At 50.6% G+C, this 40,734-nt stretch carries 42 protein-coding genes; 23 read left to right on the forward strand and 19 right to left on the reverse strand.

Translation table 11 applies throughout. From position 1 onward, the window contains the following. Positions 1 to 467 precede the first annotated feature (467 nt). From ABIK47_01335 to ABIK47_01360, 6 genes are all read left to right on the forward strand, one after another. A complete protein-coding gene (locus ABIK47_01335; GenBank protein MEO0019270.1) occupies positions 468 to 1,730 on the forward strand; it encodes a 3-isopropylmalate dehydratase large subunit in 1,263 nt (420 codons plus the stop codon). Position 1,731: 1 nt separating this feature from the next. After that, on the forward strand, positions 1,732 to 2,226 hold the full coding sequence (locus ABIK47_01340) for a 3-isopropylmalate dehydratase (protein MEO0019271.1): 495 nt from the start codon (positions 1,732 to 1,734) through the stop codon (positions 2,224 to 2,226). Then, the gene (locus ABIK47_01345; GenBank protein MEO0019272.1) at positions 2,223 to 3,440 is read left to right on the forward strand and encodes an aldolase/citrate lyase family protein; all 1,218 of its coding nucleotides are present in this window, start codon (positions 2,223 to 2,225) and stop codon (positions 3,438 to 3,440) included. Before ABIK47_01340 ends, ABIK47_01345 begins: the two co-directional genes overlap by 4 nt. Then, positions 3,437 to 4,993 (forward strand): citrate lyase subunit alpha, encoded by a 1,557-nt coding sequence (gene citF / locus ABIK47_01350; GenBank protein ID MEO0019273.1) that lies wholly within the window; start codon positions 3,437 to 3,439, stop codon positions 4,991 to 4,993. The genes ABIK47_01345 and citF overlap by 4 nt, the downstream gene beginning before the upstream one ends. Positions 4,994 to 5,086: 93 nt before the next feature. Next, complete coding sequence (locus ABIK47_01355) at positions 5,087 to 6,802, forward strand: carbon starvation protein A (GenBank protein MEO0019274.1); 1,716 nt, start codon at positions 5,087 to 5,089, stop codon at positions 6,800 to 6,802. Positions 6,803 to 6,846: 44 nt separating this feature from the next. Beyond that, a complete protein-coding gene (locus tag ABIK47_01360; GenBank protein ID MEO0019275.1) occupies positions 6,847 to 7,350 on the forward strand; it encodes a hypothetical protein in 504 nt (167 codons plus the stop codon). A gap of 7 nt (positions 7,351 to 7,357) precedes the next feature. Here ABIK47_01360 and ABIK47_01365 read toward each other — a convergent pair whose 3' ends face one another. Genes ABIK47_01365 through ABIK47_01380 form a run of 4 tightly spaced genes read right to left on the reverse strand, consistent with a single transcriptional unit; the run spans position 7,358 to position 9,381 of the window. Next, positions 7,358 to 8,254, reverse strand: a complete 897-nt coding sequence (locus ABIK47_01365) for a DMT family transporter (GenBank protein MEO0019276.1) — start codon at positions 8,252 to 8,254, stop codon at positions 7,358 to 7,360. 44 nt (positions 8,255 to 8,298) lie between these two features. Continuing rightward, positions 8,299 to 8,856, reverse strand: coding sequence for a hypothetical protein (locus ABIK47_01370; GenBank protein ID MEO0019277.1), 558 nt, complete (start codon positions 8,854 to 8,856; stop codon positions 8,299 to 8,301). Next, positions 8,840 to 9,220 carry a winged helix-turn-helix domain-containing protein gene (locus tag ABIK47_01375; GenBank protein MEO0019278.1) on the reverse strand — a complete coding sequence of 127 codons (381 nt, stop codon included), beginning with the start codon at positions 9,218 to 9,220 and terminating at the stop codon, positions 8,840 to 8,842. The genes ABIK47_01370 and ABIK47_01375 overlap by 17 nt, the downstream gene beginning before the upstream one ends. Positions 9,221 to 9,240: 20 nt before the next feature. Further along, on the reverse strand, positions 9,241 to 9,381 hold the full coding sequence (locus tag ABIK47_01380) for a hypothetical protein (GenBank protein MEO0019279.1): 141 nt from the start codon (positions 9,379 to 9,381) through the stop codon (positions 9,241 to 9,243). A 210-nt stretch (positions 9,382 to 9,591) separates the two neighbouring features. Between ABIK47_01380 and ABIK47_01385 the strand changes: the two genes are divergently transcribed. The 12 genes from ABIK47_01385 to ABIK47_01440 all read left to right on the forward strand — a co-directional run bounded on the left by ABIK47_01385 (position 9,592) and on the right by ABIK47_01440 (position 23,685). Beyond that, complete coding sequence (locus ABIK47_01385; protein ID MEO0019280.1) at positions 9,592 to 10,215, forward strand: Ig-like domain-containing protein; 624 nt, start codon at positions 9,592 to 9,594, stop codon at positions 10,213 to 10,215. Between the two features lie 125 nt (positions 10,216 to 10,340). Further along, positions 10,341 to 10,733, forward strand: coding sequence for a hypothetical protein (locus tag ABIK47_01390; protein MEO0019281.1), 393 nt, complete (start codon positions 10,341 to 10,343; stop codon positions 10,731 to 10,733). A gap of 395 nt (positions 10,734 to 11,128) precedes the next feature. Next, complete coding sequence (locus tag ABIK47_01395) at positions 11,129 to 11,794, forward strand: hypothetical protein (protein MEO0019282.1); 666 nt, start codon at positions 11,129 to 11,131, stop codon at positions 11,792 to 11,794. 25 nt (positions 11,795 to 11,819) lie between these two features. Further along, positions 11,820 to 14,906, forward strand: coding sequence for a M14 family zinc carboxypeptidase (locus tag ABIK47_01400; protein ID MEO0019283.1), 3,087 nt, complete (start codon positions 11,820 to 11,822; stop codon positions 14,904 to 14,906). Position 14,907: 1 nt separating this feature from the next. Next, positions 14,908 to 15,369, forward strand: a complete 462-nt coding sequence (locus tag ABIK47_01405) for a cytidine/deoxycytidylate deaminase family protein (GenBank protein ID MEO0019284.1) — start codon at positions 14,908 to 14,910, stop codon at positions 15,367 to 15,369. A 55-nt stretch (positions 15,370 to 15,424) separates the two neighbouring features. Then, complete coding sequence (locus ABIK47_01410; GenBank protein ID MEO0019285.1) at positions 15,425 to 15,685, forward strand: HPr family phosphocarrier protein; 261 nt, start codon at positions 15,425 to 15,427, stop codon at positions 15,683 to 15,685. Next, positions 15,675 to 17,456 (forward strand): phosphoenolpyruvate--protein phosphotransferase, encoded by a 1,782-nt coding sequence (gene ptsP / locus ABIK47_01415; protein ID MEO0019286.1) that lies wholly within the window; start codon positions 15,675 to 15,677, stop codon positions 17,454 to 17,456. The genes ABIK47_01410 and ptsP overlap by 11 nt, the downstream gene beginning before the upstream one ends. Continuing rightward, complete coding sequence (locus ABIK47_01420) at positions 17,449 to 18,474, forward strand: bifunctional phosphoglucose/phosphomannose isomerase (GenBank protein MEO0019287.1); 1,026 nt, start codon at positions 17,449 to 17,451, stop codon at positions 18,472 to 18,474. The genes ptsP and ABIK47_01420 overlap by 8 nt, the downstream gene beginning before the upstream one ends. Continuing rightward, positions 18,471 to 19,472, forward strand: a complete 1,002-nt coding sequence (locus ABIK47_01425) for a sugar phosphate nucleotidyltransferase (protein MEO0019288.1) — start codon at positions 18,471 to 18,473, stop codon at positions 19,470 to 19,472. Before ABIK47_01420 ends, ABIK47_01425 begins: the two co-directional genes overlap by 4 nt. A gap of 2 nt (positions 19,473 to 19,474) precedes the next feature. Then, on the forward strand, positions 19,475 to 20,617 hold the full coding sequence (gene tgt / locus ABIK47_01430; GenBank protein MEO0019289.1) for a tRNA guanosine(34) transglycosylase Tgt: 1,143 nt from the start codon (positions 19,475 to 19,477) through the stop codon (positions 20,615 to 20,617). Between the two features lie 18 nt (positions 20,618 to 20,635). Beyond that, complete coding sequence (locus ABIK47_01435; protein MEO0019290.1) at positions 20,636 to 21,778, forward strand: ABC transporter substrate-binding protein; 1,143 nt, start codon at positions 20,636 to 20,638, stop codon at positions 21,776 to 21,778. Positions 21,779 to 22,305: 527 nt separating this feature from the next. Then, the gene (locus tag ABIK47_01440) at positions 22,306 to 23,685 is read left to right on the forward strand and encodes a hypothetical protein (protein MEO0019291.1); all 1,380 of its coding nucleotides are present in this window, start codon (positions 22,306 to 22,308) and stop codon (positions 23,683 to 23,685) included. Positions 23,686 to 23,730: 45 nt separating this feature from the next. Here ABIK47_01440 and ffh read toward each other — a convergent pair whose 3' ends face one another. The 10 genes from ffh to ABIK47_01490 are packed head-to-tail and all read right to left on the reverse strand — an operon-like array spanning position 23,731 to position 30,805. Continuing rightward, entirely contained in the window at positions 23,731 to 25,020 is a 1,290-nt protein-coding gene (gene ffh / locus ABIK47_01445; GenBank protein ID MEO0019292.1) for a signal recognition particle protein, read from the reverse strand. Further along, complete coding sequence (rpe, locus tag ABIK47_01450; protein MEO0019293.1) at positions 25,005 to 25,658, reverse strand: ribulose-phosphate 3-epimerase; 654 nt, start codon at positions 25,656 to 25,658, stop codon at positions 25,005 to 25,007. Before rpe ends, ffh begins: the two co-directional genes overlap by 16 nt. Further along, the gene (locus ABIK47_01455; GenBank protein ID MEO0019294.1) at positions 25,655 to 26,398 is read right to left on the reverse strand and encodes a PASTA domain-containing protein; all 744 of its coding nucleotides are present in this window, start codon (positions 26,396 to 26,398) and stop codon (positions 25,655 to 25,657) included. Before ABIK47_01455 ends, rpe begins: the two co-directional genes overlap by 4 nt. Further along, positions 26,395 to 27,330, reverse strand: a complete 936-nt coding sequence (fmt, locus tag ABIK47_01460; protein ID MEO0019295.1) for a methionyl-tRNA formyltransferase — start codon at positions 27,328 to 27,330, stop codon at positions 26,395 to 26,397. The genes ABIK47_01455 and fmt overlap by 4 nt, the downstream gene beginning before the upstream one ends. Then, positions 27,321 to 27,857: a peptide deformylase gene (gene def / locus ABIK47_01465; GenBank protein MEO0019296.1), complete on the reverse strand. Its 537-nt coding sequence runs from the start codon at positions 27,855 to 27,857 to the stop codon at positions 27,321 to 27,323. Before def ends, fmt begins: the two co-directional genes overlap by 10 nt. Before the next feature lie 13 nt (positions 27,858 to 27,870). After that, on the reverse strand, positions 27,871 to 28,191 hold the full coding sequence (yajC, locus tag ABIK47_01470; GenBank protein MEO0019297.1) for a preprotein translocase subunit YajC: 321 nt from the start codon (positions 28,189 to 28,191) through the stop codon (positions 27,871 to 27,873). Further along, positions 28,179 to 28,811, reverse strand: a complete 633-nt coding sequence (nadD, locus tag ABIK47_01475; protein ID MEO0019298.1) for a nicotinate-nucleotide adenylyltransferase — start codon at positions 28,809 to 28,811, stop codon at positions 28,179 to 28,181. Before nadD ends, yajC begins: the two co-directional genes overlap by 13 nt. Before the next feature lie 2 nt (positions 28,812 to 28,813). Then, positions 28,814 to 29,530: an outer membrane protein assembly factor BamD gene (gene bamD / locus ABIK47_01480; protein ID MEO0019299.1), complete on the reverse strand. Its 717-nt coding sequence runs from the start codon at positions 29,528 to 29,530 to the stop codon at positions 28,814 to 28,816. A gap of 35 nt (positions 29,531 to 29,565) precedes the next feature. Further along, positions 29,566 to 30,402 carry a purine-nucleoside phosphorylase gene (locus tag ABIK47_01485; protein MEO0019300.1) on the reverse strand — a complete coding sequence of 279 codons (837 nt, stop codon included), beginning with the start codon at positions 30,400 to 30,402 and terminating at the stop codon, positions 29,566 to 29,568. Further along, positions 30,335 to 30,805: a DivIVA domain-containing protein gene (locus tag ABIK47_01490; GenBank protein ID MEO0019301.1), complete on the reverse strand. Its 471-nt coding sequence runs from the start codon at positions 30,803 to 30,805 to the stop codon at positions 30,335 to 30,337. Before ABIK47_01490 ends, ABIK47_01485 begins: the two co-directional genes overlap by 68 nt. 378 nt (positions 30,806 to 31,183) lie before the next feature. Between ABIK47_01490 and ABIK47_01495 the strand changes: the two genes are divergently transcribed. From ABIK47_01495 to ABIK47_01510, 4 genes are all read left to right on the forward strand, one after another. Continuing rightward, on the forward strand, positions 31,184 to 31,819 hold the full coding sequence (locus ABIK47_01495; protein MEO0019302.1) for a hypothetical protein: 636 nt from the start codon (positions 31,184 to 31,186) through the stop codon (positions 31,817 to 31,819). A gap of 48 nt (positions 31,820 to 31,867) precedes the next feature. After that, on the forward strand, positions 31,868 to 33,469 hold the full coding sequence (locus ABIK47_01500; GenBank protein MEO0019303.1) for a tetratricopeptide repeat protein: 1,602 nt from the start codon (positions 31,868 to 31,870) through the stop codon (positions 33,467 to 33,469). A 99-nt stretch (positions 33,470 to 33,568) separates the two neighbouring features. Further along, entirely contained in the window at positions 33,569 to 34,621 is a 1,053-nt protein-coding gene (locus ABIK47_01505; GenBank protein ID MEO0019304.1) for a hypothetical protein, read from the forward strand. Then, positions 34,618 to 34,863, forward strand: coding sequence for a NifU family protein (locus ABIK47_01510; GenBank protein MEO0019305.1), 246 nt, complete (start codon positions 34,618 to 34,620; stop codon positions 34,861 to 34,863). Before ABIK47_01505 ends, ABIK47_01510 begins: the two co-directional genes overlap by 4 nt. Here the strand turns inward: ABIK47_01510 and ABIK47_01515 are convergent. Genes ABIK47_01515 through trpS form a run of 5 tightly spaced genes read right to left on the reverse strand, consistent with a single transcriptional unit; the run spans position 34,854 to position 40,207 of the window. Then, the gene (locus tag ABIK47_01515; protein ID MEO0019306.1) at positions 34,854 to 36,089 is read right to left on the reverse strand and encodes a hypothetical protein; all 1,236 of its coding nucleotides are present in this window, start codon (positions 36,087 to 36,089) and stop codon (positions 34,854 to 34,856) included. The genes ABIK47_01510 and ABIK47_01515 overlap by 10 nt on opposite strands. Further along, complete coding sequence (gene rseP, locus ABIK47_01520) at positions 36,086 to 37,345, reverse strand: RIP metalloprotease RseP (protein ID MEO0019307.1); 1,260 nt, start codon at positions 37,343 to 37,345, stop codon at positions 36,086 to 36,088. The genes ABIK47_01515 and rseP overlap by 4 nt, the downstream gene beginning before the upstream one ends. After that, a complete protein-coding gene (gene dxr, locus ABIK47_01525; protein MEO0019308.1) occupies positions 37,338 to 38,513 on the reverse strand; it encodes a 1-deoxy-D-xylulose-5-phosphate reductoisomerase in 1,176 nt (391 codons plus the stop codon). The genes rseP and dxr overlap by 8 nt, the downstream gene beginning before the upstream one ends. Further along, positions 38,510 to 39,178 (reverse strand): 2-C-methyl-D-erythritol 4-phosphate cytidylyltransferase, encoded by a 669-nt coding sequence (ispD, locus tag ABIK47_01530; protein MEO0019309.1) that lies wholly within the window; start codon positions 39,176 to 39,178, stop codon positions 38,510 to 38,512. Before ispD ends, dxr begins: the two co-directional genes overlap by 4 nt. Positions 39,179 to 39,196: 18 nt before the next feature. Beyond that, positions 39,197 to 40,207 carry a tryptophan--tRNA ligase gene (trpS, locus tag ABIK47_01535; protein ID MEO0019310.1) on the reverse strand — a complete coding sequence of 337 codons (1,011 nt, stop codon included), beginning with the start codon at positions 40,205 to 40,207 and terminating at the stop codon, positions 39,197 to 39,199. A 310-nt stretch (positions 40,208 to 40,517) separates the two neighbouring features. Here trpS and ABIK47_01540 point away from each other — a divergent pair. Beyond that, positions 40,518 to 40,734: hypothetical protein (locus ABIK47_01540; GenBank protein ID MEO0019311.1), on the forward strand; the 217-nt coding region annotated here is incomplete at its 3' end.

The raw sequence follows: 40,734 nt of genomic DNA on the forward strand, positions 1-40,734 counted from the left end.
AAATCCCGGTCAGTGACCAGCCCAGGGGGCGTCCCGGGGACAGTCCCCCCTACCCTTTCCCTTATCATCCCCTTTACCCCTTACCATTACGCCCTTAAGAGCATATCCTTATGCCTGGCTATGGCTGCCCTTAAGAGCCTTTTCCCTGCCGCAATTAGGGCTATTCCTTAATCCACCTTCAAATCCGCCTCTCAGACCCTCCTTATGGTTATCTCCTAACTCCTATCCCGAACCCCCCACAAGACCCTCTTTAAGGCTACCCTCAGGGCTATCCCTGTCTCTGCCTTCATTACCATTAGCGGATGCCTCATTATAGATAGTAGGTTAGAGATTTTGATTAGGCAACACCGCAGGACAAAAGGTTTTGAGAGCTTTTGAGATATTAAATATGCCCAGCGGTTTATTCGGTCAATTCTTGCGGAGGGATGTTTTGGAGATATAATTTTGTGAATGAAAGGTGAGGTTATATGGGAATGACATTTGCTGAAAAGATATTTGCCCGGAAAACGGGCAGGCAGGCGGTTAAAGCCGGTGAGATTGTTTTCTGCAAGCCGGACCGAATCTTGATGCATGATAACGCTGCAGCAATTACCGATAAGGTGTTAAAGGATTTGACCGAGTTCGGGCTCGCCGACCCGGAACAGGTGGTTATTGTCCTTGACCATACGGTGCCTGCGGTTGATGAGAAGACCGCAACCGGACACAAGAGGATAAGGGAGTTTGTCCAGAAATATGGGATTAAGCGGTTCTTTGATATTGGGACTGGGGTTTGCCATCAGGTGATGGTGGAGAAGAGGCTGGTTCTGCCGGGGATGGTCGTGGTTGGTTCAGACTCGCACACCTGTTCTTATGGTGCGGTGAATGCCTTTGCCACCGGTATTGACCGGACCGAGGCGGCGGCTTTGCTTTTGACCGGTGAAACCTGGTTCAAGGTGCCGGAGTCAATCAGGATTTTTCTCAAGGGCAGGCTGCAGGAACTGGTCACCGCCAAGGATTTGATTCTGACCATTATCGGCAAGATTGGGGCGGACGGGGCTGACTACTGTTCGGTGGAGTTCTGGGGTGATGTTGGACATCTGACCCTTGACGACCGTTTCACGATTGCCAATATGGGGGTGGAGATGGGCGCAAAGAATGCGGTCTTTCCGGTTGATGAGATAACCAAGGGGTTTTTGGGTGCGATTGGTATTGAGCGGAAGGAGTGGCAGGATGTTTGGGCAGATGGTGATGCGGTCTACCGGCAGGAGTTGACATTTGAGATGGATAAGGTTGTGCCGGTGGTGGCAACACCGCACAAGGTGGATAACTGCAAGCCGGCAGGTGAGTTGAAGGATGTTGAGGTGCAGCAGTGCCTTATCGGCACCTGCACCAATGGCAGGGCATCGGACTTTGGTCTGGCAGCAGAGATAATTGGTAAGAGAAAGGTTTCACCCAAGACCAGGCTTTTGCTCCTGCCGGCTTCAAAGAGCGAACTGGAAAAGGCGCTGGATGCGGGAGATATTCAGACACTGGTTGAGGCTGGAGGGGTGCTTTTGCCACCAGGGTGCGGACCCTGTCTTGGTGCCCATCAGGGGGTTCTGGCACCGGGTGAGCGTTGCATCTCAACCGCCAATCGTAATTTTCGGGGCCGGATGGGCTGCAGGGATGCAGAGATTTATCTTGCCAGCCCGGCAACGGTGGCGGCAAGCGCCCTGACCGGGAGGATAACCGACCCGCGGGAGGTGATGTAAGATGAGGGTTTGGTTTTATGGTGATGACATTAATACCGATATGCTGTTTCCGGGTAAATACACCTACACCTGTTCCAAACCAGAGGAGATTAAGCCCCACCTCTTGGAGGACCTTGACCCGGAGTTTGCGAAAGCGGTTCAGCCCGGAGACATTATCATTGCGGGCAGAAACTTTGGCTGCGGCTCTTCCCGGGAGCAGCCGGTTGTTGGTCTGAAGGCGGTGGGTGTGGCGGCGGTGATTGCCAAGAGTTTCGCTCGGATTTTCTATCGGGCAGGGATAAATCAGGGACTATTACTGATTGAGGCACCGGATGCGGTTGAATTTTATCAGCCGGGGATGGCGGTGGAACTGGATGCGGCAGCGGGGATTATCAGGATTGGTGAGAGGGAGTTTTCCTTTCCCAAGCCGCCTCCGGAGATTTTAGGGATTGTTGAGGCAGGGGGGCTCTTAGAGTTTACGCGCAAAAGGTTGCGGGAAAGGGCGGTTAAAAGATGACAGGGATTGGTGCTGCCGGTCGCAAGGGAGAAGAGGTGCGTTCTGATGTCTGGATTGGTGTTGAGATTAAGGATTCAGGTGGAATAGAGATATCACTCAAGAGCAGGGTTGATTTTATTTACGGTGATGCGATAAAAGAGTTAATTTTATCCGGGATGAAGCATTTTGGGATTAACGATGCCAGGGTCGAGGTTATTGATTCAGGCGCCCTGCCATTTGTGATTATGGCAAGGCTGGAAACAGCGTTAAGAAGGGCGTTGGGCAGGGATTTGCCTGAATGGCTGCCCGAGCCTGGACCTTCATTTGCCCAGCCAAGCAGCCGGGAGAGGTGGCGCCGTTCCAGGCTTTATCTCCCAGGAAACGAGCCGAGGTTTATGTTAAACGCCCGAATCCACGAGCCCGATGGGGTGATTCTTGACCTTGAGGATTCGGTGCCACCTGAGGAGAAGGATGCGGCGCTGATTTTGGTGCGTAACGCCCTGATAGCGGTTGATTTCGGTTTGTGTGAGCGGATGGTGCGCATCAACCCCTTGCCCGAAGGGCTAAATGAACTGGAGACATTAATCCGTGCAGGGGTGAATGTAATTCTTGTGCCCAAATCTGAGGATGATGACCAGATTGAGGAGGTGGATGAGGCGATTGGCAGGATTGTCAAGAAAACAGGTGAAAACAGGGAGGTGTTTCTGATGCCGATTGTTGAGACCGCCGCGGGATTGTTCAAGGCACATAAGGTTGCCAAGGCATCAAACCGCATCGTTGCCTTGACCTACGGGCTTGAGGATTACATTGCCGATATCGGCGCGGAGAAGACAAAGGAGGGAAGTGAGAGCCTTTTGCTCCGTTCGGTGATTGTCAATGCGGCAAGGGCAGCGGGTGTTCAGCCGATTGATACCGTTTATGCGGATGTCTTTGACCTTGATGGTCTGCGCGAAAGTTGCCAGCGGGCAAAGGAGCTGGGCTTTGAGGGCAAGGGTTGTATCCATCCCCGTCAGGTAAGGGTGATTAATGAGGTTTTTACACCGAATGATAGTGAGATTCAGAGGGCAAAGGAGATTGTTAAAGCCGACCAAGAGGCGAGAAAACATGGTAAAAGTGTGGCGGTAATTGGCTCAAAGATGATTGACCCACCAGTGGTAAGAAGGGCGCAAAGGACCCTCGAACTGGCGATTCTTGCTGGTAAACTGAATCCTAACTGGAATGAGGAGGAAGGGTGAATTTGGTCCCGAATGCCTTAGGCAGGCTTGTCCCAACTGAAGTCAATGGCAGACCCGCGGTACCTTTTCCAGGGGTTGACCTTTTCCGTCCATCAGGCAGAAAGGCAGCACCCAAAATTCCCACCACCCTTGATTACCCTGAGGATGGCAACAAGGTTGTACCTGACCTCCGCACCGCGCTTGAGAAGTGCGGCATCAGGGATGGGATGACCATCTCCACCCATCACCACTTCCGGGAAGGTGACACCCTGGCACTGCAACTTTTTGACATCTGTGCGGAGATGGGGCTTAAGGATCTGGTCTGGTTTCCTTCTGCCGCCTTTCCCTGCCATGCGCCCCTGATTAAACATCTTGACAGCGGGGTGATTCATCATATTGAGGGCAGTTTGAACGGACCATTAGGTGATTATTGTACCAAGGGCAGGATGCGCGGACTTGGTGTCTTGCGCTCGCATGGGGGCAGGGCGCAGGCGATTCAGGATGGCGAGGTTCATATTGACATTGCGGTCTTGGCAGCACCGACTGCGGACTGTTTTGGCAATGCCAATGCGGTTCAAGGGGATGCGGCGTGCGGGGTGTTGGGTTATGCGCTGGCAGATGCGATTTATGCAGACAAAACCATCATCGTTACCAATAACCTTGTGCCTTTTCCCTGTATGCCGATAGAGATATCCGGGAGTTATGTTGACTATGTGGTTGTCCAGGATGTAATCGGTGACCCCAAAAAAATTGTTGCCGGCACAACCGAAATCACCCGCTCACCCGACCGGCTTTATATTTCTGAACTGGTTGCCCGCTTTATCCGCGATTCGGGCATTATGCGCGACGGCTTCAGTTTTCAGGCGGGCGCGGGTGGGATTTCACTTGCATTTGCGGTCTACCTTGCCGAGATGATGAAGGAGGCTAATGTCAAGGCAAGCTGGATTCATGGCGGGACCAACCGCTTCTTGGTGAAGATGCTTGAAGAAGGTCTAACCAGAGCGTTAATTGACGGCCAGGCTTTTGACCTGGAGGCGGTGCGTTCAATCGGTGTAAACAGAAACCACATCGGCACCAGCCCTTTAATCAGTTACAATCACCACTCTAAGGGTAACTTCATCAACCTGTTGGATGTGGCTGTCCTTGGTGCCACCGAGGTGGATTTGAACTTTAATGCCAATGTTGTCACCCATTCGGATGGCAGGCTTTTACACGGCATCGGTGGCTGGCAGAACTGCCTTTATGCCAAATGCGTGATTCTGGCGATGCCCGCGGTGCGGGACCGGATTCCGGTGATTGTTGATGAGGTGACAACCCTGTGCGGACCTGGGGAGATGATTGATGTGGTGGTGACGGAACTGGGAATTGCCATCAACCCGAAGAGGCAGGATTTGCTTGCGGCGGTCAAGGGTAAGGGTCTGCCGTTAAAGAGTTTGGAGGAGATGAAGGCAGAGGTTGAGCGTCTCTGCGGCAGACCGAAAAAGCCGGAGCGGTCAAGCAAAGTTGTTGCAGTTGTCAAATGGGTTGATGGGACAGTTTTGGACTCGGTTTTCCAGATTTTAGATAAAGCGTAGCCTGTTTTAACCCATCCCCATTTATTCAATTGACAAGGAGGTGAGTTTCAGTATTTTAAAATTCGTGATTTTTATTCACAAGGAGGATAGTCAATGGCATTTTTAATATTTGTCCTGGCTGTTGTTTGGTTTTTCCTGATGTATCGGATTTACGGCGGGTTTCTGTCCAGGCGGGTTTTTAAACTTGATGATTCCCGGCAGACACCGGCACACACCTTGAGGGATGACCGTGATTATGTGCCGAGCAACCGCTGGGTTGTCTGGGGTCATAACTTCACCTCCATTGCCGGTCTTGGTCCGATTGTCGGTCCTGCGATTGGTGTCATCTGGGGCTGGGTGCCAGCCCTGCTCTGGATAACATTGGGAACGGTTTTCTTTGGCGGGGTTCACGATTTTTCCTCGCTGGTTCTGTCAATCAGAAACAAGGGGCTTTCCATCGGTGAAATCACCACCCGGGTAATCGGCAAGAGGGCAAAGTTTCTTTTTATGGCGATAATCTTCCTTGAGGTCTGGGTGGTTATTGCCATCTTTGCAATGATTATGGGGATTCTTTTCAAGATGTATCCCAGTTCGGTTTTCCCGGTCTGGATGGAGATACCGATTGCACTGACTCTGTCCTATATGGTTTTCAAGAAGGGTAAAAGCCTGGAACTTTGGTCCTGGATTGCACTCCTGGCGATGTATGCCACCGTGGCTTTGGGTGTTTTGATTCCCTTGAGTATTCCCGGCAGCAATGCGGTTGTCATCTGGATTGTGATTCTGATGGTCTATGCCTATGTTGCCTCAATTTTGCCGGTGGAAACCCTCCTGCAGCCAAGGGATTACATCAACTCCCATGAGTTGATGGTTGCCGGGCTCTTGATTTTTGCCGGCGCGGTTGCCGCCTTCATCCGCGACCCTGGTCATCTTGGCTTTGTTGCCCCTGCCTTCAATCTCTCTGCAAGGGGTGCACCACCGGTCTGGCCATTTCTTTTTGTTACGATTGCCTGCGGTGCCATCTCCGGTTTCCATTCCCTGGTTACCTCAGGCACCGCATCTAAACAGATTAACAAAGAGAGTGATGCCCGATTGGTCGGTTATGGCGGAATGATTGCTGAGGGCATTCTTGCTACCTTGGTTTTACTTGCGGTTGGCGCCGGTTTCGGTGCTATCGGTAAAGGATTGGAAGCGGGTATGGCGGCCTGGTCACAACATTATTCAGACTGGTCTTCAGCAAGCGGGATGGCGGCAAATCTCAAGGCTTTTGTTACCGGTGCATCAAATATGATGGGTTATATCTTTGGCAATGGCAGATATGTCCGCGAACTGATGATGACGATAATGGGTGTTTTTATCGTTTCCTTTGCCGGCACCACGATTGACACCGCAGCAAGAATCCAGCGTTATATTGTTCAGGAGTTTGGCAGGAGTGCGGGCTTGAATTTTATCACCGGCAAGCATATTGCGACCTTGATTGCGGTTGGTTCGGCGTTTGGTCTGGCAATGGTCAAGCCTGGTGGTCAGGGTGCGTTAATCCTCTGGCCGCTCTTTGGCACTATCAATCAGCTCCTTGCCGGTCTCGCTTTGGTTGTTGTTACCCTTTATCTGACATTCAAAAAGTCAAAGCCATTGGTGGCAGCGATTCCAACACTCTTTCTCGTTGTAATGACCTCCTGGGCGATGGTGAAAAACATCCAGGATTATGCCCGCACTCACAACTGGCTTTTGTTCAGCGTTGGCTGGATTGTTTTTGCCTTAATGGTCTGGCTGGTGATTGAGGCGATAATTGCGCTCATTAAGGGTTTCAAGACCAAGCCTCATCTTGATTGAATGAAACCCTTGACTCGCACCGAGGCGGACTTAAGATAAATTGTATGAAAAATAAAAAGGGGTTCGCTCCCAGCACAATCGCCGGTGTTGCTTTTTGCACCCTCGCACTCCTGTTCGGATTTTGCGCACAGGCTTTTGCTGAAGGCAGCGGTTTGGGACTCGGTATCATCCTTGGTGAACCGACCGGAGTGAGCGCAAAGTTGTGGCTGAGTGGGTCAGTGGCAGTTGATGCTGCTGCCGGCTGGGCATTTCTTAATCGCCATAACCACTATAATTACATTCATCTGCACGGTGATATCCTTCACCACTATTTTCTGCCGGTGCCTATAGGTGACCTGCCATTGTATTACGGGATTGGCGCACGGGTCAGGCTGGCGTCAGATGAGGAAAAGATGCGTGTCGGGGTGAGGGTTCCTGTTGGGCTTGAGTATCTTTTTGAGCCGGTGCCCTTGGGCTGTTTCTTGGAACTGGTGCCACTGCTTGATTTGATTCCGGAAACTCGATTCGGGGTAAATGGTGGTTTAGGTATTCGCTACTACTTCCGCTAATTTTATCTTAGCCGATAAAGACCAAAAGCGCACCGGTAAAGGCGCTGATTATCGCAATTGCGCGCCGGAAATTGACCGGCTCCTTGAGAATCAGCGCGGAAAGGATAAAAATGAAGATATTGCTCAACTGGTTCAGGGGTGCCGCAACCGAAACTAAAGTGAACTTCATCCCACCAAGCCAGATGGTCAAAGCGATATAGGTGCCAAGAACGGTTCCACCGATAGCGTAACCAAGACCCTTTTTGATAAAGGCAGAGGCAAGAACCCTTTTGCGCTCGGGCAAAATCAGGATAAAGAAAAAGACGCCCATCAAGCCGGCAAGGAGGCGAAATGCGGTCGCCCATAGGAGCGATGTTTGGGCAAGGAGCGGTTTAATCAAGATGATACTAACTGCGGTTGCTAAGGTTGACAGAACGCCAAGGATGATGCCGATAAAAAGCGTTTTCCGAGGGATGTTTTGCGGCACCCTTATCTGGCTGGTCAAAAACAGGGCGAAAAGGATAAGGGCTATCCCCAGAATCTGGAGCGGGGTCAGGCTCTCTTTCAGGAAAATAAGGGAAAGGGAGATGAGTAAAGGGCTGTACATATAGCCAACAATCGCAGAAAGACCGGCACCGATTCGGTTCAGGCTCATAAAGAAGAGGGTATCACCAACCGCCATTCCGAGGATGCCGCTTGCAAAAAACCGGGCGAATTCACAAAAACGCATTCGGGGTATTAAGGGCTCTTTGAGGATTAAAAGCGTCGGGATGAAAAGGATGAGCGCGAGGAGGTTTTTGAAGAGGTTCAGCCCGAGCGGGTGCGCGGTTTCGCCGCTCTTTTTGAAGAGGATAACGGCAAAAGCCCAGAAAAGGGCGCAGAGGAGGGCAAGGGTCTCGCCGAAAAAGGGGAAATTGACCGGCACCGCTCAATTATCAGCACCCTGAAAGAGGAGTCAAGATAGTAGGACTATTTACTTTTTAATCGGCGTTGGCGGAGAAGGGCGCGGTAAAATTCTCGGTATCGTTCTGCCATCCCTTCTGCCTCTGCCCATCTTCTAACCTCACGAATGTTCACCTTTTGGTTGGTAGCGACCAAAATTGCCTGCTCCAGTCCCTGGCGGTCGTTAAAAAAGAAGAAATGGGCGAGCCGGTCCTTGACACAATCGGTAGGAGAAAGCAGGGTCAGTTGATAACCACCTGTGATGATGCGCTGCGGCTGTCTTATCGGTTCACCGCCAATAGCAGGTGGTGGCGGGCGGATGTCAATAATTGTCTCTTCTTTCGGGTTGGTAAATGCGCCTGAGACCTTCGGATTGGAGTGATAGCCAAGTTCAGCAAGGGCGCTGGCGATGATTTTTTCCGGGTAACTGGCGGCGAGGACGAAATCAAGGTCACGGGTGACATATTTCCCTCGGGCGTAGATGGTTACGCAGGAACCACCAGAAAGCACCGTGTCAATTCCATAGGCTTTCAGTTTTGTGGAAATGCGGGCAGCAAGGCGCAGGATTTTAACGGCTCGGGACATACCTTACTGGTTTGCCTGGGATTCGGGGACGAAGACGGGGAATATAGTAGCGTTCCCTTTCTTTCGCTGGCAAGAGTTCCAGCACCTTTTTCAAAAGGGCTTCAAGTTCCCGGCGAAAGGGGTAGCGGGGGTTAAGGTAGAACAGCCTGATTTTACCCCGGCGCCGGCTGTAAACAACACCATAATCCTCAAGGGTTTTCAGCTGTCGCTGAACCGCCCGCAGGGCAGCGTTTGTTTCTTCAGCGATTTCCCGGGGATATGCGGCATCGCGGGTAAAGAGGATGAGCAGTATCCACTCGCGCAGCGGCGAGCCCAAAAGTGGCTTCAGTAATGCCGAGCGGTTTTGACTACATTTTTTAGTCATATGACTACATTTTGCAGTCATTATAATAGATAGTTTTGTTTAATCAAGCCCTGCTCTTTTTTCAAGAGAATAACGGCAAAGGCCCAGAAAAGGGCGCAGAGCAGGGCAAGGGTCTCGCCGAAAAAGGGGAAAATAAACCGGCACCGCTCAATTATCAGCATCGGGCTGAAAGAGTCAAGAGAGACGGCTAATTGTCAATCGTTATTTTCTCACTTGACAGGGCGAGATGAATGAATATCATAAATGTGATGTATGATAAGGGTACAGATAACCATGGCATAAAAAGAAACCAAGTAATATTTAGCTGTTCTCAAGGAGGTGAATCATATATGAAATGTTGGATTAAAATAATCCTTACGGTTTTTATCTTCTTGAGCTGTAAGCATCCTCTTGGAATTAATCATCCTCCAGTAATTAACTCTATTTCTGGTGCCGATTATGTTGGTGTTAACGGCTCAATCACTTTAACTTGCTATGCCAGTGACCCTGATAACGACCCGCTTGACTACAACTGGACTTGCACAAACGGGACGTTTTCATCTTCTTCCGGTCAGACAATTACATGGTATGCTCCTTCTGCTTCGGGTAGCGCAACTGTTACGGTCACAGTTACTGATGGGCGCGGTGGCTCTGACACACGAAGCAAAACGATAACTGTCCAACGCGTCACTACCACACTGATAGATTGGGATGGGCAAATTTTAGCAGGCTATTATATTTATTGGACTCAGGATTTGGCATCGGGGTATACAGTATCCGGTAACTTCTGGGTTGACAATTATGACATCAACTTTCTGATTCTGGATGCCGCTAACTATGAGAACTGGCGAAATAATCGGTCCTACAATTATGTAGTAAGGGTTTTGCGTTCTTCCGGTTCATCTTTTTCTGCAACGATAACAACAAGCGGTACCTACTACATTATCTTGGACAACACCTTCAGCCTGTTTACTGATAAATTCGCCCACCTTTTCTTGGAGAAAACTTCACCATAGGGACTAAAGGCGTATGTGACCAAAGGCGCGTCTCTCTCCAAGAGATTGATATTTGAGCTGATTGTATCAATGATGAGTTGGGGAACAACATGCCTATCGGGAAGTTACGTTTCACCCTAAACCCATTGGGTGCAGTTAGAGGACTGGTTGAGAAGTGGCGCCCTCCTTTTTATAAGTCCGAATCTGAATACAAAAAGGACCTCTACAACTATCTGGTCAAGAATGTCAAAGGTATCGAGGTAGTCCGCGAGTTTGGTAGTAGCCGTTTGCGAGCCGACATCTGCGTGGGAAGAAAGGTATTCATTGAGATAAAGAAGGACTTGAATTCCACTTCTAAACTGCAACGCCTGCTCGGACAATTAGAGCTCTACGCAAAGGAAGGTTGGGATAACGGAATTCTTGTGGTCGTAGGGAAAGTTGAGCCAGACCTTCTGAGGCAAGCAGAGGAAGGACTTGAGCGATTTGAAGATGATTTTTCCTTTTTCACTGACGAAGGATGGATAATAATTCGCAAATAAATGGAAATGGGGAATTTAACGAGCCTCGCTTTATGCCGCTAATGAATAGAGGGATTTCTCTGCTTCGGTCGAAATGACACTTGCGGTAATTTAAGGGTTCGTTAAGTTCTAAGTATACATATAAGTATACTAAATATCAGGGGTTGTTTTGGGGTTAAGTTTCGTAGTTTCATAATTTAGGGAAAATCCAGTTTTAGTTGGGGGGTGACTCCCCCGGTGGTTTTGGTTCTGGTGTTTTTATCCGGCTTTTCGGTCGCAATCCTTGCAGTTTTTAAGGGTCTGTTAAGTGTGATAACAAAAGGACCAAGGAGCGGAAACTGAGGCTTTCGTCTTCGGTCTTCCGACTTCGGTCTTGCCTTGACTTGGCAAGGGTTTCTTTTAAGATTTAAGGGTTGATGAATATTTGGCTAAAGAAATTGGGTCCGGTTTTTGCCGGCATAGTTGCCTTTATTGTTTTATTCAGCGGTTGCGAGAACAGGGCGCCATCGGTGCCGATTGTTTCCGGAACCGAGCGGGCAAGACCGAATGATACGATAGTTGTTTATGCGCTTTCGGTTGACAAGGAGGGCGACTCCATCTCCTATCTCTTTGACTGGAGTAATGAGGAGGATTCGGTCTGGAGCGAGTGGCTGCCATCAGGGGTGGAGTGCTTTCGCAAGGTTGCCTTTCTTGATACCGGCGGCTATTTTCTGCGGGTGAAGGCAAGGGATGCGCGAAAGGAGTCGGGCTGGTCAGACACATTTTTTGTCACTATCAGGTTTTATCAGCCTTTGGTGCCCAAAAGACCTGCAGGACCGGACACGGTTGTTGTCAATGATACGGTGGCTTTTGCCTCGTCCGCGAATCATCCTCTTGGGGAGTCAATGGCGCTGCAGTTTGACTGGGGTGATACCATTGGTGAGTGGAGCGGATTTTTCCTGCCGGGAACAATTGTTGCTGACCGGCACGCCTGGTCTGGTGCCGGGGTTTACGAGGTGAGGTGCCGGGCAAAGGACCGAAAGGGTTTTGTCTCAGACTGGTCTTTGCCAGAGACGGTTTGGGTTTTTGACAGTCTGTTTTAAGGGTGAAGGTCAAAGGAGGTTTTTGGTGAAAAGGTTGGTTTGGGTTTTATTTCTTGTCGGTCTGGTAGGTGCAGGCAAAGGACCGATGACCGAGGACCGAGAACCATCTTCTATCTTCGGTCTTCGGTCTTCCCTAAGGGAGCTGAAGGTCAAGGTCTTTTGCCCGCGGGTCCAACTGGACCGGGTTGCCAAGGATGTGCTTGAGTTCTATGAGGTGAAGGATGATTATTTTATCGGTGCGGTTAAGGAAAGGGCATATCAAAAACTTTTGAGTCTGGGCTATAAGGTTGAGGTTCTGGTTTCTGATATGGAGGCGGAGGCGAACAGAAACTGCCCGAAGGATGATTTTGGCAGGTATCACTCCTATCAGGAGATTATGGACACATTTGCCCTGATTGCCAGTACCTATCCGGAGATTTGCCTTTTGGACACGATTGCGGTTTCGCCAACCGGGAAGTATGTGATTGCCCTAAAGATTACCAAAGACCCGACACTGGAAAATCACCGCCCCAGACTGGAATGGGATGGGACAACCCATGGCAATGAGAACATCGGCACCGAGATATGCTTTTTCTTTGTCAGGCAGTTGACCGAAAATTACGGGTCAGACAGTCTGATTACCTATCTGGTGAATAACAGGGAAATCTGGATTATCCCCTGTGTCAACCCTGAAGGTCTGATAAACCGGACAAGGGGCAACTCCAATGGGATTGACCTGAACCGTGACTATGGCTATGCCTGGAATGAGGAGTCAGGGGCAGATGTGCCCTGGAGCCAGCCCGAGATCAGGGGTTTCAGGAATTTCTTTCAGAACCGCCCTTTTGTGATGACAATGACCTATCACAGCGGCACCCGTGCGGTGATGTGGCCCTGGAGTTATTCGCGCATCGCCACCTATGACAGTGTTGCCCATTCCCAGCTCTGCCAGCAATATGGCAGTATCACCGGCTATCCGGCATATCAGATCTCCCGGGGTCTTTATGAGTGTCAGGGGACATCAACCGACTTTTATTACGGCGCAGAGGGGGCTTTGGGCTTTGCCGCTGAGGTTGCCAATGGTCAGCCGCCACCACAGAGTGAGATTGACACCATCTGCCGGGCAAACTGGACCGCAAGCAAACAGTGGATGATAAAGGGCGGTTATGGTCTGCGCGGGCAGATTACCGATTCCATAACAGGAATGCCGGTGAAAAGGGCGCTGGTTATCTCTGACCCGACAAACTGGATGGTCTATACCGATACCTGCGGCTGGTTTTTCAAATATGTGGTTCCGGGAACATATGCGCTCAAGGTGATTGCTGATGGTTATCAGACCAGGACGATAAACAATATCGTTGTGCCGAACGATACATTTGTTGTGGTGAATGTGGCGCTGAAGCCGGATACAACCGCGCCGATAACCGGTTACAAGGTAACAACCTGGATTTGCAAAAGTCCGACCGGCGCGGGCAACACGATGGGGCTTTTTGGTCTTTTCCGGCGGGATGACCGGTCGTTCACTTTGACTGCAAGGGGAACTGCGGTGATTGAGATGGGCACCGGGATAATCAACGGTCCGGGCACAGATTTTACTGTTTATTCCACAAGTAATAAGCCCTGTTCGGTCTTAGTTTCAACCGAATGGAATGGACCCTGGAGTTTCTGTGCGTACGGGAGCGGTAATATCGCCTGCGATTTGGCTGATGCCGGGGTAAGTCTGGCAAACTTTATCCGGCTTGTTGACTGCGGGCAGAGTTATGACCTGGATGCGATTGAAGGAACGATTATCAATGCCCCGGCACTGATTTTACAGTCCCAGACCGTGATTGATTCGCCGCCTGGGGGTAATGGTGATGGCAGGTTTGACCCGGGTGAGAATGTGGATTTGGTAATTGCCTTGAGGAACGCTGGCAGGGTTGCAGCAGATGGTATTAGCGCGGTTCTACGAACCCTTGACCAGTTCGTGTCGGTCCTGGACTCAACCGCTGAATTTGGCGATATTTTGCCCGATTCGGCGAAGAGCAACTTTTCTGACCGGTTCAGGGTTATGGCAGCCCGCGAGACCCCACGCGAGCACAGTGCTGAGATGTGGCTTTACCTCTCGGGCACCAATTATTCAGACAGCATCAGGTTCAGAATGGTGGTAGGCGAGTTGAGGATGATTGACCCGATTCCGGACAACTCTGAGCCAACGCTTTACTGGGCTTATGATGAGGTTGACACATTATATCCAGAGCATCCTGAGTTTGAATGGGTGGAAATCAGAAATCTTGGCACCAGGCTCAGCCTGACCGATGACCAGACCAGGGTTATAGGTCTGCCAGCAAACTTTGGACCGTTTATCTTCTATGGACAGAGTTATAACCGGATTTCAATCTGCTCCAATGGCTGGATTGCACCAGATTCAACCGGCAGTGCGAGTCCGAATAATACTACTTTCCCCAATACCAATATGCCGGCAATTATTGCTGCAAACTGGGATGACCTGTACCCACCAACAGGGAACGGAGTATGGTATTATTACGATACCGCAAATCACCGGTTCATTGTTGAGTGGGATTCGGTCCATTACTACAACCCGCGTAGCCAGTGGGAGAAGTTTGAGATAATCCTTTACGACACCACGCTTGCAAGCGAGGATGGCAACTCCAAGTTCCTGTTCCAGTATCTGACAGCGAATCAACCAGGAACATCGGCAACAATCGGTATGCAGGACCATACGCGCAGCAAATTCATTCAGGTTCTCTGCAACGGCTCTTATCATCGGGCAGCATCACCCTGGATTTCCGGTCATGCGATAAAGTTTTCAACCGACACCCCTACCGGTATCAAAGACAAAGATTTAGGTCAAGGATTCTCAGCCTTAATCCTAACCTCAACCTGTCCTGTAACGACAACCTCTGTTAACCTCTCCTACTCATTACCAAAAGCTGATTTTGCCAGTCTGGTGATATACGACCGGTGCGGCAGAGTTGTGCACAGGTTTGATTTGGGTAAACAAGATGCGGGGAGGTATCAGATTAACTGGAACCTGACCGATTCTAAGGGGATGAGGTTAAGTGAAGGTATTTACTGGGCAAGATTACTCACCGGTAAAGCCCAGGCAACGGTAAAACTGGTGGTGGTGCGCTGATATGAAGGCAAAGGGCAAAAAGGTAAAACGCAAAGGCTGGGATGACTATTTCCTTGCCATTGCCCGTTTAGTGGCTGAGCGTTCAACCTGTCTGCGCCGGAAGGTTGGTGCGGTCTTGGTGCGGGACAAACGCATTCTCTGCACCGGTTATAACGGCGCGCCGCACGGACTACCTCACTGCGATAAAGCCGGGTGTCTGCGAGCAAAGTTGCACATTCCTGCAGGCGAGCGGATTGAAATCTGCCGGGGTATCCATGCAGAACAGAATACGCTGGTGCAGGCGGCAGCGTTTGGAATCGGAGTTTCAGGAGCAACCCTTTACTGCACCCATGCACCCTGTATTACCTGCGCCAAGATGCTGATTAATGCTGGTATCAGGGAGTTTGTTATTGCGGAGGATTATCCTGACAGTTTTGCCCGCCAATTCTTGAAAGAGGCAGGGGTGAAGGTGCGCAAGGTTTAGAGCTATTTTTGGTTCTTGAACTGTCAACAAAAAACTATAAACTACAAACTAAATTATGATTAGAGAGAACATCAAAATTGGCGGTCCGGTCGGATTGCATGCCCGACCAGCAGCAGAATTCGTTAAGATAGCAGAAAGGTTCAAATCAAAGGTGAGATTGTCAAAGGATGGTATCTGGGTCAACGGTAAGAGTATCTTAGCAATTCTCTCTCTTGCTGCGGAAAAGGGGAGTTTAGTTACATTAGAGGTTACAGGTGAGGATGAAGAGGAGGCTTTTAGAGCCTTGAAGGAGAAACTGACCTCGGATGATGCATAAGCGGGAGAGGATTTTTCGCGGGATTCCAGTTTCCGGTGGATTTGCGAGGGGACGGGCTTTTCGCTATCAGCAGTATCTTCCTAGGCTTGAGGAACGAATTCTCAAGCCAGAACAGGTTTCTATGGAGGTGGCACGGTTTAAGTCTGCAGTTGCCACGGCAGAAAAGGACCTGCGACGGCTCCACAGTCAGGTCAAACAGGAAATGGGTAGGGATTTTGCCGATTTTATTGATGTCCAGCTGAGCCTTTTGACCGATGAGGAGGTGTTAAAAGAAACGGAGCGTTTAATCAGGGAGAATTTGCGTAACGCCGAATTTGCCTATGCGCAGACACTCAAGAACCTTGCCGGTCCTGTAAGAGGGGCAAAACTCCAGGTTTTTCGAGAAAGGTTCGTTGATATTGCCGATGTTTCTGGAAGGGTTTTAAGTGTGCTTATGGGTGATGACTTGCCTTCAATCCATACCCTTGAGCCGGGTTCGGTCATTGTTGCCCGTGAGTTGCCCCCATCAGAGGCGGCACTTTTAGACCCGGCAAAGGTCGCTGGGTTGGTTCTGGAGGGGGGAGGGAAAACATCCCATACCGCGATTATGGCGAAGGCTAAGGAGATTCCAGCAGTTTTTGGAGTAGATGCGATTTCAAAACAGGTTAATGATGGGGAGGAGGTGCTGGTGGATGGTTATCGCGGTCTGGCGATTCTCAATCCTTCCCAGAACCGGCTCAAGACTTACGAAACCGAGATCAAGCGTTATCACCAGCACCGAGCATCACTCAAGGCGCTGAGAGAGGAGGAGCCGGTAACACCTGACGGCAGGATGATAGACCTTTCTGCCAATGTGGAGTTTTTGATTGAGGCAAAACTGGCAAAGGAGAATGGTGCAAGGGGTATTGGACTTTTCCGCACCGAATATATGTATCTGGCAAAGCGCCGTCCCCCAACCGAAGCCGAGCAGCTGGAGATTTTCCTTGAGGTGGCGCAACTGTTCCAACCCTTTCCGGTTATCATCAGGACATTTGACCTTGGGGGGGACAAAGTAATCCCGGGTTATACTGAGGCAAACCCTTTTTTAGGGTGGCGGGCGATAAGGTTCTGTCTTGATGACCTGAGCCTGTTTAAGACCCAGTTGCGGGCGATTCTGCGGGCATCAGTTCTACATAACATCAAAATTATGTTTCCGATGATAGCAACGATTGAGGAGCTACGTCGGGCAAAACTATTGGTTCAAGATGTTAAAAAGGAGTTGAGAAGGGAAGGGTTTGATTTTGACGAGAACCTGGAAATAGGAGTAATGGTGGAAACCCCGGCCGCCGCCCTTCTGGCAGAGCAACTCGCCCGGGAGTGCAGGTTTTTGTCTATCGGCTCAAACGACCTTACTCAATATACGCTGGCGGTTGATCGGGGTAATGAGCGGGTGGCGAAGCTCTTTGACCATTTCCATCCAGCGGTCTTGCAGTTAATCAAAAAGACGATTGATGCTGCACATCAACAGGGTATCTGGGTTGGTATGTGCGGTGAGTTTGCCGCTGACCCGCTCGGGATTGTTTTGCTTTTGGGAATGGGGGTGGATGAGATTTCGGTTGTGCCGGGGATGATTCCTGAGGCAAAGCAGGTGATCAGGACAATTGATACCGGTGTTGCCCTTGAGGTGGCGCAGGAGGCTTTGAAGTTATCAACCGCCTTAGAGGTTGAGCGGTTATTACAGCGGGAGTTGCATCGTCGTTTCCCCAAGCTGGTGCGTTCACTTTTTGCTGTTAAAGGGGTTGGCGGTGAATAGCTCAGGTTATAACAAAATGCTAAACTTGATTTTCAGCCTGCCAGAGCAGTTTGAACTCGGCTTGAAGATCGGTTTTGAGTGTGAGTTAATTAAACCAAAGGTGATTGAAAATGTTGTGATTGCCGGTATGGGTGGTTCGGCAATCGGCGGTGATATAGTGCGTACGCTTTCTTTGCAAACGGGTTCTTTGCCGGTGATTGTCTGGCGGGATTACAGATTGCCTCAGGCGGTTTCTCCTCGTACCCTTTTCTTTGCCGTGAGTTACTCCGGTAATACCGAGGAGACATTAGCCGCTTACAGGGAAGCAAAGAGATGCAAATCTCAGGTCATCGCCATCTCCAGTGGGGGGAGATTGGCGCAAATGGCAAAACATGATGGTCTTCCATTGCTATCTGTGCCTACAGGGATGCCACCCCGTGCCGCTATCGGTTTGCTGACAATTCCGATCTTGGTGGTTCTAAGCAGGTTTGGTTTATATCCAGATTGTAAAAAGGGAATCAGGGACACCGCTCGACTTTTAGGCAGACGGTTGCACAATTGGCACAAAAGAGCGCAACGGATCAGCAGGCTTCTTGATGGCAACCTCCCAATTGTCTATTCAACCTCAAGGCTCCTTGATGTGGCCGCTTATCGGTGGCAATGTCAGCTGAATGAGAATGCCAAGGTGATGTGTCATATCGGGCAGTTACCAGAACAGAACCACAACGAAATAATGGCCCTCTCCTCGCCAAGGTTTCTTGCCCGGAAGGGTGTTTTGATAGGGCTCTTTGACCGCACCACTCATCCACGAACTATTTTTCGTTTCCGCGCAACCCTGAACCTGTGTAAGGATGCCTTTTCGCGGTTCATTTTTGTTAATAGTGAAGGTAGGTCAGCATTAGCCCGTCTGTTTTCGGTGATGATAATAGGGGATTTAGTAAGTGTAGCGCTGGCAAAGAGAAGGGGGGTTGACCCGATGGCAATACCGAAGATTGACGAACTCAAATCAATGCTGGCAAGCTACAGGGGGAAGAGATGAGTCTCTGTGTGGTGATTCCGGCTGCGGGGGAAGGGCAGAGGTTAAGACCCCATACGCTTGCCCGTCCCAAGGTGATGCTGGAGGTGGCGGGCAAGCCAATTATCGGGCATATCCTTGACCGAGTTAGTGAACTCAACCCCGATAAGGTATGTGTTATTATCCCTCCCCGGGACAGAACGATCAAAAACTATCTCACAGGGAATTACCCGCTTCCGCTTGAGTTTGTTGTTCAAAATGAACCTAAGGGTTTGGGGCATGCCGTGCTTTGCGCCCAGGAGGCGGTGGCGGATTTACCGGTGTTGATTCTCTTAGGTGATACGATAGCTGACTGCGACCTCAAGCAGTTTCTCAAAAACAAAAGTATTATCGCTGTTAAAGAAGTTTCCGACCCGCGGCGTTTCGGGGTTGTTTTACTCGAAAACGGTGTAATAAAGAGGGTGATTGAAAAGCCCAAGGAGCCGGTTAGCAACCTGGCAATTGTCGGGGTTTACTACTTTCAAGAGTCAAAAGTACTTTATCGGGCTTTGAACAGGCTCGTGTTGGAGAACCGGATAGTTAATAATGAGTATCAGTTTACCGACGCCCTGCAGATACTTGCGGATGGGGGAATTGAGATCAGGACGATGGCGATTGATGTCTGGCTTGACTGCGGGACCCCTGAGGCAATCTTGGAGACCAACCGTGTTCTCCTCAGAATGACCGAAGACCGAGGACTTAATACCGGGGCTTCGGTCCCCAGTCTCCAGCGCTCGGTCCTTATCCCGCCTGTTCATATTGCCGATGATGCGGTAATTGAGCGTTCGGTTGTCGGTCCGTTTGTCTCGGTCTCTTCAGGTGCCCGCATTTTTGAATCGGTAATAAGGGATGCGCTCATCTATCAGGGTGCGCAGGTTGAATGTTCGTTTTTGGAGCACTCCATTGTCGGGGAAAATGCCCAGGTTAAAGGCAGAGCTGGACAGGTCAATGTTGGCCCCGGGATGAAGGCGCACGGAGATTAACCGTGTCTAATTTTGAGATTGTTAAGACCAGCGATCGGGCAAGGTTGGGAAAATTGCGCCTGCCTTATGGCGAGGTTGATACACCGGCATTTATGCCGGTAGGGACCCAGGCAACTGTAAAGACAATGAGTCCAAAGGAACTTGACGAAACCGGTACCCAGATACTGGTGTGCAACACCTACCATCTCTATCTCCGTCCTGGACACAAGGTCATTCAAGAGCTGGGCGGGGTGCAGCGGTTTATGGGGTGGAACAGACCGGTTCTTACCGATTCTGGAGGGTATCAGGTTTATTCGCTTGCCTCACTTTCCCGGATTGGCGATGATGGTATCGAGTTTCAGTCTCACATCGATGGCAGCCGGCATTTTTTAACCCCGGAACTGGTTATTGAGATTCAGGAGGCTTTGGGTTCTGATATTGCGATGTGCCTTGATCAATGCCCACCATTTCCGGTGAGCCGTGAACAGGCTCAGGTTGCGGTAAGAAGGACATCATTGTGGGCGGAACGCTGCAAGCGGGCAGCAAGGAAAGAGACCAACCTCTTTGGTATCATTCAGGGTGCCACCTATTCTGACCTGCGCCAGAAAAGTTGCGAAGAGATTATGGCGCTTGACTTTGCCGGTTATGCGATTGGCGGTCTGTGTCTCGGCGAACCTTCAGGTCTAACCTATGAGCTTACCTCTCTCGTCTGTGCGCTTCTGCCCGCTGACAGGGTGCGGTATCTCATGGGTGCTGGCTATCCTGAGGACATCATCCAGGCGGTGATGTGCGGGGTTGACCTTTTTGACTGTGTCCTGCCCACCCGCAACGGCAGGACCGGGACCGCCTTTGTCAGTTCGGGCAGGGTTTTGATACGTAATGCGTGTTATGCCCAGGACCCTTTACCCCTTGACCCGAACTGCAACTGCTACACCTGCCAAAACTTTTCCCGTGCCTATCTGCGCCATCTCTTTCTTAGTGGCGAGGCATTAGGACCCAGGCTTTTGACCTATCATAACATATTTTTCTTTCAGAACTTAATGCGCTCAATCCGCGCGGCGATTGCCGCGGGCAACCTTGCGGAATGGGGCGCAGATTTTCTCTCCCGTTATCAGGGGGATTTAATGGACAAACAATCAGTAATGGCAAATACCAGACAGGAGTAAAACAAAAAGGAGGAGTAAATGCGTTACCTCAGAATGGTGTTTTTAATGTGCCTTGTGCTCGGACTGGGCGTTTTGTCCTGCGGTCCGGGCAATATTATCAAGGTGGGCGTGGTTGCGCCCCTGACCGGTGATGTCAAGACATTCGGTGAATCAACCGTCAACGGCATCATGCTGGCGGTTGAGGAGGCGAACCGCGCCGGCGGTGTGAATGGTAAACAGATAAAACTCTTCATCTCCGACGACAAGAACGACCCAACCGAGGCGGCAAATGCCGGGGGTAAACTGATTGAACTGGATGGGGTGGTGGCAATCATCGGTTCGGTCTCAACCAAGTGCTCCCTGCCCCTTGCCGACAAGTGCCAGGTGGCGAGGATTCCGATGATAACACCGACATCAACCAACCCGAAGGTGACCGTTACTGATGAGGGCAAACACAAGGAGTATATCTTCCGCGCCTGCTTTACCGATTCTTTTCAGGGTGTTGTTGCTGCCTGGTTTGCGGTTGAGAGCCTCAAGGCGAAGACCGCAGCCATTATGTTCGATGTGGGGAATGACTATTCCCGGGGGCTGGCGGATTACTTCAAGCGCTTCTTTGAAGAACGGGGCGGCAAGGTGGTGGCATATGAGTCCTATCAGAAGGATGATGTTGACTTCTCCGCCCTCTTGACCAAGGTGAAGCAGCAGAAGCCAGACCTCCTCTTTCTGCCCGACTACTACAACAAGGTCGGGCTGATAGTCAAGCAGGCTTATCAACTCGGGCTGGTGACAAAGTTTTTAGGTGGGGATGGCTGGGACTCACCGGCGATGCTGGAGATTGCGGGCAAGGAGGTGGCGGGCAGTTACTTTGTGAATCATTACTCCGCTGATGACCCCAGACCCGAGGTGCAGAACTGGGTGAGTAAGTATCAGGCAAGATACGGACAGAAGCCTGATGCCTTTGCGACACTTGGCTACGATGCTGGGCTGCTCTTGATTGCCGCGCTCAAGAATGCGCCCAATGCCAAACCAGATGAGATTCGGGATGCGCTAAGCAAAATAAAGGACTATCCCTGCGTTTCCGGCACAATTTCCTTTGATGAGTTCGGCAACCCGATAAAACGGGCGACGATTATCCAGTATACCGAAACCGAACAGCGTTTTGTGACCTCCTTTGCACCGTAGCATTAAGTCGGATTAACAGTTAGGAGCCGGCTCTCACAGATATTTCTGAGCCGGCTCTTTTTAATATCCTGATTGTCAAAGCCGCAACGGATTTTTAGGCAGGTTAAGGTTTTAAACTGAAGGTAACAGCAAGCCTGAGGGCAACTGGGGGGCGAGCCCGGGGCTACCCTTTACTGGTTTAGAATAATATCGTAACATATCTTAAATAAATAATATAACCAATTCTTACTATAATATTTATATGTGCATTTGGGCGCACATTTAACTTACTTATAATTCGTTTTGCCTTGCGTCCTCATCCGTCATTCCACCGCAGTGGAGAAATCCCTTATAACCAGTGATGTCAGGTCAGATTTTAGACCCCTGCAGGCATAAAAAGCATCATCTGCTTAAGTTATTATCATATAATCTGTTGTAGAAGAAAATTCTGCTTGACATCGGCAAAGAGCAGGTTAAACTTAAGGTGGTTGTAAGATAAACTAATAATGCGGAGGGGGCAATTTGCCCCCTCCGCAAAAGGAGTGACGATGAGAAAGTGGCTATTGCTTCTCATACCTCTTGCACTTTTTGCCCAGGTGGAGATAGATACCGTAATCTATCTGCCCTCCTATCTTTGCAACGGCTTCTTTATCCCTGAACTCAACAAACTCTATGTCCTTGGTTGGAATGAACTTTATGTCCTTGACTGTTCAACATATGAGTTGCGGGCAAGATTGCCCAGGTATTGGGAATTAGGATATGGTGATTTTTCATATAGCTGGCGTAGGCAGAAAGTCTATTTAGGTGTCAACCCAAAACCCTGTAGCATAATGGTCATTGATGCGGTTGCCGATACCCTGATTGGCTGGATTCCAAAAGTGTGGAGCAGCAATGAATATGTTTCTTCAAATGACAGACTTTATTGCCCTCAATGTTCTCCTCAATGGAGTTTTCGGGTTATTGACTGTTCCACCGATTCAATTATTAAGGAAATTCCACCGCCCTACCCAGCAGTTTTATTTTTTGGCCCAACCTGGGATTCACTCTATAATAGACTTTTTGTCGGTATTAACAACTTCTGGCAGGGTTTTTGGGGTATTGCGGTATATGACTGCACCAACGATTCGCTTCTCGCAGTTGTTGACCTGCACGGGCACATAAGTCCAGCCAGACTGAATTTCTTCTACAAGTATAATAAAGCCTATTATACTCCCTGCGATAATGTCGGTGGTTATATGCTCCCGGGAGTGATTGACCTGAATAATTACAGTGTTAAGTTCTTCCCGTTTGCGTACCAAGGAGACGACTGTGCCAATCCGGTTGGGATTGATACTGTGGACGATAAGGTATACATTCCAGAGAGATGGGAGTCTGGTGTGCGGCAGTGCACTTTGTTTGTCATTGACCCGAACACCGACTCAATCATCAATAAGGTCATTTATCGCGACTATCCTGTTGAGGTTCTTGTCTGGGTGCCTTGGTCCAACCGGCTATATTTTTCCAATATGTGGTTTAATCTGTGGGTTTTGGATTGTTCAACCGACTCCATCATCGCCAGACTCCAGCTCAGTCGCACCGGAGAGTATGCTGGACCCTGTGATATTCAACTTGACCCGATTCGCCAGCGCATCTTTGCAATTGGTTGCGACTCCAACGCCCAGGCGGTCTATGTCCTGCGGGACGTTGTGCCGGGTGTGGAGGAGAAAAAAGTGGAGATGAGTGGCAATCTCTCTCTACCGACCGTCGTCCGCAATGTGCTGAAATGGGAGCCGGTCTCCGGTCATCGGTCTTCGGTCCTTCTTGATGTGAGCGGTCGCAAGGTCCTTGACCTTTTGCCCGGTGTCAATGATGTCCGCCATCTTGCGCCTGGAGTTTATTTCATCGAAATTGGTTCATCAATAGAAAGAAAGGTTGTAGTAGTTAAATAATTTTACCAACCACCGGTATCGGCAACTATATTTTGTCAGAGTGATTCAGTGGCGGCGGAGACGAGGAGTTTTGCCACTGGTTGACAGGTGGCGGGCGATTGTGCGCGCCTGTTCAAACTCCTTGAGGAGGCGGTTGACATCGGTTACGGTTGTGCCTGAGCCTAAAGCGATGCGCCGGCGCCTGGAGCCGTTGATGATGTCCGGGTTACGCCGTTCCTCAGGGGTCATTGACTGGATTATCGCCTCAATTTTCACAAACTCCCTTTCGTCAACTTCAATATCCTTGGCACCGGGGACAAGCGCAAGCAGCCGTGATAATGGACCCATCTTTTTTACTGTGCGCAACTGGTTGAGGAAATCCTCAAGGTCAAATTTGCCCTTCATGAGTTTTTCGGCAAGTTGTTGCTGCTCTTCTGCCCTGGTGGTCGATTGAACCTTTTCGGCAAGGGTCTTGATGTCGCCCATTCCCAAGATTCTCGAGGCGATGCGGTCGGGATGAAACTCCTCGAGGTCTTCCATTTTTTCACCGGTGGAGATGAAGAATATCGGCAGACCGGTAACCTGTCTGACTGAAAGCACCGCCCCGCCGCGGGTATCACTGTCCAGTTTGGTGAAGCAGGTGCCGGTCAATTTGAGACGCTGGTTGAATTCAAGCGCCTGATTAACCGCATCCTGTCCAACCATGCCGTCAAGGACAAGGAGGGTAACATCAGGGTTCAGGTGTTTTTCTATTGCCAGAAGTTCCTGCATCATCTCCTCATCAATGTGCAGTCTGCCCGCGGTGTCAAGGATTAAGAGGTTGTTCCCTTTGCGACGGGCATCCTCTCTGGCACCAAGACAGGTGGCGACAACATCAGCGCCAACCGGATAGAAGTCGCAGCCGGCACGGGCGGCAATCGCCTGTAACTGGCTATTAGCGGCAGGTCTCTTGGGGTCGCAGGCAACAAGGAGGGGTTTGCGGTTGCGGAAGCGAACGGCAAGTTTGCCCGCAAGGGTGGTTTTGCCGGTTCCCTGAAGACCAACCAGGCTGATTATTGCCGGAGATGAGGTGAGCTTTAGATTCGGGCTCGTGCCGCCAAGGAGGTTTACTAGTTCCTGATAAACGGTGTAGTTGATCAGTTCACCCGGTTTCAGACTGGCGGTAATGTTCTCCTGTTTCAGGCGTGTCTCCAGGCTCCTGACAAACTGACCGACAACCTTATAGTTGACATCGGCTTCCAGGAGAATCGTCCGAATCTCACCCAAAGCCCTGGAGATTTCCTGGGGTCCGAGCCGACCCCGACCAAGGAGTTTGCGTTGGAGCTCGGTCAGGCGCTGCGTCAGGGTTTCAAACATCTTAACTCTTGGACGGTTTGAGAGTAATTTTTGCTCTTGAAGATGGCGCTGCCGGCAACCAGGATATCGGCACCAGCCTGAATTATTCTTTCGGCATTGGCAGGTGAAACGCCACCATCAACCGAGATGGTATAATTTAAATTGTTCTGCTCACGGATTTGTTTTATTCGGGCGATACGCTCAAGGGAACTCGGAATGAAATCCTGACCGCCAAAGCCGGGGTAGACGCTCATTACCAAGACATCATCAATCTGAGAAAGATACCCCTCGATTTTTTCAATCGGGGTGTTTGGGTTCAAGGAGATTCCCGGTTGGCAACCACCAAGGGCAATGGCTTTAATGCACTCCTCGGGTCTTTCAGTGGCTTCGATGTGGAAGATGATATAATCGGCGTAGGGCAGAAATTTGTCAATAAAAGGTTCAGGCCCCTCTACCATCAGATGGGCATAAATCGGCAGCCTGACCTCTTTTCTCACCGCCCGGGCGATCGGCACCCCGAAACTGAGATTGGGAACAAAATGTCCATCCATAATGTCAAGGTGAAGGGCATCAATACCGGCATTCACAACCGCCTGAAGTTCTTGGGCAAGGTGGAGAAAGTCGCAGTCAAGGATTGATGCGGAGATGCGGACCATCATCTCGGTCGGGTTGTGTCAGGGCTGGCAATGATTAAACTGACAGTATCACCAGGTGCCACGGTCATTCCCTCTTCAGGGTATTGAAACAGGACAGTTCCTACCGGCTCGCCGCTGAGTGCGGACTTGAATTGACCTGGACGGAGTCCGTGCGCGATTATTATCCCCCGTGCGGTTTCAATGTTGAGACCGACAAGGTTGGGCATTGGAAAAGTCCCCGCCTTGGTGGAGACTGATACAATCACTTCGGCACCTTGACCAACCTCTGACCCAGATGGAGGTAAGGTGCCGACAACCCGTCCTACTGGAACCATCGGACTGCGAATAGAGTCTACGCGGACAATGTTTAAGCCCAACCGTTCAAGGGTGGTGATGGCGCTGGCTAAGGGGAGTCCCTCGAGATTGGGGATGCGCACCTTGCCGGTGCCGGTGGAGATGTCCAAATCCACCTTTCGTCCAAGTTTAACTTTTCGTCCCGCCCGCGGGTTTTGGGCAACAACCCGATTGGCAGGTATTTCCGGATGGGGAACCGAGCGGAGTTCACCTAAGCGTAAGCCGACACGCTCCAGAGCGATAATTGCCTCTTCCTTGTTCATTCCCACGAGGTTGGGGACAGTAGTTTCGCGCCCCTTCTTCACAAGAATCGGCATTATTAGGTTAATAAGCAGAAATATGCCCAGGGTTATGATGATGATTATCAAGAACCCAAGTAGAGCCTTTAAAGACTTTCTGTTTTTCTTCATTGGTTGTCCCCCAATCTTTCGCCTGGGCTTGGGCGATACCCATTACGGAAGTCTGCCCCGGAAAGTACCTTGCCACCTGCCGGTTTGATTTGCAAAAGTTCAAGGAGACCGTGAGCAGTTGCCACCATGACTCCTGATTTCTCAGTGATTATCGTTCCGGGGTCACTGTTAATATGCTCATTTAAGACCCGGGAGCGCAAAACGGTCAGTTGCCGCCCCCGGAAGGAGGTGATGGCACCTGGTTCTGGTGAAAGGGCGCGAATAAGGTTGTGGATTTCCTGGGCGGGTTTATTCCAGACAATCACTCGGTCTGACTTTGTTAGTTTTGGTGCCTTACTGGCGAGGGCATGGTTCTGCTCTTGCCTTTTAACTGAACCGGTCTCAATCTGGTTTAGTGTTTTTACCACCAGTCGAGCCCCTATCTGCCCCAATCTTGTTTTCAGTTCACCACAGGTCTCGTCAGGCTGGATTGGGATTTCAATCTGATTTAAGATATCACCAGTGTCAACGCCAGTATCAAGGGCGAAGACGGTCAGTCCGGTTTTGGTGCAGCCGTCCATAATCTGCCTGGGAATCGGAGCTGCCCCCCGATAGCGTGGTAAGAGGGAGGGGTGGAGGTTGATGAAGCCGTGTTGGGGTATTTTCAGAAGTGGTTCTTTCAGTATATAGCCGTAATCAATGACAACCCCGCATTGGGGGGCATAATTTTGGAATTGCTGGAGAAATTCCTGAGAATTAGGATCTTCAGGAGCAAGGGTTTCAAGCCCCAATTCCAAGGCAGCATCGGCAACCGGGGTAGTGGTAAGCCTTCGCCCCCTGCCAGAAGGCTTAGGAGGGGCGGTTACTACTAAAGCGATTTTATGGTGGGATTCTTTCAGGGCAAACAATGTCGGCAGACCAAACTCCCCGCTGCCGAAAAATGCTATCCGCATTCCTTTTGTTCCTCCTCCTGTAGTTCCTTAAGCCTTGACGCAAGCATTTTTCTCCGCACCTCGCTGAGGTGGTCAATAAAGAGGATGCCTTGGAGGTGTTCGTATTCGTGGATGATGGCGCGTGCTAAGAGTCCGGTTGCCTCCAACCGGGTCTCTTTACCCGTGTCATCAACACCTTTAACAATGACCATTTCCGGCCTGCTCAACACCTCAAAGATATCGGGAAAGGAGAGGCAGCCCTCTTCGGTTTCTATGTTGCCTTCAGTCGCAACGATTTGGGGGTTGATGAGACAGGTGGGCGGGCGGTCAATATCTGCAGCCTGCGGGTTGAGGGCAAATATTGCCACGGGCGCTCCAATCTGGTTGGCGGCAAGACCAACACCATCCCTTCTTATCATCGTTGCCTTTAAATCGGCGATAAGCTGGATAATTTCTGGGGTGATTTTGTCTATCTGGCGGGCAATGGTGCGGAGGATGGGGTTGCCGTACAGGAGGATGCGGCGGCAAGTACCGGTATCAGGGCTCATAGGGCTTTTGCTTCTATGAGGAGCCAAGTTTATATGCGACTGCACCCTTTTCTATTTCAATTTCGGTATTTTCAGCAATCTTAACCATCAAGGTGTTCTCCTTGACATTGGTGATGACACCTAAAATCCCAGAGGCAAACACTATTCGGTCGCCCCGCTTAAGGCTGGAAAGCATCTCCTGGTGCTTCTTCTGGCGCCGCTGCTGGGGCAGTATGATAAGAAAATAGAGCACCACAAATATTAAGAGGAGGGGCAGGATGCTTCCTAATAATCCAACCCCCCCGCCGCTGGGTTGAGCGGTTGGCTGGTTCTGAGCAAAGGCTACTGCAAACATTTTACCTCCTTTGGTTGTTTAGAGTTAGCCGCTGGCGCTGGCCGCTGATAAAGCCGATGCTGATAAATATAATGGGCAACGAGGCTCGGGACAAGGTATCGGATTGACATCCCCTTGACAATTCTCTTCCGCACATCTGCTGCCGCGATTGCCACCGGGATAACTTGGAGAAATAGAACCTGGTGGCCTTTACGCCCTAAAAGGACCCCTGGTTTAGGGAAACCAGGACGGCTCATCACAACCAGGCGCGCCAGTTTGATAATCTCATCACAGTTATACCAGTTTTTTATTGTTCGGTATTGGTCATAGCCGATTATCAGATAAAATCGATCATTGGGGAAAAATCGCCTCAGTTCCTGCAAGGTATTGATGGTATATGATGGGACGGGCAGGTTTTCTTCAATGTCACAAAGGGCAAAGAGCGGGTTTGAGCTGATTGCCAGTTTCACCATCGCCTTGCGGTGAGGATAGGATGCCAGCGGTGGAGGGCGATGGGGAGGCTGGAATGAAGGTATGAATAACACCCGTTCCAACTTTAATTTCCTGGTAACATCATCGGCAACCAAGAGATGGCCAAGGTGAATCGGGTCAAAACAGCCTCCAAATATACCAATGCGCATTTTTACTTCAGCCGGCGCAAAAGGCGCTCTGCAGCGAGGATTAGTTTTGGGGATGAGTCACTGGCGACAATTTCCTCAAGTAGGGAGCGTGCCTTTTCAGCCTCACCGGTGTTGAAGTAACAAACTGCCAGGCGATAGCGGTCGGTTCCAGACCAAGGGATATCAGGGTAATTTTCCTTGATAAACTCGTAGTAAATCAGCGCCGATTTATACTCCCCGGCTTTAAAATACAGTTGAGCCGCTTCAAACTCCTTGTGGGCGAGGCGCTGACCGATTGTGCGCAACGCCTCTTCAACCTGGGCACGGAATTGGGATTGGGGGTATCGTTCAAGAAATTCAATAAAGAGTTCCTTTGCCTTAAGGAGCGCGGTCTGGTCACGATTCGGGCTGGGTGCAGAGCGGAGAAGGGAGAGCGCCAGTTTGAATGCCGCCTCCTCTTGATACCTGCCGTTGGGGAAGTTTTTGAGATAGAAGTCAAATTCGGTCTGTGCCTGGCTGTAATCCCTCGTTTGAAAATAGCAGTCGGCAAGGTGAAACTGGGCATCAGCCGCCTCGGTACTTCCGGGAAAGTTGAAGATGCAATAGGTGAAGGCAGCCTCTGCCTGAGGGTATCTTTTTGCCTCCTTGTATTCCAGTCCTTGGGCAAAGGCCTGGCTGGCGGTTTGCGGTCGGTTTATCTCCTGGCGTTTCGGGCAGGCAGAAAAAATCAACGACAACACAAACAGGGGTAAAGGAAAATACTTCCGCAAGTGTTTCAAATCCGTTTTACCACCTCGGTCACCAAATCTGTGAGTTTTGGCTCTGCCTCCTGGGCGGCCCGCAATATCGAGGCGAGGTCAACCGGTTTCAGTTGCTCAGGGGTGCCCATATCGGTGATCACCGAAAAGGCGAGGACCTTGAGTCCGGCGTGGCGGGCAACAATTGTCTCGGGAACGGTTGACATCCCCACCAAATCAGCCCCGATAATTCTCAGATAGCGATACTCTGCCGGGGTTTCAAGATTGGGGCCGGTAACCCAGGCATAAACACCTTGCTGGAGTCTGATGCCCAGTTCCAAAGCAACGGTTTGAGCCAGTTTAATCAGTTGCGGGTCGTAGCAGGCGAACATATCCGGGAATCTCGGCCCTAAGGATTCGTCGTTTGGTCCGCGCAAGGGGTTTTGACCGGTGAGGTTGATGTGGTCGGTGATGACAACGATGTCGCCGGTGGTGAAATCGGGATTGAGACCACCAGCAGCATTGGTAATAATCAGGGTGTGGATGCCCAGTTCCTTCATCACCCGGACCGGATGGGTGATCTCCTGAGGTTCATAACCTTCATAATAGTGAAACCTGCCCTGCATTATTACCACCGGTCGGTTCTGAAGCATCCCCAAGATCAGCCTGCCGCCGTGGCTCTCAACAGTCGGTACGGGAAAATGGGGTATGAAGGCGTAGGGGATGGTGATATCAGCAGCAACCCTTTCGGCAAGTCTGCCCAGACCGGTGCCAAGGATGATGCCTATTTCCGGTTTGAAACCGGTCCTACTTCTGATTGCCTGGATGCTTTCCTGAATCTTTTGTCTCAGTTCGCTCACGGTCCTCTTTTTCAAATCTTTCCACGATTGATAGATAGGTGTTGGCAATCCCCCGGATTTCATCAAGAATCAGATTCCGCCGGGAGCGCAACTCCTTCAGGTCCTCCCTGAGCCGCTCCGCCTCCTTCTGAAACTGTTCGATGAGCGTTTCCTTTTCCCGCTGGGCGTTGCTTTTGAGTTCGTCTGCCACCTTCTGGGCGGTCAAAAGCGTTTCCTTGAGGAGGTTTTCGGTCTTTTCATAGGCGGCAATCTTGGCTTTGAGTTCGTCAACCTTCTCGGCGAGCACCGCACGCTCCTTTTTCAACTCCTCAAACTCATTGGCAACAATTGCGAGAAAGGCGCGCACCTCCTTGGGGGCATACCCACTCAAGGCCTTTTTAAACGCCTTTTTGCGTATCTCCAGCGGTGTCAGTGCCATCATTTTTAGTCTAACAAAGAGCCTGACGGTGTCAAGAAAGCAAGAGGACCACCGCCGAACCTTAAAACCGCCTCTCCCCTATCTCGGGCGGGAATCTCCATCAATTTTGGTTTAATAATATGGAAATCGGTCCCTGAACATTGGCGAGATTGATCTTATCGCGTCTATTAGTAGTAGATAAACTCAAATAGAAACACAATATGTTGAGATGTACGATGCAGGGGGTCACTCCCCCGGTGGCTATGGAGGAACGGGATGGTTGTGGTTGGTTATCCTTTTTTGATGGAGGGGGATTTTCTTTTATATTATGGGGAAAGGCTGTTTTTGCCGGTCGTGGTTCGTTTGTTGACACATAGGGGGAAAGGGGTAATCTTAATTATGGCAAGGAGAGCGTTTTTAACCGTTTTTATTTTTCTCTCGATTTTGATGAGCAGATGCCGGCGCCAATATTCAGACTTCTTTCCCCTGGTGCCGAATGCGGTGCGGATAATGAAGGTAACCGAGCGGACTATTACCGGAAAAGACACCACAGTTCGCAGCGAGGTGAGGGTTGTTGAGGTGGTCAAGGGGTTGAAGGAGGTGCCGAGGCTGGGTAAGGTCTGGGTGGTGGAGACGCCGCTGCAATCAGGCTCTTCCACAATCTACTATTATGAGCGCAAGGGTGATACGGTGTTTAAGCTGGTGCCGGGCAGGGGCGGCAGGGTTGAGCGGATTGTTTATCTCATCCAGCCTTTGAGCGTGGGCAGAAAGTGGTTTGAGAGTGACGAGGAGCGGGAGGAGACCGAGGTGGTTGCAGAGGAGGATGTGAGCGTGCCCGCAGGGTTTTTTGCCGGCTGTTTTCGGGTGGAAACAAGGAGCAGCAAGGTCGACTTTCATCAGCGGCTGTGGCTGGCATCGGGTTTAGGTGTGGTCAAGCGGGAAAAGGAGCAGCGCTGGAGCCGAGGCGATACCTATTTTGAACTCTTCCGTGCCGAGGAACTGGTCGAGTATCGGATTTTGAAAAGCAAAAGATAGCCTTTGAGAAACAGGGGCAATTTCAAGGTTAAAAGATGGCTGGGTCTTTTGATATCAGGTTTGGTCGCTATCGGTGTTTATCTGCCGACGCTGGGTTTTCAGTTTGTCTGGGATGACATCAATCTAATCGTTTACAATCAGGACCCGCCTTTAAGGGCGTTTGGTCAGAGTTTCTGGGCGGGTTCAGGTGAACATTTGGGTTCTGACCCTTATTACCGCCCGTTAGCCAATTTTTCGCTGAGGCTGGACCGGTTGATTGCAGGCAGAACCCCCTGGTTTTTCCATTTAGTTAATATTTTGCTGCACGCTTCTGTCTGTGTCCTTTTTGCCCTTTTGATTTTTATGGTTACCGGCTCCTGGAAATCCGGGCAGTTTGCCGCTCTGTTCTTGGCTCTGCACCCGTTGTTTGCTGACTGTGTTGCCTATGTCAGCGGCAGGACCGACCTTCTAACAGGATTGGGTCTGTTAATCGCCTGTCTGGGGTTGATTGAATATATGAAGAAGGGCGGCTGGGTTAATCTCATCCTTGTGCTGGCAGGTTTTGCGCTCGCGGTCTTTTCCAAAGAGAGCGGGTTGTTCTTTATTCTGATTGTTCTTATCTGGATTTTGTTCAAGGGCAAGGTTAAGAGGTGCGGGGTGGTTTTAGCCGGGGTGGCTGTGATTGCTGCTATTTATCTTTTTGCCCGTTATCAGGTTTTGGGCAGCCTGGTGGGAATGAAGGCTGCTGATAGATTTCTGCCCTTGATCATCACCGGATTAAACAGTTTTGGTCAGCAACTGTCGTTACTTTTCTTTCCTTTTAACAGAGTGATTTTCTATTGCTCTTCAGGGGATTTTGTGCGGCTGAATGTTTGGGGTGTAATTGGGCTTGTTTATCTTTTTTTACCGCTCTTGTTTTTGCGGTTGAAACAGCGGTTTTATCCTCTTCTTGGCTGGTTCTGGTCGGTTGTGTTCCTTTTGCCGGTGGCGGTTCTTGCTCCTTTTGGACCTTCAGGCAGGCTTCTGTACCTGCCCGCGCTGGGTGTTCTCTTGATGCTTGTGGCGGTGGCGAGGTTGATTGCCACCAGACCAATAGAGAAAAGGGTTCTGGTAGTTGTTGCGGTCTGCCTCTCGGTTTTCTTTATCCCCTTTTTATGGCGCAGGATGCGTCTCTGGCAAAATGAGGAGAGGCTCTTTTCAAGGATGGTTAAAGAGGCGCCTGATTATGCGCCCGGTCATTATAACTTGGGTTCGGTTCTTTTGAAAAAGGGTGATGAGACGGGGGCGATTGCCCATTACCGCAGGGCGGTGGCGCTTGATTCCGGCTTGAGTGTTGCCGGTTTCAACCTTGCCGCGCTTTTACAGCGCCGGGGTGAATATGAGGAGGCGGAGATGCTTTTGCGCCGGGTTATCAGGGATAAACCGGGTTATGCCCAGGCTTACGCCAATCTTGCCCTGATTGTCTTAAACAAAGGTGATTTGGCGCTTGCCTTAGACCTCCAGAAAAAGTCCGCTGAACTTGCGCCTGCTGACCCGAATATCTTCTACAACCTGGCGCTCCTTTTTCGCAGAAAGGGTGAACTGGATTCGGCGCGAAAGGCGCTCGGCCGGGCAATTGAACTTGACCCCCGAAACCCCCGTTTTCGCTCCCTCTGGGATAAATTGCAATAATGCTTGACTTTCAGGACCGCGGTTATAAAATTGGATAAATGGATGAGGGTTATTGTTGTGCCTCTTTCGGAAAAGATTTCACGCTAAACAGGATGATAAATGATTACCAGTCGTAAGGCAAAGGCGGTTGGTCTTTTCTCGGGCAGCCTGGACTCAATCCTTGCCTTCAAACTCATCACCGAACAGGGTATCCAGGCGGTGGCGCTCAACTTCAAACTACCCTTTGGGATTGCCGGTCGGGTTCCCAGCCAGGAGCAACTTCAGACCCTGGCCGGGATTTTAGGGGTTACCTTAATTACCCTTGAGGCTGGGGATGACTACCTTGAGATTGTTCGCGCACCGAAATACGGGTATGTCTTGGAACTGGCGCCCTGCGTTGACTGCCGGGCATACATGCTCAAAAGGGCAAAGGAGCTGATGAAGGAGATTAAGGCGGACTTTGTTTTTACCGGCGAGGTCCTGGGTCAGCGCCACTTTTCCCAGAGCCGGCGCTCACTAAGACTTTTGGAAAAGGCTTGCGGTCTTGAGGGGAGACTATTGCGCCCCCTTTCGGCAAAGGTCTTGGAGCCCACGCTACCAGAACTTTCCGGCCTCGTTCGCCGGGAGAGGCTTCTTGACTTCCACGGCAAAAAGCGGCGGCGCCAGATAAGGCTTGCCCAAGAGTATGGTATAGTGGACTACCCCCCACCGGGCGGCGGATGCTTACTTACCGACCGCAACTTCGCTTCAAGGTGCCGTGATGCCATCGCCCATAACCAGTTCAACACCCTCAAAGAGATTGAAATCCTCCACTACGGCAGACACTTCCGACTCCCCAGCAAGGCAAAGGTTGTTGCGGGCAGAAACGAAGAGGAAAACGAAATCATCTCGAAACTGGCGGGACCCGACGACCTGCTGTTCAAACCCCTTAACACTAAAGGCCCCCTCGTCCTCCTCCACGCAAAGAAAAAGACCAAAAAGGACATCGGGATTGCCGCAAGGATTTGCGCCCGTTACTGCGACAATACCAAAGGGAAAGCGGTTCAGGTTCAATGCGACCAGGTGATTCTCTCGGTGCGACCTTACAAAGACGAGAACCTGACCACCCTTCGCATAACTCCGCCGGAACCGACCGCTGAGCCCTCAGCAACAACCTCAAAAAAGCCATTATGATGCAGCAAGAAACAAAAGACAAAATAAAAAGACTGATTCAAGAAACCATCCGCCCCACCCTCCTCCTAGATGGCGGTGATATCCAACTCATTGAAATCACCGATGACGGCGTGGTCCGGGTTCGGCTAAAAGGTGCCTGCGCCCACTGCCCCTTCTCCGCTATGACACTCGCTCTCAGTGTTGAAGACACCCTAAAAAAGGAGATTCCTCAAGTCACCCGCGTTGAACCAGTTCAGGGGTAAGGGACCCCCTCCAGAAAATTCTGCCGATAGGCAAGACTATAAGGGATTAGATACCATCCGGTTGAATAAAAACCCACCCGCCTGGGCCTGCGCAAAAACCGGTCAAAAAGCGCCCCAAACGAATAGAACTCCCCCTTAACCCTTGCCGGCTCATCAGCCTCAACCCCGGGGTGATACCTCACCGGCACAACCCTCTTCTCCCCGTCCCTCCCTACTTCAAAAAACCTCACTTCCACAAAATCAAGGTCAATCCGGCGCAAGAGACTGGCAATTTTGTCATACCTCCCGCCCCTTACCGGTAGAGTCAACCTTGTTCCCACAAGCAACCGCCGCGACTGCAGAAACTTCACCCCTCGGTAAAGCCACCGAACCACCCGCTCGTCACTCAGCGCCTGCTGTAGCTTGGCGCCCACAAACGACTCGTCCAGAAACACCACCTTCGCCCCTGCCTTTGCAACCAGCCGCACTAAATCTGGGAACTCAAAAATCCGCTCACTACACCTAACGCTCCAGTGTCGGTGATACCCCCACAGCAGACGGAACATTTCATAATAAAAATCCGGCTCACTGGCGATATCATCGTCAAGCAGATGAATATGTTTCTTCGGTAGTGACAGCACCTCTCCTAAAATCTCTTCTTTCGACCGCTTCAGGCGATTTTCCTGATAATAAAGAAACTCAGGGCACAGGCTTTTTACATCTTCAGGGCAAAAGCACCCCCGGATAAAATAAATTGTCTGATAGTTAGTGTTCATCAACAGTGGCTTGCCCAGAGCCGGGTGCGGTGTTGTATAATTCGGCACCGGCGGTGAGATGTAAACCTGCTGAAGGCATTTTTTTTCTGCGTCAGACCTGATTTTTCCCCAGACATTGGTGATATCACCAATTACGCGATGGGTTGCCCATTCCGGTGCGGTTTCTTTCCATAAGGTCACCTGTGGTCCAAATAGCACTACCGGCTTTCCGGTTCTTTCAAACATCTCCACAATCAGCCGGGCAGATTCATCATGATTGAAGTCAACCCGAACAAGGACAAGGTCAAAACTGGAATCGGGCTCAACGATTTCAACCCGCTCATCAAGATAAACAAAGGTATCGTTAATAGTTAGAGTAGCGAGACGGGAGATTTCGCTGTCAGGTCGGAGAAAAAGCCTTGCGCCTTTAGGTGGATAGCCTTTGACAAACCTTTGTGTCTCAAAAGCGGTGGCGACCGCGAGGATTTTCACTTGCGGATAAGGCGGAGGATGTCGTTAAAGATGGTGAAGACAATCAAAAGTCCAATTAGCGCCCAGCCGATATTTGCCGCCCAAGTGAGTTCCCGTTCTGAGAGTTTGCGCCGTCTGAGATGAGCGATGATATCTAAAAGGATTCTACCACCATCCAAGACAGGCACCGGGAGCATATTGACGACAAAAAGGTTGACGGAAAGAAGCGCCCAGAGGGCAAGGAAATATTCTGCCCCCCAACTGGCACCCTCGTAGGCAATTTTGGCGACCATTATCGGGCCGCCAATTACCCGGGTGGAAATCTGTCTGGTGATGACTTTATAGATGATGACAAATGTCTGAACCGTGATATAACCGGTGCGGCGAACCGCCTCATAGAGCGCAACCGGAAAAGAGAGATTCCTTTTGGGCAGGCGCACCCAGACCCCAATCTGTCCAAAGCGCTCGTTGGTTAGCTGGTCGCTTGTGACCGCCGGGGTGATGGAGTCGGTGATGAGGTTATCCCCGCGCAGGTAGGTAATTTCAATCCGGTTACCGCCATTTTTCATCACAATGTCAACAAAATCCTCCCAGCGTTCTACAGGGGTTCCAGCAACGCTTTTGATGATGTCGCCTGGTCTGAGTCCGATTTTTGCTGCGGGGCTGCCCGCGCGCACCCGGTCAACAACCGGGACCAGAAGTGGTTCAATCTCAAGGGATTCAGGGACATCGTAATTTAAGACAAGTTTTTCTCTGCCGCGCAGAACCTGAAGAGAAACAGAGCCGATTGTTTTTTTCTCAAGGATGCGTTCCAGAGTGGCAAAGTCAGGTATGGTCTCTTTGTCCACAAAGAGAATGATGTCACCGGGCTGGAGCCCAGCGGCTTTTGCCTTGGAATTCGGGAGAGGGTATACTGTGGGCGTCAGGTATTTCAGACCGAAGATGAGATACATCACGGTAATCATGAGAAAGCCAAGGATGAGGTTAAAAACCGGTCCAGCAGCGATCACCGCCACTCTGATTCCGAAGGGTTTGTCGCTGAACCCCCCTTCCTCTGGGTTTTCCTCACCGGTCATTTTGATGTAGCCGCCTAACGGGATAAGGGAAAGGCGGTATTCGGTCTCCCCGATTTTTTTCTTCAGAACCACCGGTCCAAACCCAATGGAGAAGGATTCAACCGGGATATGGGAAATCTTGGCCACTATCAGATGCCCAAACTCATGAAAGGTAATCAGGACACCGATAAATAGGGCGACAAGGATTATTGAACTAAACATCTATTTTTCTGTGCCTTTCTATCAGATTAAGGGCATAACCTTTTGCCCAGTTTTCAGTTTTTCTCAAGGCCCTAAGGGTGGACACCCTTGCCTTTTTCTGCCGCAGGTGTTCCTTGAGTGTCTTGGCAATTATAACCGGGATTTTGCCAAAGGCAATTTTGTGATTGAGAAAGGCGGCAACAGCAATCTCATTGGCGGCATTGAGAACGCAGGTCGCGCCCGGACCTTTCTTGAGCGCCTGATATGCCAGTTTGAGGCAGGGGAAACGGTCTAAATCAACCGGAAAGAAGCGGAGCGGCTTGATGTTTTCAAAGGAAATAGGCGGGACAGGTGAGGCGAGCCGTTCGGGATAGGTCAGGCAGTACTGAATGGACAGGCGCATGTCCGGATTGGACATCTGGGCAAGGATGGCGCCATCAACAAACTCCACCATTGAATGGACGATTGATTCCGGATGGATAACGGTCTTTACCTGCTCAGGCTTAACCCCGAAAAGGCGAACGGTCTCAATCACCTCCAGCCCCTTGTTCATCAAGGTTGCCGAGTCAACGGTGATTTTTCTGCCCATCTTCCAGGTGGGGTGGTTGAGAACTTCATCAAGTTTGGCATCCTCTGGCAGACCTTTACGCCAGAACGGCCCACCAGAAGCGGTGAGAATCAAAGAGCGAACAGCCTTGATGTCCCTGCCATCAAGGCACTGGTGTAGGGCGCAAAGTTCAGAGTCAATCGGCAGTATTTTTCCCTTGTAGCGGCGAGCGGTCCTCATCACCAACTCGCCATAGGCAACTAATATCTCCTTTGTTGCCAAAGCGACCCTTTTGCCCGCGCGCAGGGCTTTTAACACGGGAATAAGACCGTCGGTGCCGCTCATCGCCATTATCAAGATGTCGACCTCATCAGATTGGGCGACATCAGCGAGCGCTTTAAGACCGGCTAAGACCTTGAAACCTCTTCCAAGTTTTGAGCGGGCAATCTCAGCCGCCTTCGGGTCGGTCAATATCACCAGGCGAGGTTTTAACCTTTGCGCCTGAAGCGAGATTTGCTCAACCGCCTGGTGGGCTGCGATGCAGAAGGGTTGGAACCGGTCAATGAGATGGGAGATGACATCCACCGCTGAGCGACCGATTGAGCCGGTGGAGCCAAAGATTGCGACCGAGGTTTTCTTCACAAAAGCGCCTCACAGATTTTCAGGTCATCTTTTGTGGTAACCTTGATATTGAGAGTTGAGCCCAATAGGAGCCGGGGCGAGATGTTAAGGTTTTCAATCAACTGGCATTCGTCAGTGGCAACCAGCCCCTGATTGCGTGCCTGGGCATAGGCGCGGCGCAAAAGGGAAAGGAGAAATAGCTGTGGTGTCTGAATCGCCACAAGACCGGTGCGGTCAACAGTTTTGACAATTCTGCCCTTTATTGTCTCTTTGAGGGTATCGGTAACAGGAATGCCAAATGCCACTGCCGGATATTTGCGCACCGCCCGAAATCCAATAGCGAGCATCTCTGGTTTGAGCATCGGGCGGGCGCCATCGTGAACCGCCACATACCCCTCCTCGGGCAGGGCAAAAAGCCCCTGCTCAACCGAATCCATCCTCTCTTCGCCACCGCTAACCACCGCCAGCGCCTTCTTAAACCGGCAGGTTTTTATCATCTGTCTGACATTCCTTATTTTACTTGGGTTGGTGACAACCACATAGCCTTTTACCTCGGGACAGGTTTCAAACGCCTTCAGGCTATAGAAAAGGAGCGGTTTTTTATTTACCGGGGCAAACTGCTTGAGACCGCCAAATCTTTTACCCCTGCCGGCAGCAACAATTATGCCAAAATTGGGTTCAGCCATTTTTTTGCGATTAGAGCCTCAAGCCTCAGGCACTCTAAAGTATTTTATCTTCATCGCCTCCCGCACCAGGGTCATTGTCTTTTCACCCTCAAGGCGGGCGCGGTCAGTGCCCTGTTTCAGAATGTCCCAGACATACTCAGGGTCTTTTTCAAGCTCCTTTCTCCGCATGCGGATGGGCTCAAGAAACCGGTTCAGGACCTCGGTCAGGCGGTTTTTACAGGGGACGCAGCCGATTGTGCCCGCACGGCAGCGCTCTTCAATGTCTCTGACCTCCTCCGGATTAAAGTTTTTGTGATAGGCAAAGACAACGCAAACCTCTGGATGTCCAATGTCTGTAGGATGGATGCGCGCAGGGTCGGTTACCGCGCTCTGGACCTTGCGCTTTACCTCTTCAGGTGGGTCAGAGAGATAGATGGCGTTGCCAAGGCTCTTTGACATCTTGGTATTGCCATCAAGACCAACAAGCCTGGGGTTCAGAATCTGCTCAGGTTCAATTAAGACCGGGGCATAGATGGCGTTAAACTTCCTGACAATCTTGCGGGTCAGTTCAATATGGGGCGCCTGGTCCTCACCCACCGGCACCAGATGGGCGCGGCAGAAGGTGATATCTGCTGCCTGGCTCACCGGATAACCAAGAAAGCCGTATGGCATTGACTCCTGATAATTGTACTGAAGCGCCTCGGTCTTGATGGTCGGGTTGTGGGAAAGTTGCTGAACGGTAACGAGATTGGAGTAAATCACAGTGAGTTCTGCTATTGCTGGCACGCCGGACTGGATAAAGATTGTTGCCTTTTTCGGGTCAACACCGCAGGCGATGTTGTCCATTGCCACATTAAGGACATCCTGACGCAGCCTTTCCGGTTTATCAAAGTTGGTGGTAAGTGCCTGAATATCAGCAATGATGATAAAGGTGTCATAGGTGTCCTGCAGTTTAACCCTATTGGCAACCGAACCCACATAATGACCCAAATGGAGCGGTCCGGTTGGACGGTCACCGGTAAGAATCCTTTTCTTTTCCATCCTTTGGATTATACGGACAGGATGATAACGGTCAAGCAAGGGTCTAAGATTTATACACAAAACTCCAGAAAATCTGCCTAAATTCCGGTCAGTGACCACCATAGGGGTCATCCTGGGGATGGTCCCCTCCACCCTCCCCGTTGCCGTTTTACCCCTACTTTCCCAATGGACTTTTGCGAGCCTTCCCAGATAAAGGTCATGGTCTTGGGACTGAAAACTGGTTTGACAGATATGCTGAAACTTTTATAATTCTTTACAGGCTCAATAAACAATAAAGATAGGACGACAATTGCAGGAACAAATATAAAAAGGAGCAAAAATGAGTCTAAAGTGGCTAAAAATAATAAACATCAGTTTGATGTTGGCTTTCTCATTGCTTTCCGGTTGTAAGAAAAAATTGAACTTTCCTCCTGAGAGCCCAACCATTTCCGGTCCCCGTATAGGGGTTGTGGATACAAATTACACCTTTTCAACCCAGGCTTATGACCCTGATGGTGACAGCGTTGCGATGCGGTTTTACTGGGGTGATGGGACCG

Source organism: candidate division WOR-3 bacterium, from assembly GCA_039801245.1.
In the GTDB taxonomy this organism is placed as follows: domain Bacteria; phylum Hydrothermota; class Tepidihabitantia; order Tepidihabitantales; family Tepidihabitantaceae; genus JAOABP01.

Bases quoted from the DNA above. Each gene is read 5' to 3' on its own strand.
- ABIK47_01335 (MEO0019270.1), top strand. From the start codon at position 468: ATGGGAATGACATTTGCTGAAAAGATATTTGCCCGGAAAACGGGCAGG.
- ABIK47_01340 (MEO0019271.1), top strand. From the start codon at position 1,732: ATGAGGGTTTGGTTTTATGGTGATGACATTAATACCGATATGCTGTTT.
- ABIK47_01345 (MEO0019272.1), top strand. From the start codon at position 2,223: ATGACAGGGATTGGTGCTGCCGGTCGCAAGGGAGAAGAGGTGCGTTCT.
- ABIK47_01355 (MEO0019274.1), top strand. From the start codon at position 5,087: ATGGCATTTTTAATATTTGTCCTGGCTGTTGTTTGGTTTTTCCTGATG.
- ABIK47_01360 (MEO0019275.1), top strand. From the start codon at position 6,847: ATGAAAAATAAAAAGGGGTTCGCTCCCAGCACAATCGCCGGTGTTGCT.
- ABIK47_01370 (MEO0019277.1), bottom strand. From the start codon at position 8,856: ATGTCCCGAGCCGTTAAAATCCTGCGCCTTGCTGCCCGCATTTCCACA.
- ABIK47_01375 (MEO0019278.1), bottom strand. From the start codon at position 9,220: ATGACTAAAAAATGTAGTCAAAACCGCTCGGCATTACTGAAGCCACTT.
- ABIK47_01380 (MEO0019279.1), bottom strand. From the start codon at position 9,381: ATGCTGATAATTGAGCGGTGCCGGTTTATTTTCCCCTTTTTCGGCGAG.
- ABIK47_01395 (MEO0019282.1), top strand. From the start codon at position 11,129: ATGAATATTTGGCTAAAGAAATTGGGTCCGGTTTTTGCCGGCATAGTT.
- ABIK47_01405 (MEO0019284.1), top strand. From the start codon at position 14,908: ATGAAGGCAAAGGGCAAAAAGGTAAAACGCAAAGGCTGGGATGACTAT.
- ABIK47_01410 (MEO0019285.1), top strand. From the start codon at position 15,425: ATGATTAGAGAGAACATCAAAATTGGCGGTCCGGTCGGATTGCATGCC.
- ptsP (MEO0019286.1), top strand. From the start codon at position 15,675: ATGATGCATAAGCGGGAGAGGATTTTTCGCGGGATTCCAGTTTCCGGT.
- ABIK47_01425 (MEO0019288.1), top strand. From the start codon at position 18,471: ATGAGTCTCTGTGTGGTGATTCCGGCTGCGGGGGAAGGGCAGAGGTTA.
- ABIK47_01435 (MEO0019290.1), top strand. From the start codon at position 20,636: ATGCGTTACCTCAGAATGGTGTTTTTAATGTGCCTTGTGCTCGGACTG.
- ABIK47_01440 (MEO0019291.1), top strand. From the start codon at position 22,306: ATGAGAAAGTGGCTATTGCTTCTCATACCTCTTGCACTTTTTGCCCAG.
- ffh (MEO0019292.1), bottom strand. From the start codon at position 25,020: ATGTTTGAAACCCTGACGCAGCGCCTGACCGAGCTCCAACGCAAACTC.
- rpe (MEO0019293.1), bottom strand. From the start codon at position 25,658: ATGATGGTCCGCATCTCCGCATCAATCCTTGACTGCGACTTTCTCCAC.
- ABIK47_01455 (MEO0019294.1), bottom strand. From the start codon at position 26,398: ATGAAGAAAAACAGAAAGTCTTTAAAGGCTCTACTTGGGTTCTTGATA.
- fmt (MEO0019295.1), bottom strand. From the start codon at position 27,330: ATGCGGATAGCATTTTTCGGCAGCGGGGAGTTTGGTCTGCCGACATTG.
- def (MEO0019296.1), bottom strand. From the start codon at position 27,857: ATGAGCCCTGATACCGGTACTTGCCGCCGCATCCTCCTGTACGGCAAC.
- yajC (MEO0019297.1), bottom strand. From the start codon at position 28,191: ATGTTTGCAGTAGCCTTTGCTCAGAACCAGCCAACCGCTCAACCCAGC.
- nadD (MEO0019298.1), bottom strand. From the start codon at position 28,811: ATGCGCATTGGTATATTTGGAGGCTGTTTTGACCCGATTCACCTTGGC.
- ABIK47_01490 (MEO0019301.1), bottom strand. From the start codon at position 30,805: ATGGCACTGACACCGCTGGAGATACGCAAAAAGGCGTTTAAAAAGGCC.
- ABIK47_01495 (MEO0019302.1), top strand. From the start codon at position 31,184: ATGGCAAGGAGAGCGTTTTTAACCGTTTTTATTTTTCTCTCGATTTTG.
- ABIK47_01505 (MEO0019304.1), top strand. From the start codon at position 33,569: ATGATTACCAGTCGTAAGGCAAAGGCGGTTGGTCTTTTCTCGGGCAGC.
- ABIK47_01510 (MEO0019305.1), top strand. From the start codon at position 34,618: ATGATGCAGCAAGAAACAAAAGACAAAATAAAAAGACTGATTCAAGAA.
- rseP (MEO0019307.1), bottom strand. From the start codon at position 37,345: ATGTTTAGTTCAATAATCCTTGTCGCCCTATTTATCGGTGTCCTGATT.
- ispD (MEO0019309.1), bottom strand. From the start codon at position 39,178: ATGGCTGAACCCAATTTTGGCATAATTGTTGCTGCCGGCAGGGGTAAA.